The 57,671-nt window shown below is 39.3% G+C and carries 49 protein-coding genes (1 of these 49 running past the window's edge); 28 read left to right on the forward strand and 21 right to left on the reverse strand.

Going from position 1 to position 57,671, the window contains the following annotated elements; all coding sequences use genetic code 11:
• Together EL17_RS23855 and EL17_RS02945 are read left to right on the forward strand one after the other, a co-directional pair.
• Positions 1 to 234 (forward strand): hypothetical protein (locus EL17_RS23855; protein WP_035069929.1); only part of this gene is annotated, 234 nt, incomplete at its 5' end.
• 584 nt (positions 235 to 818) lie between these two features.
• The gene (locus tag EL17_RS02945; RefSeq protein ID WP_035069932.1) at positions 819 to 1,202 is read left to right on the forward strand and encodes a GxxExxY protein; all 384 of its coding nucleotides are present in this window, start codon (positions 819 to 821) and stop codon (positions 1,200 to 1,202) included.
• Positions 1,203 to 1,377: 175 nt separating this feature from the next.
• On the opposite strand, the gene EL17_RS02950 is transcribed toward EL17_RS02945, so the two are convergent.
• The 5 genes from EL17_RS02950 to EL17_RS02970 form a co-directional block, all read right to left on the reverse strand.
• Positions 1,378 to 3,165 carry a hypothetical protein gene (locus EL17_RS02950; protein WP_035069936.1) on the reverse strand — a complete coding sequence of 596 codons (1,788 nt, stop codon included), beginning with the start codon at positions 3,163 to 3,165 and terminating at the stop codon, positions 1,378 to 1,380.
• 55 nt (positions 3,166 to 3,220) lie between these two features.
• A complete protein-coding gene (locus EL17_RS02955) occupies positions 3,221 to 5,665 on the reverse strand; it encodes a heavy metal translocating P-type ATPase (protein ID WP_035070179.1) in 2,445 nt (814 codons plus the stop codon).
• 14 nt (positions 5,666 to 5,679) lie between these two features.
• Complete coding sequence (locus EL17_RS02960; protein WP_164674929.1) at positions 5,680 to 6,504, reverse strand: hypothetical protein; 825 nt, start codon at positions 6,502 to 6,504, stop codon at positions 5,680 to 5,682.
• A gap of 177 nt (positions 6,505 to 6,681) precedes the next feature.
• Positions 6,682 to 7,395 (reverse strand): Crp/Fnr family transcriptional regulator, encoded by a 714-nt coding sequence (locus tag EL17_RS02965; RefSeq protein WP_051719776.1) that lies wholly within the window; start codon positions 7,393 to 7,395, stop codon positions 6,682 to 6,684.
• 407 nt (positions 7,396 to 7,802) lie between these two features.
• Complete coding sequence (locus EL17_RS02970; protein ID WP_035069941.1) at positions 7,803 to 9,203, reverse strand: MBL fold metallo-hydrolase RNA specificity domain-containing protein; 1,401 nt, start codon at positions 9,201 to 9,203, stop codon at positions 7,803 to 7,805.
• Positions 9,204 to 9,418: 215 nt separating this feature from the next.
• Here EL17_RS02970 and ccoS point away from each other — a divergent pair, with 215 nt between their 5' ends.
• From ccoS to hemN, 8 genes are all read left to right on the forward strand, one after another.
• Positions 9,419 to 9,655 (forward strand): cbb3-type cytochrome oxidase assembly protein CcoS, encoded by a 237-nt coding sequence (ccoS, locus tag EL17_RS02975; RefSeq protein ID WP_035069943.1) that lies wholly within the window; start codon positions 9,419 to 9,421, stop codon positions 9,653 to 9,655.
• A gap of 3 nt (positions 9,656 to 9,658) precedes the next feature.
• The gene (gene ccoN, locus EL17_RS02980; protein ID WP_035069945.1) at positions 9,659 to 11,857 is read left to right on the forward strand and encodes a cytochrome-c oxidase, cbb3-type subunit I; all 2,199 of its coding nucleotides are present in this window, start codon (positions 9,659 to 9,661) and stop codon (positions 11,855 to 11,857) included.
• Between the two features lie 32 nt (positions 11,858 to 11,889).
• Positions 11,890 to 12,084, forward strand: coding sequence for a CcoQ/FixQ family Cbb3-type cytochrome c oxidase assembly chaperone (locus tag EL17_RS02985; RefSeq protein ID WP_240485926.1), 195 nt, complete (start codon positions 11,890 to 11,892; stop codon positions 12,082 to 12,084).
• A gap of 49 nt (positions 12,085 to 12,133) precedes the next feature.
• Positions 12,134 to 13,018 (forward strand): cbb3-type cytochrome c oxidase N-terminal domain-containing protein, encoded by an 885-nt coding sequence (locus EL17_RS02990; protein ID WP_051719778.1) that lies wholly within the window; start codon positions 12,134 to 12,136, stop codon positions 13,016 to 13,018.
• 73 nt (positions 13,019 to 13,091) lie between these two features.
• Positions 13,092 to 14,498 carry a cytochrome c oxidase accessory protein CcoG gene (gene ccoG, locus EL17_RS02995; RefSeq protein WP_035069947.1) on the forward strand — a complete coding sequence of 469 codons (1,407 nt, stop codon included), beginning with the start codon at positions 13,092 to 13,094 and terminating at the stop codon, positions 14,496 to 14,498.
• 105 nt (positions 14,499 to 14,603) lie between these two features.
• Positions 14,604 to 15,035, forward strand: a complete 432-nt coding sequence (locus EL17_RS03000) for a FixH family protein (RefSeq protein ID WP_035069949.1) — start codon at positions 14,604 to 14,606, stop codon at positions 15,033 to 15,035.
• A gap of 6 nt (positions 15,036 to 15,041) precedes the next feature.
• Positions 15,042 to 15,749 carry a sulfite exporter TauE/SafE family protein gene (locus EL17_RS03005; RefSeq protein WP_035069950.1) on the forward strand — a complete coding sequence of 236 codons (708 nt, stop codon included), beginning with the start codon at positions 15,042 to 15,044 and terminating at the stop codon, positions 15,747 to 15,749.
• A 17-nt stretch (positions 15,750 to 15,766) separates the two neighbouring features.
• Complete coding sequence (gene hemN / locus EL17_RS03010; protein ID WP_035069953.1) at positions 15,767 to 17,131, forward strand: oxygen-independent coproporphyrinogen III oxidase; 1,365 nt, start codon at positions 15,767 to 15,769, stop codon at positions 17,129 to 17,131.
• Between the two features lie 47 nt (positions 17,132 to 17,178).
• Here hemN and EL17_RS03015 read toward each other — a convergent pair whose 3' ends face one another.
• The 3 genes from EL17_RS03015 to EL17_RS03025 all read right to left on the reverse strand — a co-directional run bounded on the left by EL17_RS03015 (position 17,179) and on the right by EL17_RS03025 (position 21,178).
• Positions 17,179 to 17,643, reverse strand: coding sequence for a hypothetical protein (locus tag EL17_RS03015; protein ID WP_035069955.1), 465 nt, complete (start codon positions 17,641 to 17,643; stop codon positions 17,179 to 17,181).
• A 270-nt stretch (positions 17,644 to 17,913) separates the two neighbouring features.
• On the reverse strand, positions 17,914 to 18,825 hold the full coding sequence (locus EL17_RS03020; RefSeq protein ID WP_164674930.1) for a DUF4249 domain-containing protein: 912 nt from the start codon (positions 18,823 to 18,825) through the stop codon (positions 17,914 to 17,916).
• A gap of 4 nt (positions 18,826 to 18,829) precedes the next feature.
• Positions 18,830 to 21,178, reverse strand: coding sequence for a TonB-dependent receptor (locus EL17_RS03025; protein WP_035069959.1), 2,349 nt, complete (start codon positions 21,176 to 21,178; stop codon positions 18,830 to 18,832).
• A gap of 385 nt (positions 21,179 to 21,563) precedes the next feature.
• Here EL17_RS03025 and EL17_RS03030 point away from each other — a divergent pair, with 385 nt between their 5' ends.
• The 8 genes from EL17_RS03030 to EL17_RS03065 all read left to right on the forward strand — a co-directional run bounded on the left by EL17_RS03030 (position 21,564) and on the right by EL17_RS03065 (position 28,996).
• On the forward strand, positions 21,564 to 21,935 hold the full coding sequence (locus EL17_RS03030) for a DUF2200 domain-containing protein (protein ID WP_035069960.1): 372 nt from the start codon (positions 21,564 to 21,566) through the stop codon (positions 21,933 to 21,935).
• 27 nt (positions 21,936 to 21,962) lie between these two features.
• Positions 21,963 to 23,444, forward strand: coding sequence for an L-lactate permease (locus EL17_RS03035; protein WP_035069962.1), 1,482 nt, complete (start codon positions 21,963 to 21,965; stop codon positions 23,442 to 23,444).
• Positions 23,445 to 23,763: 319 nt separating this feature from the next.
• The gene (locus EL17_RS03040) at positions 23,764 to 24,060 is read left to right on the forward strand and encodes a hypothetical protein (RefSeq protein ID WP_164674931.1); all 297 of its coding nucleotides are present in this window, start codon (positions 23,764 to 23,766) and stop codon (positions 24,058 to 24,060) included.
• Between the two features lie 116 nt (positions 24,061 to 24,176).
• Positions 24,177 to 24,788, forward strand: coding sequence for a fumarylacetoacetate hydrolase family protein (locus tag EL17_RS03045; RefSeq protein WP_035069967.1), 612 nt, complete (start codon positions 24,177 to 24,179; stop codon positions 24,786 to 24,788).
• Positions 24,775 to 26,646, forward strand: a complete 1,872-nt coding sequence (locus tag EL17_RS03050) for a M23 family metallopeptidase (protein WP_035069968.1) — start codon at positions 24,775 to 24,777, stop codon at positions 26,644 to 26,646. The genes EL17_RS03045 and EL17_RS03050 overlap by 14 nt, the downstream gene beginning before the upstream one ends.
• Before the next feature lie 17 nt (positions 26,647 to 26,663).
• Positions 26,664 to 27,113: a thioredoxin-dependent thiol peroxidase gene (gene bcp / locus EL17_RS03055; protein ID WP_035069970.1), complete on the forward strand. Its 450-nt coding sequence runs from the start codon at positions 26,664 to 26,666 to the stop codon at positions 27,111 to 27,113.
• Between the two features lie 15 nt (positions 27,114 to 27,128).
• A complete protein-coding gene (locus tag EL17_RS03060; protein WP_035069972.1) occupies positions 27,129 to 27,980 on the forward strand; it encodes a transketolase in 852 nt (283 codons plus the stop codon).
• A gap of 47 nt (positions 27,981 to 28,027) precedes the next feature.
• Positions 28,028 to 28,996, forward strand: a complete 969-nt coding sequence (locus tag EL17_RS03065; protein ID WP_035070186.1) for a transketolase family protein — start codon at positions 28,028 to 28,030, stop codon at positions 28,994 to 28,996.
• A gap of 552 nt (positions 28,997 to 29,548) precedes the next feature.
• Here EL17_RS03065 and EL17_RS03070 read toward each other — a convergent pair.
• The 3 genes from EL17_RS03070 to EL17_RS03080 form a co-directional block, all read right to left on the reverse strand.
• On the reverse strand, positions 29,549 to 29,797 hold the full coding sequence (locus tag EL17_RS03070) for a hypothetical protein (RefSeq protein ID WP_035069974.1): 249 nt from the start codon (positions 29,795 to 29,797) through the stop codon (positions 29,549 to 29,551).
• Between the two features lie 196 nt (positions 29,798 to 29,993).
• Entirely contained in the window at positions 29,994 to 33,152 is a 3,159-nt protein-coding gene (locus tag EL17_RS03075; RefSeq protein WP_051719779.1) for a PKD domain-containing protein, read from the reverse strand.
• 222 nt (positions 33,153 to 33,374) lie between these two features.
• Positions 33,375 to 34,064 (reverse strand): hypothetical protein, encoded by a 690-nt coding sequence (locus tag EL17_RS03080; RefSeq protein WP_164674932.1) that lies wholly within the window; start codon positions 34,062 to 34,064, stop codon positions 33,375 to 33,377.
• A gap of 135 nt (positions 34,065 to 34,199) precedes the next feature.
• Here EL17_RS03080 and EL17_RS03085 point away from each other — a divergent pair, with 135 nt between their 5' ends.
• Positions 34,200 to 35,093, forward strand: coding sequence for a class I SAM-dependent methyltransferase (locus tag EL17_RS03085; protein WP_035069977.1), 894 nt, complete (start codon positions 34,200 to 34,202; stop codon positions 35,091 to 35,093).
• A gap of 40 nt (positions 35,094 to 35,133) precedes the next feature.
• On the forward strand, positions 35,134 to 36,315 hold the full coding sequence (locus EL17_RS03090) for an aspartate aminotransferase family protein (protein ID WP_035069979.1): 1,182 nt from the start codon (positions 35,134 to 35,136) through the stop codon (positions 36,313 to 36,315).
• A 285-nt stretch (positions 36,316 to 36,600) separates the two neighbouring features.
• Here the strand turns inward: EL17_RS03090 and dnaB are convergent, their stop codons facing one another.
• Together dnaB and EL17_RS03100 are read right to left on the reverse strand one after the other, a co-directional pair.
• A complete protein-coding gene (gene dnaB / locus EL17_RS03095) occupies positions 36,601 to 38,184 on the reverse strand; it encodes a replicative DNA helicase (RefSeq protein WP_035069981.1) in 1,584 nt (527 codons plus the stop codon).
• 174 nt (positions 38,185 to 38,358) lie between these two features.
• Entirely contained in the window at positions 38,359 to 39,015 is a 657-nt protein-coding gene (locus EL17_RS03100; protein WP_035070190.1) for an HAD family hydrolase, read from the reverse strand.
• A gap of 360 nt (positions 39,016 to 39,375) precedes the next feature.
• On the opposite strand from EL17_RS03100, the gene EL17_RS03105 reads away from it, so the two are divergent.
• Entirely contained in the window at positions 39,376 to 40,737 is a 1,362-nt protein-coding gene (locus EL17_RS03105; RefSeq protein WP_035069983.1) for a UDP-N-acetylmuramate--L-alanine ligase, read from the forward strand.
• A complete protein-coding gene (locus EL17_RS03110) occupies positions 40,737 to 41,540 on the forward strand; it encodes a 3'-5' exonuclease (protein WP_035069985.1) in 804 nt (267 codons plus the stop codon). The genes EL17_RS03105 and EL17_RS03110 overlap by 1 nt, the downstream gene beginning before the upstream one ends.
• A gap of 468 nt (positions 41,541 to 42,008) precedes the next feature.
• Here EL17_RS03110 and EL17_RS22500 read toward each other — a convergent pair whose 3' ends face one another.
• On the reverse strand, positions 42,009 to 42,761 hold the full coding sequence (locus tag EL17_RS22500; RefSeq protein WP_051719780.1) for an energy transducer TonB: 753 nt from the start codon (positions 42,759 to 42,761) through the stop codon (positions 42,009 to 42,011).
• Positions 42,762 to 43,037: 276 nt separating this feature from the next.
• Complete coding sequence (locus EL17_RS03120) at positions 43,038 to 43,841, reverse strand: M48 family metallopeptidase (protein WP_035069987.1); 804 nt, start codon at positions 43,839 to 43,841, stop codon at positions 43,038 to 43,040.
• 198 nt (positions 43,842 to 44,039) lie between these two features.
• Between EL17_RS03120 and EL17_RS03125 the strand changes: the two genes are divergently transcribed.
• The 3 genes from EL17_RS03125 to EL17_RS03135 all read left to right on the forward strand — a co-directional run bounded on the left by EL17_RS03125 (position 44,040) and on the right by EL17_RS03135 (position 46,795).
• A complete protein-coding gene (locus EL17_RS03125; protein ID WP_035069989.1) occupies positions 44,040 to 44,858 on the forward strand; it encodes an FkbM family methyltransferase in 819 nt (272 codons plus the stop codon).
• A 64-nt stretch (positions 44,859 to 44,922) separates the two neighbouring features.
• The gene (locus tag EL17_RS03130; RefSeq protein WP_051719781.1) at positions 44,923 to 45,819 is read left to right on the forward strand and encodes a glycosyltransferase; all 897 of its coding nucleotides are present in this window, start codon (positions 44,923 to 44,925) and stop codon (positions 45,817 to 45,819) included.
• A gap of 55 nt (positions 45,820 to 45,874) precedes the next feature.
• Positions 45,875 to 46,795 (forward strand): glycosyltransferase, encoded by a 921-nt coding sequence (locus tag EL17_RS03135; protein ID WP_035069991.1) that lies wholly within the window; start codon positions 45,875 to 45,877, stop codon positions 46,793 to 46,795.
• Between the two features lie 266 nt (positions 46,796 to 47,061).
• Here the strand turns inward: EL17_RS03135 and EL17_RS24460 are convergent, their stop codons facing one another.
• Positions 47,062 to 47,280 carry a hypothetical protein gene (locus EL17_RS24460; RefSeq protein ID WP_449371674.1) on the reverse strand — a complete coding sequence of 73 codons (219 nt, stop codon included), beginning with the start codon at positions 47,278 to 47,280 and terminating at the stop codon, positions 47,062 to 47,064.
• A 766-nt stretch (positions 47,281 to 48,046) separates the two neighbouring features.
• On the opposite strand from EL17_RS24460, the gene EL17_RS03140 reads away from it, so the two are divergent.
• Entirely contained in the window at positions 48,047 to 48,937 is an 891-nt protein-coding gene (locus tag EL17_RS03140; RefSeq protein ID WP_051719782.1) for a glycosyltransferase, read from the forward strand.
• A gap of 52 nt (positions 48,938 to 48,989) precedes the next feature.
• On the opposite strand, the gene EL17_RS03145 is transcribed toward EL17_RS03140, so the two are convergent.
• The 3 genes from EL17_RS03145 to EL17_RS03160 all read right to left on the reverse strand — a co-directional run bounded on the left by EL17_RS03145 (position 48,990) and on the right by EL17_RS03160 (position 53,657).
• On the reverse strand, positions 48,990 to 50,126 hold the full coding sequence (locus EL17_RS03145; RefSeq protein WP_035069993.1) for a glycosyltransferase WbsX family protein: 1,137 nt from the start codon (positions 50,124 to 50,126) through the stop codon (positions 48,990 to 48,992).
• Positions 50,113 to 51,948: an ABC transporter ATP-binding protein gene (locus EL17_RS03150; protein WP_035069995.1), complete on the reverse strand. Its 1,836-nt coding sequence runs from the start codon at positions 51,946 to 51,948 to the stop codon at positions 50,113 to 50,115. The genes EL17_RS03145 and EL17_RS03150 overlap by 14 nt, the downstream gene beginning before the upstream one ends.
• A gap of 974 nt (positions 51,949 to 52,922) precedes the next feature.
• Positions 52,923 to 53,657, reverse strand: a complete 735-nt coding sequence (locus tag EL17_RS03160) for an NYN domain-containing protein (RefSeq protein ID WP_035069999.1) — start codon at positions 53,655 to 53,657, stop codon at positions 52,923 to 52,925.
• A gap of 114 nt (positions 53,658 to 53,771) precedes the next feature.
• Between EL17_RS03160 and EL17_RS03165 the strand changes: the two genes are divergently transcribed.
• On the forward strand, positions 53,772 to 54,443 hold the full coding sequence (locus tag EL17_RS03165; protein WP_035070001.1) for a hypothetical protein: 672 nt from the start codon (positions 53,772 to 53,774) through the stop codon (positions 54,441 to 54,443).
• Positions 54,444 to 54,458: 15 nt separating this feature from the next.
• The gene (locus EL17_RS03170) at positions 54,459 to 55,370 is read left to right on the forward strand and encodes a glutamate--tRNA ligase family protein (protein WP_035070003.1); all 912 of its coding nucleotides are present in this window, start codon (positions 54,459 to 54,461) and stop codon (positions 55,368 to 55,370) included.
• Positions 55,371 to 55,529: 159 nt separating this feature from the next.
• Here the strand turns inward: EL17_RS03170 and EL17_RS03175 are convergent, their stop codons facing one another.
• Positions 55,530 to 57,008, reverse strand: a complete 1,479-nt coding sequence (locus EL17_RS03175) for a S10 family peptidase (protein WP_035070005.1) — start codon at positions 57,006 to 57,008, stop codon at positions 55,530 to 55,532.
• Between the two features lie 362 nt (positions 57,009 to 57,370).
• Positions 57,371 to 57,671: the end of a polysaccharide biosynthesis protein gene (locus tag EL17_RS03180; protein ID WP_035070007.1), read on the reverse strand. It continues 1,610 nt past the right edge of the window; 301 of the gene's 1,911 nt are visible here — the last part of the coding sequence; the start codon falls outside the window, past its right edge; its stop codon occupies positions 57,371 to 57,373.

Below are 57,671 nucleotides of genomic sequence, written 5' to 3' on the forward strand. Positions count from 1 at the left end.
GCGAGAAACTCATATTTTTTTGAAAGTCCTCTAAATAATCCTTTGGACTTATCAAAAATCAAAGGTTTGCAGATACCTGTTGGACCAGGAGTAAATGAGCCTGGATCAAGAAAGGGCTTTGTGCTACAAAGCATTAGTCTGGTAAAAAAGAGGATGCAGTATATATTACACGCAGAAACGCTAGGGATAATTGCGGCCTTATTCCCGGTTTTTGTATGTTTTTTATTCAAATAAAACTTGCCCATCTGTACTAATCAATCTTTTCCTATGAGCCATTTACAGTTCTGCGCAAAACTTTTTTTCTCTGCGTTCTCAGCGTCTCTGCGAGAAACTCATATTTTTTTTGAAAGTCCTCTAAATAATCCTTTGGACTTATCAAAAACCGAAGGTTTGCAGATATCTGTTGGACCAGGCATCGATAATCCGGGAAAAAGACATGGTTTTCATATCCAAAGCATCAGCTTGGTAAGTGATAGTACGCTAAAATGAGAGAGATTAAAATAATAGCACGTAAAAACAAGAGAGATATAGCACGCAGAGGCGCAGAGACGCGAGAGAATAGAAGAAAAAAAAATTAGGTAGGTATCCATTATCGTTCTGCACTTCTTTAAGAAAACCTCTTTTCTCTGCGCCCTCCGCGGCTCTCCGTGAAATCATTTCTCTGCGCTTCCGTGTAAAAAACCCCTCTGAGTTCTCTGCGTCTCTGCGCGAAACTCATTTATTTTAAGTCTCCGAATGATAATAATTTATTTACCAGTTATCATCAATAATTGATCTATATTAGTTTAAATTTTTTTTCGCCATTTAAACTATTTACTATGAGTCAATTAGATAATGAAATTTCAGGAGAAATTGTAGATTCTTGCTTGTATATTCATTCCCAATTAGGACCGGGTTTATTTGAATCTGTTTATGAAAAAATTTTAATAATTGAACTGCAGAATAAAGGATTGCTGGTAGAGAACCAAGTCCCTGTCCCTATCAAATGGAGAGGAGCCAGTATAGGAAATGGTTTCATAGCTGATTTAATTGTTGAACAAAAAGTGATCGTAGAAATCAAATCAATCGAAAATTTGCATCCAGTTCATTATAAACAGTTATTGACATATTTAAGATTATCGAAAAAGAAACTTGGTTTATTGATAAACTTCAAAGTAGCCCTGATTAAGACTGGCATTAAGCGGATTGTTAATGGATTATAAATCAAAAGGCACCTACCCCTGCAGAGCCGAGTGCGATTAGATACATAGTGCTAAGACAAAAATAAGTACGCAGAGTCGCAAGACGCGAGACAAAGGATTTTCAGGAAGCCCCCTATATACATCTTTTTATAAAATCTTTTGTCTCTACGTTCTCTGCGACCTGCGTGAAAACAAATTAAACGTTCAACAAAACTCCGTTCAACTCCTCTTCCAGCCTATACAATTCTGATGAAATAGCCTCCACATCAAATAATTTCCCGAAATTTTCTTTTCGAATGAGCGATCTATAATAGCTTATCCCCTCATTCAAATTTTTACGGAAATTATCAAAATATTTGATCTGCTTTGGTGTCATCGGTTCATATATTTCCTCCAGCTTGCTCTTAAAATAAGCCACGTAGAGTGACAACTCTTTTACAAAAACAAAGGGTCTGTCCTTTCTTACCATCACATTGTCACGGCCGTAGATATGGTCCACCATTTTGGCCAGGGAGACTTCTTGGGAATAATAGGCCATATTCGGTCCTGGGCAGATGGATATGCCCTCTCCCTCTACCTTCCTCTCTATATCATTTGCCACCAAAGCAGCTGTTCCTAATCCTTTACAGACACATGACTTGACAGTGATACGGTCAAACTCACGGTCATAAGTCTGCTTATCCAGATCCAACTCATTCAGTTCTTTTATTTTCAGATTTTGATACTGTCTTGATGCGGTGCAGATTACTTTTTCGGTGAACTCTGTGTTTAAAGAAGCGTATTTTTTAGGACATGAGCTGCCAGGTCTTCCTTTGATAATATTCTTCTCTTTTTCAATATCGATGGTATTTCCACGGACATTGTTAAATGGTACGCCAAGCGGTGAAATATCACTTAAATATAGATCTTCTTCCTTCGCTTCACTGATGAGACGAAGCGTTTTGGGGTCAATGCTCACTGCCTCTGGTACTAATAAAAATGGAGTGCCCCAGCCTATGGAATCAAGATTATACTGCTCAAGCAAAAACTCATGTTCACGGGCAGTGCCTACCCCACCCTGTGCGGTAATCCGTAAAGCTGGTGCTTCAGAAGGAACAGTTTTACCCTGATCTTCTAAAGCTTTATATAATAGTTCGGCAGTAGTTTCAATCAATGAATCTCTATTATTTTTGAACTCTTCCAAGATAGGTCCCATCAGATAGCCATCCGTGGCAAAGGCATGACCTCCACAGTTAAGTCCTGACTCTATCCTGTATTCTGATACCCAAAGGCCTTTTTTGGCAAGAAATTTTCCTTGTATCAGAGCTGATCGGTAGTCACTGACTTTTAGGATTATTTTTTTCTTGAATTTTCCCTCTACATTGGGGAAAAAATCTTCGAAGTTTTCGAAGTAACTATATAGCCTGGGGTTCATCCCTGCAGATAGTACGATGGAACTTTCCAGTTTACTTTTGGCAAATCCTCTAAGTGCTGCATGAGCATCATTATAATCCACTGGTAATTTTTCATCACCTTTATAATTATCCTTGTCCAGCTTGGTCATGATATTGACATCTATGCTGCCCATGGATAGATTTGACTTCACCCAATCCCAAATTTTATCTGCCCTGTCCTCATTATCAGCTACCATCTTTTGGATGCCGACCTGAAGTATGTTAGGCATCATTTTGATATATTTTTCAAACTGACTGGAGTTTACCGCTTCTTTTATTTCATCAAACTTTTTCCTCACCAATTCATCCATCATATCTAAATAGGCAGTAATCCTTTTGGCTCTGAAATCATCCATATGTTTGGTGATCTGCTGATAGGGAATATTTGCCTGCCGGCAATAGTACCCCCTCATCTTCTCAATCAGCATATCATCTACCAAAGAAATGGCTGAGGATATACCATAGGGAGCCACCTTGATAGGCGTATCTATAGTAAATCCGATTCCCATTACCGGAATATGAAAACTGTGTTTTAGTGGTGCTGACATCATTATTCTAATTTCTTTATGATTATTTATTTAAAATTTCACAAACAGCAAAGTGGCGTTAGGCCACTTCCTGAAGTACAGAGTTGATTTTGGGATTTGTTTCGGGAACTGCCTTTGGCGAATTTTCCATGCGCTGTGCCAGGTACCTGATCGCAATGGTCACAAATAATACTATAGTGACCGAACTGAGAGGCATCAGAATAGCACACACAATCGGGCTGAGCTGGGCAGTTACGGCAAAGCTCAAACCAATAACATTATATAAAAAGGACAGGATAAATGCAATATTGATCACCTTCATGCTGCTTTTGGCTAGTTTCATGCTTTTGAGGATTTTACCAAAGCTTTTGGCATCCATGATCACGTCACATGCCGGAGAAAAGTGGTAGACATCATCACTGACACTGATACCCAACTGACTTTCTTTAAGAGCCCCTGCATCATTTAGCCCATCGCCTACCATTAGGACATTCTTGCCTTTATCTTTAAGGTTTCGAATATACTGCAGCTTATCCATCGGATGCTGGTTAAAGTGCAACTGATCAAAATATACTTTCAGCCTTTCCTTTTCCCGGTCATTGTCCCCGCTGATCAGATGGAGTCCGTAGTTTTCTTGTTTAAGCTCTTCGAGCAACTCATTAAGACCTTCCCTATATTCACTGCTGAATTCGAAGTGTCCAAGGACCTTTCCTTCATGCGACACATAGACGCGAGTAGCGCCACTTGCATTATCGGTCGAAGAGGCACCCACGAAATCTGCTGAACCAATCTTATACCCATGCCCATTTACTGTTCCACTGACCCCGCCACCAGCTACTTCCTGAAAATCTTCTACCTCCATCAAATCCTCTTTCTTTAAGCTGGTATATATAGCCTGACTAAGGGGATGGGTGGAATTACGGGTAAGTGATTTTACCGCAGCGCGGGATGCAGCATCTATAGAACCTGTATAGTTTAGCTTGCCTTTATTTTTATGCGTGATGGTACCGGTTTTATCAAAGACCAGCGTATCTGTAGTAGCCAAAGCCTCCACAGCTCCCGCACTTTTTAGATACAATCCCCACTTGCCCAAAATTCTTAGCGTATTGCCAAATGAGAATGGTATGACCAAAGCCAAGGCGCAGGGACAGGCGACTATCAATACCGCCGTAACAGTATTCCAGATCTTTGAGGGATCGATGAAATACCAACTGATAGCGGTAATAATACTTAATAAGATGATAAAGAAGGTAAACCTTCGGCTAAGACTCTGAACTAGGGCCGAAAGCTTGTGCGGATTATCCTTGCGGAAAACCTCCTGGTTCCAGAGTTGGGTGAGGTAGCTGCTCTCTACGGGTTTCTGAATTTCCACTTCCAGCATGCCGCCGGTCTGCCTACCCCCGGCATACATAAAGTCACCGCACTTCTTATCGATGGGATCTGACTCTCCTGTTACAAATGCATAGTCCACTTTGCCTTCCCCTTTGATCAGCATGGCATCAGCAGGAATCAATTCCTGATTTCTGATCAGGATCCTATCTCCTGTCTGTAAATCCTTAAGCAACACAGTCTCTTCCTCCCCATCCCTGATCCGGGTAGCGGCTACAGGAAAGTAACTGTTGTAATCCCGTTCAAACCCAAGGGCTTCATAGGTTTTACTCTGATACCATTTCCCTATCAATAAAAAAAACACCAAGCCGGACAAGCTGTCCATATAGCCTGCTCCTATATGGGTAAGCATTTCATAGGCACTGCGGCCAAAGATAACCAGTATGCCTAGAGCAATGGTAAGGTCAAGATTCAGGTATTTATATTTAAGTCCATTCCAGGCCGACCTGTAGAAATCACTCGCAGAATAGAACACTACTGGCAAGACCAGCACGAGGTTCAGGTAAGTAAAAAACAACCTGTAATTTTCTTCTACAAGATTTTTACTGTCAAGGTATTCTGGAAGGCTCAGCATCATGATATTGCCAAAGCAGAATCCGGCCACTCCTATTTTGATATAGGCACTTTTATCTTTTTTGGGGATTTTTTTCTTGTTTTGATGGAGGCTTATATCTGGATCATATCCCAGACTGCCCAGCAGTTCCACTACCTTTCTAAGGCTGATTTCATTGTCATCCCAATTGATGCTGACTTCTTTCTTGGTAAAATTGACCATGGAAGAGCGGATATGGGGATTCAGCTTATGTAGATTTTCCAAGAGCCAGATGCATGAGCTGCAGTGGATGGCGGGAATATAAAATGTAGCTTTGCTGATCCTGCTATCCTTGAAGGTAATGAGTTTTTTCTGTACTTCTTCATGGTCAAGATATGCCCAGCGGTCCCTGTTTTTTTCAGTTAATTTAGACCCCGGGGATTGCTCCATGGCATAATAGGCTTCCATGTCATTACCTTTCAGTATATCGTATACCGTATGACATCCCTGGCAGCAAAAAGACTTTCCATCGACACCGATCTGCTCATCTCTGCAGTCCTCCCCGCAGTGATAACATGTAGTTTTTTCCAATATCTCCACCATTATATCCATTTTTACTACCCGGCTCGGGTAAATAATTTAATCGGTGACATCACTTCTTCACAGTCCAGCAACTTCGTAAGGATAGGTAGATTTTGGGGAGATGGATTATTGACTACTAATAAGGTGTTGGCATCTACTCCAACAGCACTATATATGGTATGCTCGGTATCATCACATAACTTGTGAAGCGCTAGATTGGTGAAATGCTGCTTTAGGTATTCGATAAAAAGTTTTTCTTCAATGGATGGAGGGCCTTCCTCGCAGTAAGTAGTCAGCACGGTGACGGGAAGGCGATTACCTACATCCGGAAGCAGGTAGCTGAACTGCTTGATGCCCCGCATAGCTATAGCAGTGCCATCAAATGTCATCACCACCTGCTCGATATTGGCTATATCTTTAGGCAGTACCAAAACCGGGCATCCTGCCAGTTCTAAAAGGATTCTAAAAGGTATGGATTCGCCTTCATTGATGACAGTGGCATTATACGTCTCTTGATTGATAATTAAAAGATCCGCGTACTGCGTTTCCCTAATGAGTTCCTGTGGCATGCAACCTTCATCTTTATGAATGATGTACTTGCAGGCCGTTTCTTCGCATTTTTCGGATAAGTAGGCATATAATTCCTGTCTGGCCTTTTTTTCCTTCTTCTGAACACAGGCTACATTATTACCACATTTGCCCCCTGCACAGGGCATAATCAACGGTATTCCGTCCAGATCATTGATCACCGCTCCTACATAGAGCATATTGCTGTGGGGAAGAAATTTGAAAATCCCGTCGAGTTCCCGCTTATCGAAGCTACTTCCTCCAAATCCCAAAACTACTTTTATCCTGTTCATTCTTTTGCTTTTAAGTCTGCTCAATAGCTGACTTTACCCATAGCAAAGATGAGGACAAGGCGCACGGATTTATATGATGGCAATCAAGGGAAAAACTGATTTTTGTCAGTTTTAGAGAATGATGATTTTAGATTTATGATTTCAGATCGAATTAAATCCTAAATCCCCAATCAAAAATCACATCACACCCGCCGCTTTTACCAGTCCTTTGGAATTTTCGACATTGATCTTTCTTCCTTTGGTGGAGATGAGGTTTTCTTCTTTGAAGTCGTGAAGCAGACGGATGAGGGTTTCGGTGGCGGTCCCCACTATATTGGCCAGGTCTTCTCTGGTGAGGTTGATCTCTACGGACTCATTTTCACCACCTTCCATGCCGTAGGTTTCCTTAAGCATAAGTAGGGTAATAGCCAACCTCTCCCTAACAGATTTCTGGGCAAGATTGGTCAGCTTCTCGGACATGATGCCCAGTTCCTGACATACGGTCTGAAGGAGTTTTTTGTTAAAGCCGGGGTTCTCGGTGAGTAAACTCAAAAAATCATTTTTAGGAACAAAGCAGATGGTGCAGTCCTCCAATGTTTCGGCAGTCACGGGGTAGTGTTCCTCGCTGATCATAGCTTTGTATCCAAGTACATCGCCTTCTTTGGTGATCTTCATGATCTGTTCTTTTCCGTCGGCACCTACCCTATATACCTTCACCTTTCCTGTATTGATACAGAATACACCTAGCGGCCTGGTACCTTCGTGGAACAGCACCTGCCCTTTTTTATAGTTAGTACATGATTTCGCATCAGATACCATAGACAACTCATGAGAACAAAGCACCCCAAATAATGATTTGTTCTTGCTTTGGCAATCCAAACATGATATCTGTACAGCTTTTTTTTGTCCCATAAAATAAGTCAGTTAAAAATATGAATACAAAGATACGTCAATTTCGTCGGAAACACATTCTTATCACATAAAGTATCCGCAATCACTTAACACCCTAATTTATAAACTTGATCCATAAAATTCAATAAAAGATGATTTATCTTATGTTTTTTTAAAGAAAAGCTGTTTAAAAAAAGAGGATATATTATGACATTGAAAGAATAGTTTGGTTATGGGGTATGCCTTCGCCAAGGCTCGGGATTGCTTATTGTTCACATAATTCACCAAAGGACTAAATAATAGTTAATCCGTGTGAAGCTCAAAAGGGTTTTAGAACCAAATAAAGAAAAGATAAAACTATAGGACCGTTTATGCTTTTTATAATATTAATATCTTTATACCCACTGATACTCCATCATACATCACCTCTATATCCCACTAAATAGCTCGAATGACTCCATATAATTAGGTATAATAGCCTCCCAGCCCAGTTCGGTCTGCATCACTTCTTTCAGTTCTTCTGATGCTGCTTCTTCCCCGTGAACCAAAAAAGTCATCTTAGGTCGCTGATTAAACCCATTCATCCATTCTATCAACTCAGTTTGATCCGCATGGGCAGATAGTCCTGAAACGTAATGAATCTGCGCCTTTACCTGTACATCTATACCATACATCCTGATAGAAGGTTCCCCATCCAACAACCTTCTTCCCCTGGTACCTTCAGCCTGATAGCCTACGAATATTACACTGTCTTCGGAATTTGGAAGCCTATTATATAAGTGATGAAGAATCCTGCCCCCTGTTACCATCCCGCCGGCAGAGATGATAATAGCATCGGTACGCAGCGTATTAAGTGATAGAGAGGCTTCTTGTGACTGGTAGTAATGTAGGTTTTTATGCAAAAAGGGATTGGCACCTTCTTCCTGAAACATGGGTCCTAACCGGTGGTAGTGGCTGAACTTTTTATATAGAGCAGTAACATCTATCGCCATAGGACTGTCTACATAAATGGGTACGTGGGGTATTTTCCCCTTTTGCTGAAGCCTGTGTAGGTAGTACAATATCATCTGGGTTCTTCCTACTGCAAATGAAGGGATCAGTGCCACCCCTCCTTTTCTAAAGGTAGATTTAATGGCTGCTGCCAATTGATCCTCCACCGAATGGGTTTCATTCTTCCTATTCCCATAAGTAGCCTCCACAAAGAGAACATCTACATAAGGCAATAGAACCGGAGAGTTCATGAGGGGGTCCTGAAATCTTCCCAAATCCCCCGAGAATACCAATCTTTTTTCCTGACTATTTCCTTTAACTTTCAATTTGAGTATAGCAGCACCGAGGATATGGCCGGCATTATATGCTGTGAGAGAGATCCCTGCATGAACACTTACTTCCTGCTCAAAGTCAATGGGCTGCAGCAAAGGATAAACCCTTTCTGCATCTTCAATAGTAAATAATGCCTGCGGCTTTTCGTGTTTTGAATAGCCTTTTTTCTGGGCATAGGCGGCCTCCTCTTCCTGTAGCTTACCTGCATCTCTCAGTAAAATTTTTACCAATTCCATGGTTGGCTCAGTACAAATTATAGGACCGCCAAATCCATCCTTAACCAATTTGGGCAAATAACCGGAATGGTCTATATGGGCATGGGTCAGCAGCACCATATCAATTTCTTTTGGATCTATAGGTAATGGGGCCCAATTACGCAAACGCAGATCTTTCAATCCCTGAAAAAGGCCACAGTCTACCAAAATATTAAGATTATCTATTTCCAATAAAAATTTAGAACCAGTCACCGACTTGGCACCACCCAAAAATTTAACTCTAATATTCATAGCGATATTATTTGATTAGAAAGTTAGAAAAATTTTATCTATAGCCAAAACCTAAATAACAAGAGAACATCTCTATCAAATTAATAAATGATAATAGAGAATCTTGAATTTTAACAGCCGCATAAAACTGACAAAAGTCATGTATTCATCTGATGACGATCATAACTAGCATTACGGATTTACTTCAATTTTGCATAAACCTAAAGAAACTGTCTATGAGTGCATTATTTGTTTTAATAGCCATAAGCTTACTGGTCGCTTTGGGATTTCTTCTGGCATTTCTTTGGGCGACGAATTCGGGCCAATATGAAGATGATTATACCCCTTCTGTAAGGATGCTGTTTGAAGACAAGCCGATCAGTGATGATACATATAGAAACCTTAACTATGAAAAGGGAGCTTCAAAAAATATAAAGGATAAAAAAAACACGCAACACAATAAATCTAATTAAAATATGAGTACGCAACTACTTCAAAGACCTGATCATGAGCGGCCAAAAGGTTTAAAACTCGAACTGGACAGCTACTTTTATGACAATGACATCGTAAGGATGTTTGCCAACGCCACCATGATCTGGGGTGTGATCGGTATGCTGGTGGGTCTTTTGGCTGCCTTGCAGCTGGTTTTCCCCGAGCTGAATATGGGAATGGAATACACCTCCTTTGGCCGTATCCGTCCGCTGCATACCAATGCAGTGATTTTTGCCTTTGTGGGCAACGGTATCTTTACCGGGGTATATTACTCTCTTCAGAGACTCTGCAAGACCAGGATGTACAGTGACATACTCAGCAAGATCAACTTCTGGGGATGGCAGCTGATCATCATATCGGCGGTCATCACCCTGCCGCTCGGATTTACCTCATCTAAGGAGTATGCGGAACTGGAGTGGCCTATTGACATTGCCATCACGCTGATCTGGGTAGTTTTTGGCTGGAACATGTTTGCCACTATTCTTAAAAGACGTGTACGGCACCTGTATGTGGCCATCTGGTTTTACATAGCCACTTTTGTGACTGTTGCGGTACTTCATATAGTAAACTCCTTTGGTCTTCCTATCAGTTTTATGAAAAGCTATAGTGCCTATGCAGGGGTACAGGATGCACTGGTACAGTGGTGGTATGGGCACAATGCGGTGGCATTTTTCCTGACTACCCCGTACCTGGGTCTTATGTATTATTTTGTGCCTAAAGCAGCCAATAGACCGGTATATTCTTACAAATTATCGATCATCCATTTCTGGGCGCTTATATTCTTATACATCTGGGCGGGACCTCACCACTTATTATATAATGCTCTTCCGGATTGGGCACAGTCACTGGGTGTGGTATTCAGCATTATGTTACTAGCACCAAGCTGGGGCGGGATGCTCAATGGCCTGCTTACACTAAGAGGTGCGTGGGACCGGGTAAGAGAGGATCCTGTACTGAAATTTATGGTAGTGGCTATAACTGCTTATGGTATGGCTACCTTCGAAGGCCCTATGCTTTCTCTTAAAAACGTAAATGCCATTAGCCACTTTACCGACTGGACCGTAGCACACGTTCACGTGGGGGGACTGGGCTGGAACGGTATGCTGACCTTTGGTATGCTTTACTGGCTTATCCCGAGACTTTATAGAACCGAGATATATTCTAAAAAGCTGGCAAATGTCCACTTTTGGATCGCTACACTTGGTATCCTGGTCTATGCCCTTCCGATGTACTGGGCTGGTTTTACCCAAAGCTTGATGTGGAAAGAATTTACTGCCGAAGGCATGTTGGCTTATCCTAACTTCCTGGAGACAGTGACACAGCTTAAGCCGATGTATGCTCTTCGTGCTGGTGGTGGTGGCTTATTTATCATAGGAGCTCTTCTAATGGGTTACAACCTCTTCATGACTTCCAGAAAAGGTAACTTCCTTAAAAATGAAGCAGCCGAAGCAGCTCCATTAAGCGAAGCTTACGAAAAGCCAAAAGGCGAACACTGGCACAGATGGATCGAAAGACGTCCGGTTCAGTTGCTGGTAGGCTCTCTTATCGTGATCATGATAGGCGGAGCAGTGGAAATGGTCCCGACCTTCCTGATAGATTCCAATATACCTAGTATCGAAAGTGTGAAACCATACACTTCTCTGGAGCTCCACGGTCGGGATATCTATATCAAAGAAGGATGTAATAACTGTCACTCGCAGATGGTGAGACCATTCAGAAGTGAGACTGAGCGATATGGGGAATATGCCAAAGCAGGGGAATTTGTATATGATCACCCGTTCCTATGGGGATCTAAACGAACAGGACCTGATCTATTAAGACTGGGCGGCAAGTATCCTGACAGCTGGCACTACCATCACATGCTGGAACCAGAATCCATGTCACCTGGATCTATCATGCCTCCATACCCATGGCTGTTTGAAAAAGACATAGATGTAGAAAGCACCGAAGCTAAAATCACAGTCATGAGAAAACTGGGTGTGCCTTATCCTGAGGGATACGAATCAAGAGCAGTATCTGATATGAACGACCAAGCCAACGAAATAGTGGCTAACCTGGCAGCGAGTGGCATTCAGGTGAAGAGTGATAAGGAGATCATCGCCCTGATTGCCTACATGCAGCGATTGGGTACCGATATCAAAGCTGATGCGAATAAAGTCTATAAATCCTACGAAATTAAATAAACCAGACGATGCTGAAATTTGTAAAATCACATATGGATTCAATACTTGGGATAGAGATCTATCCCATTTTTTCCCTGCTTGTATTCTTTATCTTCTTTTCTGTGCTGATCCTATGGGCAGTGTCAGCTAAGAAAGAATACTTCAGCAGCGTATCCCATCTCCCATTAGAAGATGAAACACCGGGTGAGGAGGCTGACCTGTTCAAAATAAAGCCATCAGACAAATAATGTCAAAAGTGCTTTAACCGGCACTGGTCAAACTTAAAATTATAATCAGATGGAAACTTTGAATTGCTTTAAAATTACAAAGAAAGGTGGCTTGGCCGGAATGGCCCTGCTCCTCTCCCCTATCGCTACATTTGCCCAACAGCAACCGACAATCAACTATATGGAGATTACTTTTGAGGAAGTGATGTTGGGTATTGTCATATTCATGACCGCTGCGGTGATTCTATCACTAGGTGGACTACTGATCGCATTTTACGCCCTTCGTAAATCTTTGACAATAGTGCCATCCCCCATAGAACAAGCTAAAAATGCCCTTCAGCCCAGCTTCTGGGAAAAATGGAACCATAGGCTTACTGATGCAGTACCTGTAGAAAGGGAGCATGAGGTGATGACTGATCACGAGTATGATGGGATAGTAGAATTGGACAATAGCTTACCTCCCTGGTGGAAAGCTTTGTTTGCAGCCAGCATCGTCTTTGCCTTAGTGTATATGAGCATATTCCACATATTTGGCTTTGGTGAACTCCAGGCCGAAGAGTATGAAACAGAGATGACAGAAGCCAAAGCCAGGATAGATGCATACATTGAATCAAAGGGAGGAGCTTTAAATGAGACCAATGTAACTTACCTGAATGACGATGCCTCCATTTCACTAGGAAAAAGTATTTATGACAGCAATTGTGCTGCCTGTCATGGATCAGCGCTACAAGGTACTGTCGGACCTAACCTCACAGATGCTTACTGGTTACATGGAGGTAGTGTTGGAGATATATTCAAGGTAATCCGTGACGGGGTTCCTGCCAAAGGGATGATCGCCTGGAAAGGGCAACTTTCTCCTTCCCAGATCCAGCAGGTCACCAGTTATATCATCAGTAAAGAAGGAAGTGACCCTGCCAATCCAAAAGAACCACAAGGCGACTTCCACCAAAGATAAAATTCAGATGTGGGATTTGTGATTTCAGGTTGAGCTGAAATCATAAATCCTACATCGTAAATCAAAAATCCCCATGCCAACCATCGCTTCAGAAGATTTTAGAGACAAGATTTCTACAGTAGATCATGCTGGAAAAAGGGTATGGATATACCCAAAGAAGCCAAAGGGGACATTCACCAATTGGCGGACTGTGGTAAATGCAATTTTATTAACTGTTCTTTTTATAGGACCTTTCCTGCGGATAAATGGGCAGCCTGTACTGATGCTTAATTTGCTCGACAGGAAGTTTATTATTTTTGGTCAGATTTTTTGGCCGCAGGATTTTTATCTCTTCGGATTGGCTACTATCGTGGGGTTTGTATGCATTGTCTTATTTACAGTGGTGTATGGCAGGATATTCTGTGGATGGATATGTCCCCAGACCATTTTTATGGAAGGGGTATTCCGGAGGATAGAGTATGTCATAGAAGGAGACTGGACCGCTCAGAAAAAGCTGGATAAACTACAGTGGAACACGGAAAAGATTTTAAAAAAGAGTACAAAACACCTGGTGTTCTTTATAGTATCCTTTATCATCGCCAATACTTTTTTAGCCTATATCATCGGCAGCGATGAGCTGCTAAAGATCATATCAGAACCTCCTACATTACATTTAAGCGGTTTTATTACCATCATCATTTTTACTTTTGTTTTTTATTATGTCTTTGCGATTTTCAGAGAACAGGTCTGCACCAATGTCTGCCCTTATGGAAGGATGCAGGGCGTATTACTAGACAAAAAGTCCATAGTAGTAACCTATGACTATAAACGGGGAGAAAACAGGGGCAAGATCCGTAAAGGTGAAGACCGTGCTACTCTGGACAAAGGAGATTGTGTGGACTGTAAACTTTGCGTAAACGTCTGCCCTACCGGTATAGACATTCGTAACGGTACCCAACTGGAATGCATCAATTGTACTGCCTGCATCGATGCATGCGACAGCATTATGGCAAATGTAGGATTGGCCAAGGGCCTTATCCGATATGATTCTGAAGAAAATATTGCCGAAAGCAAAAAAGGATTTAACTGGAGTGCCCGTACCATAGCTTATACGGTAGTGCTGTTATCATTGAGCACTTTGCTTACAGGGCTGCTGGTCATCCGGTCAGAAGTAGACGCTACCGTACTACGCACCCCCGGGATGATGTACCAGCAGCAGGAGGATGGCAGCATCAGCAATCTTTACAATGTGAAAATCATCAATAAAACCAATCTCCATATGCCCCTCGCGCTGAAAGTAGAGGAGGGCAAAGGGAGTATCAAAGTAGTCGGAAGGGACCTTTTTGAACTGCCGGAACAGGGTATGGCAGAGGGCGCTATTTTCCTGAATATGAACCCTAGTGACATATCAGGGGTATCTCAGAAGGTGACTATAGGCATTTACTATGAAGATAGGTTACTGAAAAAGGTGAAAACCAAATTTATCGGCCCGGCAAACTGAACCAAAAAACTGATAATAATCAGTTTTTTGGTTGATTCACATCATAACCTGCTCTACTGAATTACCTGATCTTTGTCATATAAAAAGAACTTAATTCAATAAAATATGAACTGGGGCCACGGAATCGCTATTTTCTTCGTATGTTTTGTTACTTTCATGCTGGTTCTGGTCGTGAAAGCTTTTCAGGAAAACATAGATCTGGTGACGGAAAATTATTACCAGGAGGAACTGGATTATCAGACACGTATCGATAAGATCAAAAATAACCAGCTTCTGATCGTTCCTGTAGAAGTAACATCAGAACAGGGAGGCATCAATATCCAATTTCCGGAACTCGGATCACCCATTACTGGAAAGATACAGGTTTTCCGCCCCTCTGATGCCCAATTTGATTTAATCAGAGACGTAGATCCTGACATTTATTACAGACAGCATATTTCCACATCCGCTCTGCCCGGAGGGTTTTATAAAATAAAAATCTCTTGGGAAGCTGAAGGCATGGAATATTATACTGAAGAGTCAGTCAATTTATATTGATCTCCCATGGAACTTTGGACAGCTTTTACCTTGGGCTTTGTAGGAAGCTTTCACTGCATAGGGATGTGCGGTCCTATAGCCCTGGCGCTTCCTGTTAAATCAAAAAGCAGCTGGGTATTTGTGGCCAATCGACTGACCTATAATTTTGGAAGGATTACTACCTACAGCATTATAGGATTATTATTCGGCCTCTTGGGATTGGGGTTTGCCTTATCCGGAATTCAGAAGGCGGTATCATTAGGGCTGGGCATCTTAGTGATCTTGGCAGTATTCCTTTCCCCGGCTATTAGCCGTTGGATCAACCCAGCTGGAAAGGTTAGTCATGGGGTAAACTGGGTGAAACAAAAAATGCATTTGCAATTTCGTACTCACGGATACCTTTCCATGTACACCATCGGGTTACTAAACGGTCTCCTGCCATGTGGTCTGGTGTATCTGGCAGCAGCTGCAGCGGTGCTGAACAATACGCCTTGGGAAGGAGCTATTTATATGGCTGCCTTTGGTGCAGGTACACTACCCGCCATGTTGTTTATCATCTTTGCCGGGAATATGATCAGTATGAATTTTCGAAATGCTATCAGAAAAGCCATGCCAGTAGTGAGTGTAATGATGGGCTTATTATTAATCATCCGTGGCCTCGAACTCGGCATACCCTACATGAGCCCTGTATTGGCTTTTGTAGAAAAAGGTATGACGATGTGTGGCATCAAATAATTTTAAACCACCTAGTAATGGATAATAATTTACTTAGAAAATATAATGTACCGGGACCGAGATACACCAGCTATCCGACTGTTCCGTACTGGGAAGATATAGCCCCTACCCAAGAACAGTGGATGGACCATGTAAGCAGTGCTTTTAAAATCTCTGATGCCAAAGGAGAAGGGATAAGCCTCTACCTCCACCTCCCCTATTGTGAAAAGTTATGCACTTACTGTGGATGCAATAAACGGATAACCATAAACCACCATGTGGAAGATCCCTATATCACCACCCTGCTGCAGGAATGGAGGCTATATCAGGAACTCTTCGGCAAAGCCCCCCTCATTCAGGAAATTCATCTAGGCGGGGGTACTCCTACTTTCTTCTCTCCATCGAATCTGAAAAGAATGATGGAAGGAATATTCTATGGCAGTAGACTTGCAGAAGATGCGGAACTTAGTTTCGAAGGGCATCCTAACAATACTTCCAGAGAGCACTTACAAACCCTATATGATCTGGGATTTAGACGGGTAAGCTTTGGCATCCAGGATTTCGATGAAGAAGTGCAGCGGGTGATCAACCGCATCCAGCCTTATAAGAATGTGGAGCAGGTCACACAATGGGCGAGAGAGATCGGCTATGAATCTGTAAATTATGACCTCATCTATGGACTGCCTAAACAAACGATGAGCAGTGTCATAAATACAATCCAAAAATCCAACTTCCTTAAGCCAGACAGGATAGCTTTCTACAGCTATGCGCATGTGCCTTGGAACAGTCCCGGACAACGTGCCTATACAGAAGCAGACCTGCCAAAAGATGAAGAAAAGCGGGCACTATATGAAGTGGGCAAACAGCTGTTTGAAGAAGCCGGATATGTAGAGATAGGCATGGATCATTTTGCGCTGAAATCCGACAAACTTTATACAGCGGCGCAAAATCTGGAACTTCATAGAAATTTTATGGGCTATAGCACCAATGCGACCCGCCTTATGGTAGGATTGGGCTGTTCTTCTATCAATGATACATGGACAGCCTTCGGCCAAAACCTGAAAAAAGTAGAAGATTACCGGTCAGCAGTAGAGAAAGGCCAGTTCCCTATCTTCCGGGGACATCTTCTTACGGAAGAAGACCTAATCCTGCGTAAACATATTTTGGATCTGATGTGCAGATTTAGAACAAATATATCTGCTGAAGCGCTACTCAAATTTAAGCTCTTAGAAGCAAAGGAAAGGTTAAAGGAACTTGCACAAGACCAACTGATCCAACTGGATCAGGATTCTATTCAGGTCCATGAGGCCGGCAAGCCATTTATAAGAAACATCTGCATGGCGCTGGATGCGAGACTATGGAGAAACAAGCCCCAGACGCAGCTGTTTAGCAGTACGATATAGCTATAAACTCAGGTATGGGCGGTGCAGGAAACTGAACCGCTTTTATTTCACTTATTGACTGGTTTATAGTTGACAGGACTGCATTGAGCAAATTTTTCATCCTCCCGTATTGGAAAGCGGTATTCTTGTATAAAATCATTTAATAGATTTTTGAAAATTTCCTCTTGTTCTATAGAGATTTCATCTTGGTAAAAATTAAAAAGAAAATAATCCACCTCACCATTTTCTGCAAAATAGATCCGATTAAAGCACTTAGTGGGCTTTGACCATTTGAATCCTTTTTCCTGCAGATGCTTCCCTAATTCCTGTAACATACTTTGATAGGCAGATATGTATTCATTAACATTTTTAAAAACAGCCAAAGAAGTGTCAGAGTGAATTCCGCTTTTATATTCCTTGTCCAATTTTTCTATATTAATTCCTTTAGCCAAAGCCTCATCAAATGTCATGGCTGCCTGACCATAACATAGACCAGTAAGAGTAAGGAAAATGCAGAGTAGGTAAATTTTCATCTATTTGTAATAATTTATATTGATTAAATGGAATCTTGTATTTGGATAATCACACCTCAGTTTGAATTTATTAATTTCTTATAATTTTGATTTGTTTCTTCAAAAGACAAAACTGGTTTTAGTAAATTGGGTTAGAAACTTGCTTTTTATTCATTTGCGCCCGATAAATACAGAAGTGCTTCTATCTATATTTTTAATTAATAACCACTCTATACAAAATCAAATGTCTTATTGATACTGTTAGATTTCAACCCATATATAATTGAGGTCCTATTCGATACTATTATTGAACGGTAACGTGTATGAGGAAGTAACAGCTGCTTTAATGATGCCAAATCCACCTTGTATATTATTGATCACCTGGACGGGTTGGGCTATAGGATCTCCGCGGTTAGTCTCCTGCAAATTCAATGAATTTTCATAATTAAAATAATCTGAGGTCACTACTTTCAGGAAAACGGTAATTTCTAAATCTATATCAGCATACAACACTCCCCCAAATTCCATCTTTGCTTCTCTCCCATCAAACAGTCCATCATCAAAAAGTAACCCCGTTCTATACCTAAAATCATTTTCGTAAATTGAATTTCTTGGTTCTAGATTGACAAGTTGATTTATGATGAACCGCTCAGGATCTATGCCATCTATGGTCTCCAAAGTCCCCCTTTGTAAGACGGTAATTTCATAAAAATCTGACCCCTGACTATCATCAAAAATTACGGAGAAATCCACATAACCATATCGGTTATTTCTAGGTGCAGACCGAAGGTCCACAGACTTTATCTCTACAGGTGTAGGTACAGTAGTTTTTCCCCTAGCAGTCTGCATACCTTCCCCTGATACAATTATTTCATAGGTCCTGCCCACCTCTATTTCCACTTCGGTAGTAGTATAAGCCAGCATTTTAGTTCCATTGTTCAGTACTTCCTCACTATAAAGGGGGTAGGATATTTGTCCGTCCACCATTATTTCAACAGATGCATCGCTGACCCTTTCGAAATGATTGTCCTGCAAAACACTCCTACTTTTGGAAACAAATACACGTATCGGCTTACCCACTTCCAGACTGGTATTAATGACAAACTTAGGCTCATGAGGAGGCAGTTCCATAACTAGAAAAGTCTCACAGGCACTAATTCCTATAAGGAATAATAACATTAGAATGGATGTACTTTTCTGCATGATTTTAAAATTTGAATCCATAAGAAAAAGAAGGCAAAACCGGAAATAGGGTATACTGAACCAGCGATTTTTGACCAGTGTCCTGGTTACGGGCAAAGTCTAAATAGAATGGGTTCATTCTGTTATAAGCATTGTACACTGAAATGTTCCAGGTTCTTTCTCCCCACCTTTTTTGCTTGATAAAGCTGACGCCGAGGTCCAGTCGGTGGTAAGCCCTCATCCTGAAATTATTTCTTGACTCATAGTAGTCCACCTGCTGCCCTTCATACCCAAAATCCAGTGCAGTTTCGCCCTGATATATTTCCGTAGGTATAGAAATGGCGTTGCCAGACCCATATACCCAGGTGCCTGATAGATGGATCTTATCAGAAAGATGATGGGATAAAGTAAAACTAACGTCATGGGTCCGGTCATATCTGAAGGGAAACCATTCGTTAAAATTAATATTTTCAAATTGTCTTTCTGTTCTGGAAAGTGTGTAGCCAAGCCAACCTGTGGTTTTCCCTATTTTTTTCTGAACAAACATTTCCAAACCATAACTCCTGCCTCGGCCTACTTCCACTTTATCTTCCCAGTTTTCGACCATATTCAGGTAGGAGGCACCGTCTTTATATTCTATTAGCCCATCCATGGCTTTATAATAGCCTTCCACACTCCATTCAAAACCTCCCTTGAGAGATTTGTAATACCCCAAACTAGCCTGCCAAGACTGCTGAGGTCCAATCCTTCCAGTAGAAGGCACCCAAAGATCTGTAGGCAGTCCCAGCCCGGCATTGGTGAGTAAGTGGATAAATTGAGCCATAGTGGCAAAAGAGCCCTTTACTGAGCTGGTTTCGTCGATCAAATACCTACCTGCAACTCTCGGTTGTAAGCTCTTATAATGCTCGCCATCCACCAGAAAACCTGAATAATGCAAGCCCAGGTTCAGCTTCAGCTTATCCCCCACCTGAATATCATCTTCCGCATATGCAGAATACTCCTGGCTATAGCTTTCCTCACCACCAAACATATCAAAAATATCCGATCTTTCAGTGGCCGTAAGTACACCTGGCGTAAAACGGTGATTGATATGGTTGGCCCCAAATCTAATATAATGTGCACTGCTGGGAATGTAATCAAAGTCTGCCTTTAAAGCATAATCCCTGATGCCTGAGCGGTAATCTGCTTTAAAAAAGTCATCCACGCGGTCACCATTATAGATAGATGTAGATTCATCCTCACTAAATAACCTGAAATGATAATTGGTATAGGTTGCTGCAAAATTCGCAAATAGTTTATTGTTAAATATATGATTCCAGCGTGCTCCAGTTATAACATTGCCCCATCCCAGCCCAAATTCTTCCCTGCTTTTGGTTTCAATTCCATTAAAGTTCCCCGTATACTGGGAACGGGAATAGGCTTTATCATCTCCTCCATAAAAGCTAAGGTACAACCTGTTATTGTCATCAAAAATATGGTTAACTTTAGCATTGAGATCATAGAAATAATACCCTACATCATCCTGACCATCAGATTGGTTTTTTATAAATGGCCTCGCCAGTAGATCCAAATAAGTCCTTCTACCAGAAAGCAAAAATGAAGTTTTATCTTTAACGATAGGCCCTTCCAATGTAAGTTTGGAGGCAATGAGTCCTATAGAACCTTCACCGTGGAATTCTTTCATATTACCCTCTTTCATGGTAATATCTATAACCGATGAAAGTCTGCCCCCATATCGTGCTGGAAAACCACCCTTAATCAATTCCACATTATTTAAGGCATCAGCATTAAACACAGAGAAAAAGCCAAATAAGTGTGTAGCATTATATACAGGTACGCCATCTAAAAGTATGAGATTCTGATCCGGACCTCCGCCCCTTACATAAAGACCACTCGCCCCTTCGGTACCTGACTGCACTCCTGGAAGAAGCTGTAATACTTTCAACACATCCACCTCGCCCATCAGGGCTGGCATGTCTTTGATCTGTCTTAAAGGCACATTGATACTGCCCATTTGTGTATTTTCCTGCAGTAATTCCTGCCGGTCCCCTTCTACGACCACTTCTTTCAACAGATGAGATGGAATGAGTTGTACCACTATTGTGGTATCCTTTTCCAGATAAGTTTTGAAAACGAAAGGTTCATAGCCTACATACGAAAATACCATTTCCACTTCTCCTTGCGGCCTAGTATAACTATAAAAACCGTAGTTATTAGTTATGGAAACTTTTTGCTGAATTCTGTCAAAAATATTGACTCCAATAAGGGTTTCTCCGTTTTCTCTATCTTTTACGGTGCCACTTAATGTCACCTTCTGAGCATATGAAACAGTAAAAGCCAATACAAAAATTAAAGTAAAAATGATTCTTATCATATAGATATGTAGATAAATAAAAAGCAAAGAAATAACACTCAAACATAACCTAACCATTTGGTTTTACAAAAAAATGTTTTAAAAAATAAGCCTATTACCAAGTTAAAATTTATTAATAGAGCCTAATATGAAGATCTAACGCGATTTAATGCCTCTGAATAATCCTATATTTTGCACAGTTCATAAATCACTACTTTTTCACTCCTGATTAAATTTATTATCTTTAACATATATTTTTACGGTAATAAGTAGAGCATATTGGAAAATCTCAGAACTCATTTAATTTACTCGTTATCTATCAGATCTATATTAAACAACATACTCATATGATCCAGGTAATCACTAATACATTACATAATTATAAAAACCATTAAAATATTCTTTTATGACAATAACCCCCGAACACGATATTAGAATGGCAAATATGACATTTGCTTCAGTATATCCTCATTATGTCTCCAAAATTGAACGAAAAGGAAGAACAAAAGATGAATTACATCAAATTATCACTTGGCTGACAGGGTATGATGAGAAAAAAGTGCAAGATCAGGTTGCAAAATGCGTAACCTTTCAACAATTTTTTGAAGAAGCTCAATTAAACGAGCATGCTCACCTTATCACAGGTTCAATTTGCGGATATAAAATACAAGAAATACAAAATCCCATTACTAAAAAAGTAAGATATTTGGACAAGATTGTAGATGAACTGGCCAAAGGACGACAGCTGGATAAGATAATGAGAAATGGAAACACTTAATTGTACCGAAAAAACTGAATTCATCATATGGCTTTACTCCACTTCCTCATACCCTTTGGAATATTGATCATTTTTACGGTTGGGCTCAGAAAACCTCTATGGTTGGCCGCAATGGTCAGTTACCTGGTCAGTTTTGGCTTATTCATGTATCAGGGAGATCCGGCATCCGAACTTTTTAAAGGTATAGCCATGGGCTTATTTGTGGCACTGGAAATCAGCTTTATCATCATAGGAGCTATCTTTTTTCTCAATTTCCTAAAAGAAAACGGCATTATTGATCAGATCAACACTGAACTTAAGACTGTTACCACTAATAAAATCCTTCAGGTATTTCTCCTTGCGTGGCTCTTTGGGAGTTTCATTGAAGGTAGTGCCGGATTTGGTACACCGGCACTCATAGTAGCCCCACTATTAGCTGCACTCGGATTTCCACTTTTGTTGGCGGTTGCCATACCACTTCTGGCCAATACCACCGGAGTGGCTTTTGGAGCAGTCGGTACGGCTATTAAAATAGGATTTGCCGGTATAGACATACCTCATATAGCCACTACTGCATCATTATTAAATCTGTGTACCGGATTTGTGGTCCCACTTCTATTAGTGTTCATCCTTCAGAAACACCTTCTTAAGGGAGAAGCAAAGAATGTTTCTAGATATATCCCATTTGCCCTTTGGACAGGTGTATCATTTACTTTCCCTTCCTGGGTGATCTCCTATATGGGGCCTGAATTCCCCTCACTTATAGGGGGAATGATAGGTTTATTTATAGTCGTCATATCCATTAAGTATAAATTTCTCCTTCCAAAAGACAAGGGGGAAAGTTTAAACATCAATCTAAAAGGCTTACTCTATTCATTTACGCCTTATATTGGACTCAGTATGCTGCTGATCATAGGACGTATGGTGTTTCAGATGCTACATATTAACATTCCTCTTTGGGATGGATTGAGTAAAAAACTTTACATTTTCCAACCTGGGATGGCTTTTTTTATGATGCCGCTGGCCCTTTTGATCTTCTTTAGTAAGCAATTCAGTTGGAAAAGTATTGCCCCTTCTATACATACAGCTATGAAAGCAGCTCCTAGACCTGCTTTTGCTATTCTTTTCTTGGCAGGCATAGCCCAAAATCTGGTTCTTAGCCATCAGTCCTTTCTTTCCCCTTTTCTGCCCCATATACCACTTGAACTGGCCGTTTTTCTAACCCCATTCTTTGGAGCATTGGGCAGCTTCGCAGCAGGTAGTGCCACAGTATCCAATCTGATCTTCGGGCAGGAATTAAATTATGTTTCCAGCCTGATAGGGATAGATAATAACTTAATGTTAAGCCTCCAGTTGTTAGGAGCTTCGATAGGGAATTCGGTAGCATTACAAAACATCGCCGTGGTACAGGCAGCTATACTGATGCACGGAAAGGAAAAAGATTTGTTGAAAATATTGTTTAGGCCTGTGATGGTCTACCTGATACTGGTGGGGATGGCGGGGGTAATGTTTTATTATATGATGATCTGACTTTAGTTGAATATTCAAATAGCTATGACAAATGATACTGATTTATATAGCTGGAGTAAGCTATAATAGCATGCTGAAATAATAGTAACTATAAGCATCAATAATAATAATAATAATAATAATAATAATGAAAGTTACCATTTGAAAATTCACAAAAGTTAATTGCATATACCGTTTTATTTTTAAATATGTTAGACATATACATCGAGATAGCTGAGTCAAAATCCCTGATCCATTCTACAAATTCCTACATCTTTAAAAGCCTATCTACGTTTTATGTTTTATGAACCAATACAAATTTCTTTTACACATTATACTAATGACCTTTGTTTCCTGCGAGCCAGCGGATCATTCCGTATATAAGTCCGGTATCATATATATCGAAGCGGCTACAAGAGGCAGCTACCAATATTTAATTCTGATAGACGAACAACGTTACTGGCCTGAAAATCTTCCCCAGTTCTATCAGGATCCTAATATTCAAAACAGACCTATATTCGTCCGCTATGAACTTACCGGGGACACTTATGATGTATATGTACCCGCGCCGAATGATATTCCGGTATTTGGATATACGGTTCAAAAGATACGCCTGGTGTCCATTAAAGATCAATGACCTGGATCTACTCGAATGCTAAACCCCACCTGACGAAAATTCCCACACTACTTTTAAAAGCAAACTAAATTAAGTTTATTTGTAAAGCTATCCACTTATTCTCAAATCCCTTTTTCATGAAAATTATTGCTATAGGTAGAAATTATACCGAGCACATCGAAGAGCTCAAAAATGAAAAATCAGCTGTACCTGTGGTCTTCCTAAAACCAGACACTGCCCTCCTGAAAAACAACATGCCTTTTTATCACCCCCCCTTTTCAGAAAACATCCACCATGAAGTAGAGCTAGTGCTCAAAATCTCAAAAGAAGGAAAATATATCAAAAAAGAATTTGCCCACCGGTACTTTGAAGAAATAGGGATAGGTATAGACTTTACCGCCAGAGACCTGCAGCAGCAGTGTAAAGAAAAGGGCCTGCCCTGGGAAATAGCCAAGGCTTTTAATGGTTCCGCTCCCATAGGTTCATTCCTGCCTGTATCCGAGTTTAAAGATTTTAAGGACATTAATTTTCACCTCGATGTAAACGGCCAGCTCCGCCAGAAGGGCAACACCTCGATGATGCTATTTGATTTTGGGGTGATTATAGAATACGTATCCCAGTTTTTTACGTTAAAGAAGGGAGATCTGGTTTTTACCGGAACACCCGCAGGCGTGGATAAGATAAATATCGGAGATAAGCTCGAAGCTTATATTGAAAATAAAAAATTACTGGACTTTGAAATTAAATAGATTTCTACCTTCCCTATCCATACTGGGCATCCTATTATTGGGTGCTTTTTCCAATATAGAAAAAGGTTATTACCTTTTTCCCGTAAAACCCGGTCATCAGAATTTTTTGGCCGGCAATATGAGTGAAATCCGTCCAAACCATTTCCATAGCGGACTGGACATCAAAACAGAAGGCAGAGAAGGTTTGCCGATCTATGCCGCTGCTGACGGATATGTGCACCGGATGAAAATCAGCACCCATGGATATGGCAATATCATCTATCTAAAGCACCCCAATGGTCAGTATACTGTCTATGCGCATTTGAGAAATTTTAACAATGAAATAGGGTCTTTTATAAAAAAAGAGGCATATAAACAGCAGAAAAATGAGATTGAAGTATATCCAGAACCAGATGAACTACCTGTAAAAAAAGGAGATATCATAGCCAATGGCGGCAATACAGGAAGCTCAGGTGGGCCTCACCTCCACTTTGAAATAAGGGATTCTATGGACAGGGCTATAGACCCGCTCAAGTTTGGATTTAAAGAAATAGTAGACAGAACACCTCCTACAGTCCAAAGGATAGCCATTACCCCACTTGAGATAGATAGCAGAGTCAACGGCAATTATCAGCGGACCGAATATGCTGTAAATTTTGATGGTAACCGTTTTTATATTAACGGCGAAGTAAATATTTCAGGCAAGGTAGGCATTGAAGTCTTAGCGTATGATAAGCTGGATGAGATGCATAATCCGAATGGCTTTCCGATCTATCAGATTTATGATGGTGATGAGCAGATTTTTGAAAGTAATGTAGATGTCATAGATTTTGACATAGGGAGATATCTGCTTGTGCATACCTATGGCAACCGGTACACAAAATTATACAAATCTCATAACAACCTTTTTGACTTTTACCAGCCCTCTGCCCCGCTGAGCGGAGGCATAATAGCGTCACCAGGTGAGAAAAAAAACATAGTCGTCAAACTCCAGGACACCTATCAAAATCAATCCCGACTGGAACTGGTCTTTAACGGTGAAGCGCTTAATCCTAACTTGAACAGGGTTAACAACACCGGGGGAAATCAGAAAATATCTTACCAGCGAAATGTCATGGTCATCAATGGTGATAAACCTGTAACAGGGAATCTAGCACAGGTTCACGTAAATGGCTATGTCCTTGAAATACCTCCATCATATGAAGGGACTAATAAGCGCACTTACCTTTGGGATATGGAACATGGTATACCTGACTCGATCAACCTATGTAATGAAGTGATCATCCCTGATGTGAAAGTTAAAATACCATTTCAGGAAGAACATTGTTTTAATGATGGAAATACTACGGTTACGTTTGCACGTAACACACATTTTGATGATCTTTACCTCCGGCTAAAAAATACAATAGCTGGAGGTGATAAAGCACTGACCATTAACTCTCCTACTGAACACCTATGGAATGCCATGGAAGTGAAGATGGACGGAAGCCATTACCAAGGTGACCGCAGTAAAGCGCATGTCTACCTCAGATATGACAATGGCTGGAAGAGTTTTCAGGGAGGAGAGTGGACAGGAGACCATATCTACTTCAAAACCAGAAATTTTGGTACTTTTGTAATAGCGGAGGACAATACCCCTCCGAGGATAGTTCCAGTGAGGGTCACCGCCTCGGAACTTAGATTTTCGATTACTGATAATCTTTCCGGTATTGACAGCTTTGAGGCCTTTGTTGACGGAGAATGGGTTTGGATGAGGTATGAGCATAAGGATTATGTCATTTGGTCTGACAGATTGGGGGATAAGCCCTTTAAAGGTGAAATAATACTGAGAGTAAAAGACAAGGCCGGTAATATAGGTGAGTACAAATCAAGAATTTAAATTAAACCCATACTGAAATGTCTATAGAAATAGGAAAACCAGCACCTGATTTTGAAGCCAAAGATCAAAATGGCAATACCATAAAGCTATCAGATTACCGAGGCAAAAAAGTAGTATTGTATTTTTATCCTAAGGATCAAACCCCTGGGTGCACGGCACAAGCATGTAATCTAAGGGACAATTACGACAGATTCCAAGAATTGGGATATGAAATTTTTGGGATAAGTACAGATTCAGAAAAGTCCCATCAGAAATTTATTGAAAAGCAGGGACTACCTTTTTCCCTTATAGCTGATGAAGATAAAAAAGTGCACGAAAGCTATGGGACATGGGTAGAAAAATCTATGTACGGCCGCACCTATATGGGAACAGCCCGTACCACATTCGTTATCGATGAGCAAGGCAACATAGCTGACATCATAGAAAAAGTCAAAACAAAAGAACATACTAATCAAATCCTAAATTAAACCGATTCCAATAAAATGGAAAAACAATCTATTGATCAACTAAAAAAAACCTGTTCTCAAGTAAGAAGAGATGTTTTACGCATGGTTCATGCGGTAAATTCAGGTCATCCGGGAGCATCCCTTGGCTGTACTGAATTTTTTGTCGCGCTTTATTTCAATCAGATGGAGCACAATCCTGATTTTAAGATGAAAGGCGAAGGCGAAGATCTATTTTTCCTCTCCAATGGTCACATATCTGCCGTATGGTATAGTGTACTGGCCAGAAGTGGCTACTTCAATACCGAAGAGCTCGCTACATTCAGAAAAATAGACAGTAGACTACAGGGCCACCCTGCGACTGAAGAGCATTTGCCAGGCATTAGAATAGCTTCAGGCTCTCTGGGGCAAGGTATGTCAGTGGCTATAGGTGCTGCGCAGGCCAAAAAACTTAACAATGACGACCGCACCGTCTATGTACTGATGGGAGATGGAGAACAGCAGGAAGGCCAAGTCTGGGAAGCGGCATTGTATGCCCCTCACCATAAAGTGGACAATCTTATCGCCACCATCGATGTAAACCGTCAGCAGATTGACGGACCTACAGCCGAAATCATGGATCTTGGAAGCCTTATAGATAAATATAAAGCATTCGGTTGGGAAGTGGTAGAGACTAAAAATGGCAATGATCTAGAAGAAGTAATTGCTACTTTAGAAAAAGCTAAATCTCTCCTTGGCAATGGAAAACCAGTCATGAACCTGTTACATACAGAAATGGGTTTTGGGGTAGACTTCATGACGGCTACGCACAAGTGGCATGGTGTAGCACCAAACGATGAGCAACTTGAAAATGCGCTCGGACAGTTAGAAGAAACACTGGGAGATTATTAAGCTATTTACCACCACTTCTGAAACCAGAAGGCTAAATGCATACACAAATGGAAAAAAAATTAAACACTAAATTTACATATACAGAGAAAAAAGATACCCGATCAGGTTTTGGTGACGGCTTTTTAGAAGCAGGAAGAAAAAACCCTAACGTGGTAGGTCTCTGTGCCGATCTCATTGGTTCATTAAAAATGGGCGCATTTCAGAAGGAATTTCCTGATAGGTTTTTTCAGGTAGGTATTTCTGAAGCCAATATGATGGGAATAGCAGCCGGTATGACTATAGGCGACAAAATTCCTTTCACCGGTACTTTTGCCAATTTCTCCACAGGAAGAGTATATGATCAGATCAGACAATCTATAGCCTATTCAGGTAAAAATGTTAAAATCTGTGCTTCCCATGCTGGCCTTACACTAGGGGAAGATGGTGCTACCCACCAGATCCTGGAGGATGTCGGGATGATGAAGATGTTACCTCATATGACGGTCATCAACCCTTGTGACTATAACCAGACCAAAGCTGCGACCATGGCCATAGCAGAATACGAAGGACCTGTGTACCTACGCTTTGGAAGACCATCCTGGCCTATATTCACACCAAGTGATCAAAAATTTGAAATCGGTAAAGCGTGGAAAATGATCGATGGCTCTGATGTTACGATATTTGCTACAGGCCACCTGGTATGGGAAGCAGTAGTAGCTGAAGCTATTTTGGCAGAAGAAGGCATAAGTGTAGAAGTGATCAATATACACACCATCAAACCGCTGGATGTAGATGCTATCCTAGATTCAGTAGCAAAAACTGGCTGCTGTGTATCTGCTGAAGAGCACCAGTATAATGGTGGCTTGGGCGACAGCATCGCTCAGACCCTTGCCAGGAATAATCCTGCGCCAATGGAATATGTAGGAGTAGATGATTCTTTTGGTGAGTCCGGTACTCCTACTGCCCTTATGGAGAAGTATGGCCTAAATGCAGCAAATATTGTAAAGGCTGTAAAAAAGGTAATGGAAAGAAAATAATAAATGAAATCCGATGTCCTAAAAAGGAGCATCATAGCTTATCAGCTCTATTATAAAAAAGAGGCTTCTATATAGAAGCCTTTTCTATTTTATTAAATTTTCGAAGCCAAGATGGAATTTCGCATAGGATCCGCCAGCTAATCATCAGGGCTTAATGCGTATTTCAGGGTGTAGGCCCTCCTGGTCCAATCCCATATTGCATGCATAACGCTATAAAACTTTCTCTCCTAAAACATGTAAGCATTTCAGGATGTAAGACCACTTTAGTTTAAAAACAAGGATATCAGAAGCTTTACACGAAATCCAATGAAATTAGGTTATCCATGAAAGTGGAATGTACAAAATCAAAAAAGGTTATATCCATAACCTGTTCTCTTAATAAATTTATGGAGTGACCAGATTCTATATACTGAAAAAGCATCTATTTATTATAACCATGGGTGAATATACCCATGGTTTAAAATAAAATAGCCCAGTAAAGGTATAAACTGCCTCCTTTTGCCCGTAAAATATACTATGCTTATTACAACGGCTGCTATTAAAAGGACAAATTTATTTCGAAGCTATTTTTTCTAAATCATCTACTAGTTTTTTAGATACAGCTCTACTGTTTTCCTCCCTTTTGGTTTTGAAAAGCTCTAAAGCTTCTTTGCTTTTTTCTATGACTCCTTCAGGATTATTATCAGCGCGGTAGCTATTCCAGCACCAAGACAGCTCTGCATGTAGATCTCCACCCAATTTAAGTTTTTCAAGTTTTTCTAAGGTCGCAGTTATCGTTTTTTCGGAAATGTTATCAGACATAATGATATTGGTTTTGGTTGAAAGTAATTCTTGTTTTATTTATATAACAAAACAAGATATAATTTTTATTAAATACAAAATATTCAGTTTATTGATTTAAAACATTTCATAATTTCCGGCTTTTACCCCTCTGTATTTTTAGCATATTTAAAATGTTAGCTTGAAAATCCTCTTTCCCCAATGTAAAGAAAAGAAATTATCTTAGCAAGGTAAATATACCCCTCAATTCCTTCACCCAGGTCTGCCCATCCATAAAGTAATGATATTTGATTACGTAAGTGTAAACATCCGGCAAAACCTCGACTCCGTTTACGGTACCGTCCCAACCTTTACTTCCATTATATATTAATTCCCCCCATCGGTTATATACCACTAACTGATAATCTATCAAACAATTCGATACACTTTCATATAAGCTGTTAACACCACCATCTCCTGGCCTGAATCCTGTAGGCATCCTAACTTTTGGAGCTTCTTCATTGATCATACCTGTACCAAAACTCAAACATCCAGAAGCATCTACTATAGTAGCTGTATATTCTCCTCCTGGTACACCTATAAGTTCATCACCTTCCATCTGAAGATAATCCCAGGTATATAAATAAGGAGCCTTACCACCTGTAGGCAACACCATCAGCTCTCCATCTGCCTCTCCGGGACAGGCAGGCTTCAACACCCTCACTTCAGCATCCAACGGAAGAGGTGCTTCGATCTCAAAAGAAATACTTACCTCGCATCCTAATGCATCTAAAAAAGCAATACTTTGCATTCCCATCGGTAAATCAGTTAGAGTAAGCATATCATCATTGACTAGAATATTGCCATTAGCACTTTTATAAGGAGGAGAACCACCACTGAGCAAAACGGTGGCCTGACCATCTTCTCGTCCAAAACAACTGGTCATTTCCTTCCTTATTAGCGCAGCTTCCAACAATAATGGTTCATTGATCTTAACCTCTAATTGTGCTTCACAGCCCAATCCATCCTTAGCCTTAATTACATATACCCCTGCGATAAGGTTACCAGCCTGGGGTGATAGTATATTTTTATCATGGGACCACTCCAGAGAGAGCATACCATTTCCTCCTGTAGCCATTAGGATAATTTCACCAGAATCACCTCCATTACATTTGACGTCAGTTTTTTCTAATAGCGTCAGCTGTATAGCCTCATACACCTCAACTTCCAGTACTTCTGAAAACCCTTCACATAGCGCATCATTTTCACTATATTCCCTATACCATACCTTCCCGGTAATCCCTGGCTGGTCCCAACTCACCTGAACTACATACTCTTCATTGGATCCGATGACCTCTCCCCCTTCTACAAACCATTCATAAGCCCTATTGGCTACAGGTATATCTACCTGATAGGCATGACCTATATCAGGGTCAAAACAAATCTGATCAGGGCCCACTGGAAGCTCGGGTTCAATGACTAAATTTATACGAACCAAAAACTCTACCGGCAGACCTACGCAGCCGTTTTGCCCAATAGCTGCCCCTATGAGTTTCGCTTCCTCGTTAGCTTCGCCCCATCTCACCAACACGCGGTAAGGTTCGTATTCAATGATCTCTCCACCTTCCACGGTCCATTCTATGGAGTTCACATTTATGATTTCCTCAGCTTGGTACCAATGCTCCTCCACCATAGGGCATACTTTATTTATCCCTTCGATCTTAAACTCACTCTCAAACACTTCAATCTCAAAAGTAATGTCTTCCTGGGAATCACAGGATTCTTCTGATATAGCAGCTATAACTTTAATAGTATGTTTACCTAACTCGGTATAGGTATGGGTGATATCTTTACCCTCTTTTACGGCAGAGCCATCCCCAAAATCCCACATGAAAAATTGAAAATCTTCGTTTTCAGGTATGATGGACCATGTACCCTCTTGGTTCAGGCAAGCCACCTGAGAACCGGATACATCAAATTCATATTCACTCTTTGTTTCAAAATTAAGGTTGTTTAGACTCGCACCTACCGAATAGCCATAAGATTCCAAATATCCAAAACCATATACATACCCTATAAAACCATCCGTATTGGATAATACATGACTACCTCCTGAAATATTAATGATAGCATATGCATATGTGGGATTTACTGGAACCACTTTAAATTGATTACCGATATTATTCCCATCCAATACCGTGTTGTCTTTCGAAGCTGTCTTTACTAAAATAGAAACAAAGTTATTATCTATCGCTACCACATTCATCGCCTGAAAAGTGACGTTTTGCAACATCTGCTCATTTGGGCTGTATAAAATCATAAAGGGATCTCCTTGGTTATAATTGCCCAAATTCATATTATTGCACTCCTGACTTTTAGCAAAAACAGTAACTGACGTTGGCTTGGAAGATTTTATCTCTTTTAAACCGTTGCTGTTAAAATCATAGGTTTTATACTGTCCAGCATTCAGTACATCCATGGGTACACCGTCAATGGTTACCTGAGTTCCGTTTTCCGCAGCCAGTACTTTTACCAGTTCACCAGAGGTGCGTATCGCCAATGGTATGTGTATAAATTCACTTCCCCAAGTATTGGTAGGATACATCTGCTGAAAAAGATGGTCATTAGCAAACCCACATTCCCCTATCCCTGTCCATTTGTTTCCTCCAAATACCGCTATATTTTTACACTCAGATGCTTCAGCTCCTATCACACTCACCCTACTTCCGGTAAGATCTCCTCTTGCCTTCAGTTGATAACTTTGTCCGGCATTTAATGTAATAGTAAAAGGTACTCCTGCTGACTTATTGTCTACCGTTTGCACAGATGGAGTGATCTGCACCAAGGTGTTGTCCTCTACACCCACTACCAGCATAAGGGATTCATTATCTGCGTTTAGGTTATGATAATTTTGATTATAATCCTGGATATTTGGAAGCACTTCAAAATGGGATGTAATCCAATAGTCCTTCCCGAGGCTTTGTAATGGCAATACCACCGTTCCATCTGCACTTCTGGCCCTTTCATTGAAAGCATATATCGAAATATTTCCTTCAGATTGAATAAATATTCCTTTGTTTTCTATAACACCGGAAGTTCGGTGTAAAAAATCAGTCTGAGTGGAAGGAAGCCTCAGCGTATAATTTTGACCTGCAGCCAAAGTAAAGTTCTCTACCCTTCCGGGCTGTATGCCACTGAGGTCTATGGTTCCAGTAGTCGCCTCATTAGCCGATATGACTATTATAGCCATATCGTAAGACTGACCCTGAGGGTGATTTTCCATAAAACCTACCCAAAATTCCTTGCCTACAGTTGTAACTTGTCCAATCGAATGCAGACTTAAAAAAAACAGCGTGATGAAAAACGCTGAAGTAAAAAATGACCTCACTGATTTCATTTTGAGAAGATGAATACATTACCAAAACAATATAATGATAAAAGTTTCAAAAACCGTATATATCCTTCACAAATTGTTGTACGTCAGATAACAAATGTATTTTATTACCTGGTTCCAAACTTTTGCTTTGATAGGGCATTAAAAAAAAAGCATTCCTGAACGAAATACATCTTTTTTAATTCAGAGTGATGAAACTGGCTTTATTGCTCAAGATAAAATATATTATAAGTCCAGCGCGTGTATATAAATCTTACGCAGGTCTGCAGGTTCACCCATGTCGAGATTATTGTCTTTAACAAACTGCTGAAGGGTTTTCCAATTGTCCTTACCCAAAGTTTTTAAACCTGTTTTATTATTTTTTATCTCTTCCTCCCCCGAGGGATTGATCATAAAATAACGGACGATGTGTTGGTAAGTATCATATTTGGGACCTGAATTGTAAGCGCCACCTACTTCTGCTTTATTGAATTTCTTTTCATGTAGGGCTATGAGTTTCTTTTGGTCACCTTCATAGATAATTTCTGCTATCTGGTTTTTATCTTCCACCACCAAGGGCATAAAAGTTCTTTCTTCTGTATTAAATATAATTTTACCTACTCTTTTATTATCCATGATTATTACCTTGGCATCCTCAGCCTCATCACTGCGAATAAATATTTCAGCTTTATCCGGTAAAATGTTGATATATACCCCTTCATGAATCTTACCGTTGGCCATGATGAGATCTCCCTTTGGCATTTCATCAAATATGAAAGGCGTGCCCTTAGTCCCACTGGATTTCGGCATTAAGCCAATATAGAGGTTTCTACTGTCCCCGAAATTTTGAAATAAATTAATATTATGAGGATCAGACTGGGCTACAGCAGGGATCACCAGAATGGATGCCCAAAGTACTAGTATTAGTTTCATCATAATTAGCTTAATTTAATGACCTACCTATGCTAAATATACATTATAGTTGATATTTAAACAATGGAATAACAGATAAAAGGCAGGAATATTTAGCACTAAATCTTCATTCTGTACATTATTGCTTATTTTTGCAGCATGAAAGAAATAATCTTATCCCTTACCCCTACACACTGGCAGGATTATGAACTGATAGACAGCGGAGGATTTGAAAAACTGGAAAGGTTTGGCGAGTTCATCATCAGCAGACCAGAGCCTCAGGCGATCTGGGACAGGAGCATGACAGAAGCCGAATGGAGAGAAAAGGCACACGCCCATTTTGCCAAAGAGAAAAATAATCCGGAAAAGGGTCAGTGGAAAGAGCTGAAAAAGATACCCCATAACTGGCAGATAGACTATGGCAACCCTTCTGGTCTTAATATTAAGCTTAACCTGGCTTTAACTTCTTTCAAACATATCGGATTATTTCCCGAGCAGGCGGTAAACTGGGATTATATCCAGGAAAGTCTTAGCCAGATGCCAGTCAAAAACCCAAAGGTTCTCAATCTTTTTGCCTACACCGGGGCAGCCTCGGTAGCCGCCAAGGCAGCAGGGGCTGAAGTTACTCATTTGGATGCAGTCAAACAGGTAGTCACCTGGTCCCGGCACAACATGGAGGCTTCCGGACAGTCAGGCATACGCTGGGTGGTAGATGACGCCATGAAATACATCAAACGTGAAGTCAGAAGAGGAAATAAATACCATGGAATCATACTGGACCCACCTGCGTACGGCAGAGGCCCGGATGGGGAGAAATGGATCCTCGAAGAGCAGATAAATGAAATGCTTAAGCTTTGTGCAGAAATACTGGAGCCTGAGCATCACTTCCTCATATTGAACATGTACTCTCTTAGTTTTTCCAGCATCATCGCAGCCAATCTGGTTAAGTCCAACTTTAAAGAAATAAATAATCCCGAGCAGGGAGAGCTGTATCTAGAAGATCATTTCCACAAAAAGCTTCCACTGGGAATATTCTACAGATTTAGAAAATAAATCAGACCTTACTGACTTACCATTATATTAAATACCAAACATGAACAATCGCCAGCTTTTCCTATCCCATCTTGCCCAGACTACTGACTTTCCTTTATTAATTGAGATAGAAAAAGCCGAAGGAATCTATATGTATGGACCTAATAATGAACGATACATAGACCTGATATCGGGAATAGGGGTTAGTAATGTAGGCCACCGACATCCCAGGGTCATCGGGGCTATCAAAGACCAATTGGACAAATATCTGCACTTAATGGTCTATGGGGAGTATGTCCAAACACCTCAGGCTAAGCTGGCGGAAGCTTTGGTACACACCCTTCCCGATGGACTGGATAATGTCTACTTGGTCAACAGTGGCAGTGAGGCCGTAGAAGGAGCTTTAAAACTGGCGAAAAGATATACCAACAGGCGTGAAATTATTTCTTGTATAAATGCATACCATGGATCCTCTCACGGATCACTTTCTGTAGGTGGGAATGAAATTTTTAAAAGATCATATAGACCATTGCTACCAGGGATCTCACATATAGCTTATGGAAACGAAAATGACCTGGATCTGATCACCGAGCAGTCGGCAGCTATCATCATAGAGACCATCCAGGGAGAAGCAGGTATACGGGTAGCCGATGCATCCTATTTTAAAGCCTTACGAAAAAGGTGTAATGAAACAGGGACACTTCTGATCATGGATGAAATTCAGGCCGGTTTTGGAAGGACCGGAAAATTTTGGGCCTTTGAACATTTCGGTATCCAACCTGACATCCTAGTATGCGCAAAAGGGATGGGAGGAGGAATGCCTATAGGGGCATTTATTTCCTCTAAAGAAATCATGGGCCACTTTAAAAGCAATCCGCTGCTGGGCCATATCACTACCTTTGGTGGCCATCCAGTAAGTGCCGTAGCCTCATTGGCTACTATACAGGTACTGAAAGAGGCCCAGGTAGTGGAGCAGGTAGAGAAAAAAGCAGCACTTTTTAGGGATCTATTGGTTCATGATAAGATCATCAGCATAAGGAATAAAGGGCTTATGATGGCCGTGCAGTTCGAGTCCTTTGAAGTGCTAAAACCGATCATCGATAAAGCCATAAGCCTTGGAGTGGTCACAGACTGGTTTCTTTTCTGTGATGACTCCATGCGCCTGGCACCACCTCTGATCATCACGGAGGAGCAGATCAATGAAGCCTGTACACTCATACTCCAAGCTATAGATGAAGCTTAAAACACCAGAGAGCAGAAGTCCTATAAATATACACAGACGACAAGCGTAAGTCAGAGTACTTATACAGGTTAAAGGAAAAAGACAGGAAGTCTATTTTTAAAATGGATTATTAAAGTCTTACTTAAAACATTAAATATCTATTACCTACCCCGCCTACATGTTTAAACGCGTCAACTAACAGCCATCTAATATAAATCTATACTTTCGCAAATCTATCGTTCATTTTTAAAATTCACGCTGTGATTACATAGGATTGGACTCTGGTTTTCTATTTTTGGAGACCTATTAGAAAGGTGCCGGTTCATTATTGCCAAAGCCTCCTGGAAAGGAGTCATCATTCCCATTTGCTTTACTTTGCAACCTAATCGTAGTATTTTCATCAAAACTATTTCCTCCTCCTACACTACTTGGAAATTTATTGCCGTAAAGCGCTTCCTGAGGCTGGTAAGGCACATTCATTTCTAGATCACAGAATTTCGTGTACTTACCTATAAATCTAAGTTTTACATTTTCCAAAGAACCGTTTCGGTGCTTGGCTATGATAACTTCACCTACCCCGGCCGTACTGTTTCCATCCTCATCTTCTGTGATGCCGTAATATTCAGGCCTATATAGGAACATGACAATATCTGCATCCTGCTCAATGGCACCTGATTCTCTCAGATCTGATAACTGTGGCCGCTTATCCCCACCCCTAGTCTCCACTGCCCTGGAAAGCTGTGAAAGTGCTATCACCGGCACACTGAGTTCTTTTGCGATCATCTTGAGTGACCTTGATATACTAGATATCTCCTGCTCTCTATTCCCTCCTCCACCAGCTTTGGAATCACCGGACATCAACTGTAAGTAATCTATTACGATCATTTGAATATCACTCTGAGCCTTAAGCCTACGGCATTTCGCCCTAAGTTCCAGTATGGTAAGCGCTGGTGTATCGTCTACAAATAGAGGTGCAGAAGATAACTTACTTGTTTTATGAATCAGTTGCTCCCATTCGTAGTCTGCCAAATTCCCCTTCTTGATTTTTTCTGAATCTAATTCTGCTTCTGAGGATATCAGACGGTTGACCAGCTGTACGGATGACATTTCCAGGGAAAAGATGGCTACAGGCCTATTGTGATCCACTGCGGCATTTCTTAAAACCGAAAGAACAAAAGCAGTTTTCCCCATAGCGGGACGGGCTGCTATTATGACCAAGTCTGCTTTCTGCCAGCCGGAAGTCACCCTGTCCAAAGCAGTAAAGCCACTTGGCACACCTGTCAAGCCATCTTTCTGCCCTTTTTTGCCTTCAAGCTCCAGGATAGCCTCACGCATGATGGACTTCATATCCGAATAATTCTTACGGATATTGCTTTCCGATATTTCAAACAAGGAGGATTCCATTTTATCCAGGAGCTCAAATACATCCGTAGTGTCCTCATAGGCATCGCGTTGGATTTCAGATGATATCCGGATCATATCACGCTTCATAGCCTGCTCTGTGATGATCCGGGCGTGGTATTCTATATTGGCAGCAGAGGAAACACGGGAGGTCAGTTCGGTGATATAATAAGCTCCACCGGCGATCTCCAGCTTTCCGTTTTTCCTTAACTGATTGGTGACCGTGAGTAGATCAATGGGTTCTGATTTATTAAACAGCTCAAGAATAGCATCATAAATGACTTTATGGGCATCCTTATAAAAACTGTCAGGCTTGAGAATATCCACCACTGCTGTAAGCGCATCTTTCTCAATCATAAGGGCTCCCAGGACTGCCTCTTCTAGATCAACAGCTTGAGGCGGCAGTTTGCCGACACCTATGGATTGTTTTATACCCGCACTTCTTTTGGATGGACTCCAGTCTTTATTATAGGATTGATTCTCTGCCATAGTAACAAATGTAGTAGGTTTGGCCCAAAGATTTTAAACAACTTATGCACCTGCTTATCAACAATCTGTTTAAAGTCTTACTATTCAACGCCAAAGCCTAATAGATAAACATAAGTATTCAATATTATTGAACCTAAGAAAAGAAAACACATGATCAAAGTTCAATAGCCCGGTCTATTTTTCTAAAAGAGCTTTGATTTTTTGTACAGATATTTCGGTAAAATCATTGATGTATTCATGGCACTCAGGCAATTCTTCCCTTTTATGGGAAGTCAGCACGGCTACAACTTTCATTCCTGCATTTAATCCAGCCATTGCTCCCGAATAAGAATCTTCAAACACCACACACTGCTCAGCGTCAACATTAAGGTTAGCAGCTGTTTTTAGATAAACTTCTGGATCTGGTTTATGAGCCTTCACGTCCTCGCTGGACATAAATGAATCCATCAGCCCACCTAGTTGAAGTCCACCACTGATGAGCTCCAGGTTAGCCAACGGTGCGGATGTAGCAACTGCGGTTTTAAAACCTTCTGCCTTGAGCGCATACAGAAAATCCATATACCCTTTCACCGCTTCCATTATAGGTTTATAGGTATCTCTAAACAATGACTCTTTCTCAAATTCTAATGCTTGAAGTTCTGATCCCATTATTTCCCTTCCGAAAAAGTGCGACATGATATAACTGTTATTTTTGCCGTACATGTGCGCTTTAAAATCTGCTTCATCGGCTTCAATCCCATATTTAGTGAAAAATTTCCTAAAGGCATCTGCATGGGTAGGATTGGTATGGCAAATCACACCATCCATATCGAATATCACTGCTTGGTTCATATTGGTTCTGATTAGGTTTGATCTGCGAAGTTGGCAGTAATTAAAGTTTCTCGCAAAAAAAAGGAAAGAAAATAGCAGGCACGTCCTGATATATTTTATGTAGAACAGCATATAAATACTGAATTCTACCACATATATACCGAATATAAACCATAATACAGAGAGTGGTGCAGAGATTGCTATTGTACAATATTATCACCAACATAAATCCTTATAATATTAATATCGAACATTCTTACTGGACCTATAATCTTTAATGGCAGGAATAAAAATCACTTATCCCTAATCTCATTCATCACCCTCTTAATTTGATACATTTTGTAGAATGTTTTCTTATTTTTGAATCCCAAACAGATCCATATGTCAAAAAATTATCACTTTATAGCCGTAGGTGGCAGTGTCATGCATAACCTTGCCTTATCAATGGCAGCCAAAGGTTACAAAGTTACGGGTTCGGATGATGAAATCTATGAGCCTTCGCGGACCAGATTACAGCAGGCGGGCATACTTCCTTCTGAAAAAGGGTGGTTTCCAGACAAAATACATCCAAGTCTAGATGGTATCATCCTGGGCATGCATGCCCGTCAGGATAATCCCGAACTGCAAAGGGCTATAGCGCTGAATTTACCTATATATTCTTTTCCAGAATTTATTTACGAACAGAGTAAAGAAAAAAAGAGAATAGTTATATCCGGTAGCCATGGAAAGACCACCATTACTTCCATGGTCCTACATGTGCTTAAGTTTCATGGATTGAATTTTGATTATCTGGTAGGCGCCCAGATTGAAGGGTTTGATTTAATGGTAAAACTCTCTGATGCACCCATAATTATCATAGAAGGGGATGAATACCTCACTTCTCCTATGGATCGAAGACCCAAATTCTTTCATTATCATCACCATGTTTTGTTGATGAGTGGGATAGCTTGGGACCACTTCAATGTTTTTCCCACATTTGACCATTATCTTGAGCAATTTAAAATGCTCGTAAGCATGACACCTGATGGCGGTGAATTTATATATTGTGCCAAAGATCCTGAGGTTAAAAATTTGGGTGAAAATGCCCCTAGAAGGTTCACTTCTACACCTTATGAAGCGCATCCATATGAAATAGAAGAAGGCATAACCTATTTGCTTACATCAGAGGGTAGGTTAGCCATTGCTGTATTTGGGGAGCACAATCTTCAAAATCTGCAGGGAGCTCTGGAAATATGCAAAAGCATAGGCGTAAATGAGGCAGGATTTTATGATGCCATCAGCCATTTTAAAGGGGCAGCCAAAAGACAGGAAATAGTGGCACAATCTAATCACGGCATTTTCTATAGAGATTTTGCCCATGCCCCTTCAAAGTTAAAAGCTACAGTAGAAGCGGTAAAGGCACAGTTCCCAGGGCGAAATCTGGTGGCTGTCCAGGAACTGCATACTTACAGTTCACTTAATAAAGATTTTCTGCATAATTATGCACATACCTTTGATGCAGCAGATGAAGCTATTATATATTTAAACCCAAAAGCTGTATCTTTGAAAAAGCTAGAACTCATGGATGAACATACCCTTCGTAAAGGGTTTGGGAGAGAAGACTTAATACTTTTTACATCAATTGGTGATCTTAAGGATCATCTGGAGAGCAAGTCCTATGAAAATTCCAATCTGTTAATGATGAGTTCTGGAAATTATGATGACATGGACCTTACTATTCTTAAAAATAAATTTAATCAATAATGAAGTTAAACATTAAAACACCCCTTGCATTTTTTGATCTAGAAGCTACCGGCATCAATATTTCCACCGATAGAATAGTAGAAATCAGTATAGTAAAAGTACATCCAAACGGAAAAGAAGAAATACTCACCAAGAGAATAAACCCTACCATACCTATACCAAAGGAAGTGTCTCTTATACATGGAATTTACGATGAGGATGTAAAGCATGCGCCGACATTTAAGGAAGCCTCCAAAGAACTTTACCAGTTTTTAGAGGGAGCTGATTTGGCTGGTTTTAATGTATTGAAATATGATATTCCCCTTTTAGTGGAGGAATTTCTAAGGGCAGGGATAGATTTTGATATAGAAAAGAAAAACCTGCTGGATGCACAAAAGATTTTTCACATGATGGAAAAAAGAAATCTGGCTGCAGCTTACCAGTTCTATTGTGGGGAGATGTTAGAAAATGCGCATAGTGCAGAAGCGGATACCATAGCTACCTATAAAGTATTTACTGCCCAGATAGAAAAGTATGAGGGTCAGGTGGCCGAAGATCTACAGGGGAACAAACTAGGAATAATAGAAAACGATGTCAAAAAACTCCATGCCCTACTGAATGAAAAAATGGTAGATCTGGCAGGGAGGTTTATTTTCAATGATGAGGGAGTTGAATGTTTTAACTTCGGCAAGCACAAAGGTAAAACCATAGCACAGGTAATTAAAGAAGAGCCAGGCTACTATGACTGGATGATGAAAGGAGACTTCCCACTGGATACGAAAAGAAAATTCACACAGGTGAAGCTTAGGAATTTCAATAGGTAGAATAATTTTTGATTTATGAATTCAGATTGTAGATTATAATCTGGATTCATAAATCCTCAATCATAAGTCATAAATCTCACTGATTCGATTTCAACTGGTCACCTCATTGGCCAGAACTGATTTGACTCCTTGAATACTGATGGTACCATAAGCAATAATAATGGCAACCTAACTAGAGATCAGTAAGGTGCTCCAGGAGGAGAAGTAAAATAATTGAGCTTGAATAAGCAGGGTGGATAAAACCCTCTCTATCAATCTACCCTATTTAAAGTCTGATACATTTCAGTATAGAGCCTTTAATTAAGTATCTGTTATTTAAAATTAAGACCGGTAATCTTAGATAAGCCGATCTGAACTTAGGTTTAGGTTCTTTTAAGAATATCGAATATTTGTAAATCGAAATTTATAGTGAAAACTCTAACGGGATAGATTAATGATATGTAATTCTTAATAAAATATGCAATCTCTCTACAGTCGGAAATGAAGTGGGAATCTCATTTCCACATTTTTGGCTTTACCATCTACCTTAGCTGGAACCCATAAATAAGGATAGGCAGTTAAAACCCTTATGGCCTCTGCTGCCAAATGAGGAGAAATAGTTTCCGGATTAATGATAGCTACATCTTGCATTTTACCCTCTTCGTCCACTTTGAAGAAAAGATAAGCTATCCCCTGCTCCCCTCTCTTTCTAGCCTCTTTGGGATATTTTAAATTCTTGGCCAAATACTTATTCCAGCCTTCCATCCCACCAAATGGCACAGGTTGCTCTTCTTCAATTTTACTTCGGGACTTGCCTTCCTCATCAAAATATGCCTCTTCTATAACCTCCTCACTGAGCAGGAGCTTTTTGCTTTTGAGGGTTTCGTTTTCATAATACTCCTGAACAAAGGTTTTATTATCATCTACTAACTCGAGAAGCCTTCGAATATTTCCTGTCCCATAATAATCCGCATCATACACGGTCACTTCTTTATCTACTGCGGATTTAAGGGTATGTTTCTCGTGGATTAAAGTGGAATCCATACAGTATGTTTTGGCCACTGATTTTCCATAATCTTCGGTAGTCACTTTAAAATATACAGGTTCATAAGCCTTTACATCTTTGATCGGAACTTTATATTTATTCAGATATATAATCTCCTGTGCTGAGAGGGGGGAAATTACTGTAAATAGAATGATAGAAAAATAAAAGCGGGTTAGTATAATCGATGATCTTTTCATAATCTGAATTGGATGCCTAAAGTAAAAATTTTCCTTTGCCTAAAATATGTTGGATCAAAGTTAAAAAGCTTTTCCAATTTTGAAACTCAATAAACCGCAAAAAAAAATACCCCACATCAGTGGGGCATTCTCAGGTTAGCAAATTTTTCTTTTTACTGTTATATACTGTTTTATTATATCGATTTTCGGATTTTTTATCCTTCTATCTATTTTAGCTCACCAGTGAGGATTTATATGTTTTACTTCCAAAAATTTTTAAATCATCAGACCTATTTCTCATCTATTTCTATTATAATACTCCATAGCAGCAGGCATCATTTTATTCAGCTGCTCTATTCTTCTATTTGGACCGGGGTGAGTGGATAAGAATTCTGGTGGCCTTGAACCACCTCCAGCTTGAGCCTCCATTCTTTCCCAAAATCTTGGCGCCTCTCTTGGATCATAACCGGCTATCGCCATAAAAGTCAGACCGAGTTCATCAGCTTCCAGTTCTTGATCCCTAGAAAACTTAAGCATACCCACCTGACCTCCGTATCCTACGGCCTGAAGGAAAAGTGTCTGGGTGAGGGAAGGATTCTGTCCCATAGCTACCTGAAGCCCTCCTAGAAGTCCATTAGCGACCAGTCCCTGAGACATTCTTTCACGGGCATGGTTTGCAATGGCATGCGCCACCTCATGGCCCATGATCACCGCTATACCGGTTTCACCTTGGGTGATCGGCATGATCCCAGTATAAAAAGCTACCTTACCCCCTGGCATTGCCCAAGCGTTTATCTGATCACTTTCTAAAAGGTTAAATTCCCACGCAAAACCCTTTAACTCATCTGAATATCCCTGTTCATTAAGGTATATTTCTACTGCTTTAGCTATTCTGTTTCCTACTTTTACGACCTGTTGCCCTTCAGGTGTTTGGGTTACTACTTTACTTTCTGCCATTACCTGGCTATACTGATCATAGGACATGGGTAGAATTTCAGAGTTTCCGACAATGCTTAACTGCCTTCTGCCGCTGAGGGGAACCCTGGCGCATCCGTCAATAATAAGAACCATCGTTAGGAGAATTAGTATTTTCTTGGTCATAAAGTGTACATGATTTAATATCTATCGGATTACCAAAAAAAGTGCCATATTAAAACATGACCTTCCTTAATGACCTAAAAGTGGTTATCACTTAACCAAATACATAAAAATTACATTTTATCTACCTAGAACTGTACGAATTCATTCTAAATTCTATTATATTTAAAATTTAATGTCAATAGATAAAATTTATAAATCATGGGAATCTTTAAACAATTTTACAGAAAGCTTACTATTACTAAGCACTCTAAGTTTAAAGAAAACGAAAGTGATGAATTGCATAGATTGACCAGACTTCCTCGATTTACTGTTGGATATACTAATATTTTCTCCAAACCATTTAAATTTCATGATGCGCCGAGTTTTTTAGCCACCTATAGAGAACTATTTGTGGACGAACTCTATAAGTTCAATCCTAAAGTAAATGGTGGTGGGATAATTTTGGACTGTGGTGCCAATATGGGTTTAAGTGTATTGTATTTTTCTTCAAACTATCCTGATCATGAAATCATAGCTTTCGAACCAGAGGAAGCCATATTCAAAGTACTGGAAGAAAACGTCAAGACTTTTGGGTTAAAAAATGTGAGGCTGTATCAAAAAGCTGTCTGGACCAAAGAAGAAACACTGACTTTTCATTCTGACGGCGGCATGGGTGGCAGGGTGAACAATGTGTATAAGAAATCCGATCAGCCCATCAAAAAAGTAGAAACAGTAATACTGAAAGATTACCTTAGCGATAAAGTAGACTTTCTTAAAATAGACATAGAAGGAGCAGAAGTAGAAGTACTCAAAGCATGCAGGGGACATTTGGGACAGGTGCAACATCTGTTTTTCGAATACCACAATCATATCCATCAACCCCAGACACTCCATGAACTCTTGGCCCAGATGCAGGAAGAAGGGTTCAAATACCACATCAAAGAATCCAGTGCCAGGCGAAAACCTTTTGTCGATAAAAACATGCTCTGTGAAAACTTTGACATGGCCATTACCATATTTTGCTACAAAAATAATTAATCCAAAGTGTTCAATGATAAAGAACATCGTTTAATAAAATATATAATAGAATTAACATACCACTATGTTAAGCATTATCATTTGTTCTATAAATCCAGACTATCTTTCGGCCATTACTATAAGTATTGATCAGACAATAGGAGTGCCATATGAATTAATAGCTTTCAATAATAAAAATGATTCTAAAGGTATTACTACTGTGTATAATCAGGGAGTAGCTAAAGCAAAATACGAACATCTATGTTTTGTTCACGAAGATGTTAACTTTTGCACTAATGAATGGGGCAAGAAAATTATTGAGCAATTTAAAGATACAGATATTGGATTAATTGGTGTAGCTGGCAGTAAATATAAGGCCATGATTCCTTCAGGATGGAGGCCTGGGACAACTGGTAGATTTACTAAAATCAATATGATTCAGCATTTTAAATATTCAAATAAGACAAAAACTCATCAAAATATCAATTCTGAAAACGAATCATTATCACATGTAGCCTGCATAGACGGATTATTTTTTGCGAGCCGAAAGAGTATTTTGCAAAAAATACCATTTGATGAAGTAAATCTAAAAGGGTTCCATGGATATGATGTAGACATATCTATTGCTATTGGCCAACATTATAAAGTTGCAGTTACATATGATATATTACTTGAACATCTATCCGAGGGCAACTTAAACGCAGAATGGATTACCAGTACGCTGGTATTACATGAAAAATGGGGTTCAAAACTACCTATTGTTATAGGTGAAATATCGAAAATCGAAAAGATGAGATTAGAAATTAGAACCTTCAAAAATTTTTTAAAAATTTGCAAGAAGTTTTCTTTATTCCCTAAAGCATTTTATGCGTTGGAACTTAGTGGGATTAAGAAATCAAATTACCTCGCTTACCTAAGAATGAGAATAATGCTGTTCAATTATTATCCCCATAGGATTTTGGAAAGAAAAATATTCCAATAAATGGCCTAAATCAAATTATAACTATTTTGATTTTAATTTAAATATAAATTTTCACATGATCAGCATTATAATTTGTTCAGTTAGTTCTGAAAATCTTAAAAAAGTAACAGAGAGTATAGATAATACAGTTGGCATTCGAAATGAAATCATTGCTATAAATAATAATCACAATCCTCGCGGAATTACGGCTGTATACAATGAAGGTGTAAGGAAGGCCAATTACGATTATCTTTGCTTCGTACATGAAGATGTCATATTCAAATCAGTAGATTGGGGACAGAAATGCATTAATATATTACAAGATCAGAGCATTGGCATAGTTGGAATAGCCGGAGGAGGTTATAAATCATTAGCTCCATCGGGATGGGATTGCCAAGAATTACAAAACCCTTATAAGACTTCTCATTACATGGTTCAGGGGTACAAATATCAAAATAAATCTGATTATTTAGTTAACAATAATCCTACAGGAGAAAAATTAAACGAAGTTGTGGCTGTAGATGGAGTTTGGTTCTGTACTCGAAAAGAGGTAGCTGTAAAATATCCATTCGATGAAAAATTACTCAAAGGTTTTCATGGTTATGATATAGATTTTTCCCTCTCAGTAATACAAGAATACAAAATAGTAGTTACATTTGAAATCCTAATTAAACATTTATCAGAAGGAAATTTTGATAAAGAATGGTTGAATGCTATTCTAACTGTACATTCTAAATGGAATGCTCATCTACCTAAATACCTGCCGCAAATTAATACAGCAGAAATATTTAAAGCAGAAAAAGTAGCTTTTAAAAATATTATCGATAAAATGATAGCTTATAAGTATTCAAAAAAAGTTATACTTCAGATGATATTAAACAGTTATGCATCTCCATACATGAGTTTAAAGCTATTTTCAAAGATATATTTTTATTATCTAAAAAAAATATTAAATATAAAAATAAATAACAAAAAATTATTTTATCAAATTCTTTAACTATTTATTTAATTTCAATAAAATCATTTATCTATTTATAATTACAAGATTGAGTACAAATAAAGTATATCAATAGCTTTAATTTAATCACTACATTATTTATATTTATAAAAAAATATACTTTTATTACTTATAATTATAACATTTTCTATTCTTAAAAAATTAATTACTTGAATTATTTTTATTAACATCATAAAATATTTCAAATCACATTAAGGCTACCAAATAATATAGCTAGCCTTAACATGATACGATATTTATTTATGTTACTTGATTATTTTTTCATTATAAAGGAACATAAAAAGGTATGATCGCTTGACTATACCCCTAATTAATGCAGTTGCTCTTTCACTTACTCTAGTAGTATAAAAATGGTTAAAATTTGTATTGTTAGGCTGAATGTATAATTGGTGCATTGCAATTCTCCCTGTCGCTGCAGTAGGATAGGCATAAAACACAATACCTTCACGACTATATCCTGGCACAGTTGGCTCATCTCTTCCATACGATAATTATGCAGAGGAAGTTACTTAACTTGTATCATATCATTTGATTCAAGGATCCCATTTTTAAGATTACAAGAAAGAAGTGAAAAGCCATTGCATAAAAATGATTTGATAATTTATATTTTTCATATAGTTTGAATTATTAAAGGAAACTTGTTTACATTTTTTTTTAAAAATATTATTTAACAATATTCAACATAAATGAAATATCCCGTTTTTGATATATAAATATTACGAAACTAATACATACCACACCATTTTATTATATTTTTTTATATATTATATTTAGCAACTTTAATTTTAAACTCCGTAACCTATCATTCAACAAATACATAATTTAAACATCCTATATTAAAACTATTTTTAAATGAAAAATATAAAATTTATAATACAATTAAATTTTGTAAACATTACTTTTTCTATACTAAATGCTTTTATAGTATCTATAATTACATATTTAATAAATTAGAATACAAGGTTGATATAAAATTCTAATAGATAAATCAATTTTCACTATAGTATTACTCTTCAAATAAATATTATTCCTACCCAATCGTTCATAAAATAAATGATGACCAAATCCCAAAAAGGGTAAAAGTTAGCCGATATTGATACGCAGCTTGCTAAAAATTTTTATAAATGCGCTAAACCTAATAATAAAAAAGGATTAATAAAATTTACCTAAGTTTATCATATAAATATAATTGTTTAAATTTGCATGATCGTCTAAAATCCCAGTCTTATCATGATCAGTATAGTTATTTGCTCAATCCGACCCCACTACCTGGCTACAATTTCCGAAAATATTAAACATACTATAGGTGTACCTTACGAAATTATAGCTATCGAAAACAAAGTTAATCCGAAAGGATTGACTGCCGTCTACAATGAAGGAGTTCACAAAGCAAAATTTGAACATATTTGTCTTGTGCATGAAGATGTATTAATTACTACTCAGGATTGGGGGAAAACGATTCTAAAAATTTTTCAAGATCCTAAAATGGGTCTTGTAGGTGTAGCTGGATGTAGGCACAAACCAAGAATGCCTTCCGGATGGGGGGCACTTGGATTAGAGGTGAAACATATTAAAATAAATCTCATACAACATTTTAAAAGGACCCTCCAAGATCCCGTAACTCAATACTGGAATACAGAAAAAGAATCCATCTCCCAGGTGGCGTGCTTAGATGGAGTATTCTTATTAAGTAAAAAATCCATATTAAAGGAAATACCTTTTGATGAGACCACATTTAAAGGCTTTCACTGTTATGATTTAGACATTTCCTTCGCCATTGGTCGCCACTATAAAGTTGCAGTTACATATGATATCTTAATAGAACATTTTTCAGAAGGGCATACTGATTATAGTTGGATAAAAGATACGATGATATTACACAGAAAATGGCAGGAAGTTTTACCAATTACAATAGGCGAAATATCTAAAAAAGAAAAGGTTCGCTGTGAAAAAAAATCTTTCAAAAACTTAGCTGAATTGATGAGAGTTTATACTACAGCAGAGGAAGCTATTGAAGCTTTAAACTTGGGCCAATTAAGAAAATTAAATTTATTTGTATATTTAAGAATGTATTACAGAATAGTAAGGATTTTTTATTTGAAACAAAAACCAAATAATTAAATAATAGATAACATCGCATTACTCCATAAATTACAATTGACTTGCAGCTTACTTAATACTTTATTTCATATTTTTTAAAATTTAGTATATTATCCCGTAATGCCTCCAGGTTTTGATAACCCAACTCTTCGTCGGGTTCTAAATGGCATCCTTCTCCCCATTCATTCCATGCATTTATAAAAAGAAATTGTTTATTTGTCTCAAAGTGCTCAGCGGTATATTTACTTAGTCTCTTGACCCATAAACCAAATTTATCGGGTGTTGAATTTATGAATATCCTGGCGTGCTGGTCTCTCCTTGGAGAATTATCCCAGGATGGACAGGCACATCTATAGTAAGGATAGTCTGGAATCTCTCTCTGAGTCATATTCTCCATCATCTCCACATAATCATATACCCCATTTTCATAAACTCCATTTTGCTTAATACCTGAAACATGGAGAGATTTATGGAGAAGGTATTTTACCATATTTTTCTTATGGATTTTTTTACCCTGCATAGTTACATCAGGAGCAAACTCCATACCTGCATCAAAACCACTGGACATAGGATCTGATTCACATTTAAAGTTTTCCATTCGGATTAAATATAAATCTTCAAAACCGGCTTTTTTCGCTTCTTCTCTCCAAATAATAGTTGCCTCTTTTATGTTGGGATGTATTTCAGGGCGATAAACAAGAAAAACAGGTTTGTTATCTATTTTAATATATCTGGAATCTTTAAAGAAGGGAATAAGGTAATGGATATGGGCAAGATCATCTTCATCAGAATAATTTTGCTCTATTAGAATATCTTTTTCTTTGCCATCCCACCTTCTTGTCCAGTTTTCATTGGCCCAAGAAAGGCAAAATGGAAAATCGATTTCCTGAGCATCTAGCCACTGATGTATCGGGGTTTCTAGTAAAAGTTTGCCATTGAACCAATAGTGGTAAAAGCAGAAACCATAGATCCCATATTGTTTAGCTAGATTAGCCTGATCAGCCATCACATTTACGTCCGTCAAATCGTAATAATTACGATTAAGCGGGACATGCGGCTGATAGTGGTTTTCAAATACCGGTGAGGCTTTCTTTACATTTGTCCACTCAGTAAATCCTTCACCCCACCACTCATCATTTTCTTTGATTTGATGATATTGAGGCAGATATAGGGCAATAGGTTTAATGTCAGTTTTTTTAAAATTGCTCATTTTCTTCTGATGTGAATTGTTGCATCTCTACCAGTTTCCGGTAGATCCCTTCATTTAACAATAGATCCTGGTGGGTACCTTGCTCTATAATTTTTCCGTCTTCGAGGACGATAATCATGTCCGCGTTTTGGATAGTGCTCAGCCGGTGGGCGATTACCAGTGATGTACGGTTTTGCATCAACTTATTCAGTGCATCCTGTACCAGTTTCTCTGATTCTGTATCCAGTGCCGAGGTGGCTTCATCGAGCAGCATAATGGGCGGATTTTTCAGTACCGCTCTGGCTATACATAGTCGCTGCTTCTGACCACCGGATAGCTTCATGCCCCTGTCCCCTATATTGGTATCATATCCTTTTTCTGTCTGCAGGATAAAATCGTGTGCATTGGCTATCTTGGCCGCCGCTACTATTTCCTCCATACTGGCATCCGGATTGCCAAAAGCTATATTGTTTCGGATCGTATCATTAAACAGGATAGACTCCTGGTTTACTACTCCTATATGCTTTCTTAATGAATCCATGGTTACCTGCGTGATATCATGTCCATCCAGTGTGATCGTCCCTTCCTGTGGCTCTATAAATCGTGGTATGAGATCCATTAGGGTAGACTTTCCTCCCCCTGACGGACCGACGAGCGCTACTGTCTTGCCTTTTGGGATTATTATATTAATATTTTTTAAAACCTCCCTGCCCGGATAGGAAAAATACACCGATGAAAGTCTTATTTCTTTTTCAAAATGGGGTAATACTTTGGCTCCAGGGGCATCATTGATCTCCGGCTTCTCATCTATCAGCTGAAGTACCCTCTCTCCTGCTGCTATGCCTGAATGAACGGTGCTGAAGGATTCTGTGATGGCTTTGGCCGGACGCATTACCTGAGAAAAAATAGCAATATAGGCGATAAATTCGGAGGGGTTTAGCTGGGACTGGTTATCTATAATCAGTGAACCCCCGTATAGCACAATCAGAGCCACCATGGTCACCCCCAGAAATTCCGAGACCGGTGAACCCAACTGCTGGCGCTTTACCATCTTCTTGTTCAGCTCCGAATACTTCTCATTTTCTGTATGAAATTTATTCTTGATGCTATCCGTAGCATTAAATGCTTTAATGATTTTAATACCCGATAGCGCTTCATCCAAATAACTGATCATCACGCCCAGCATGTGCTGTGCTTCTGAAGCCTGGGCCTTTAGCCGCTTCACTATCCTAGCTATGGCAAATCCGGAAATAGGAATGATCAACATAGAAAATATGGTAAGCTCCACAGAGATTATAAAAAGCATTACTATATAGGCCAATAATTGTAATGGTTCTTTGAATACCACCTGAAGTGTACCTGTGACGCTGTATTGGACCACCTGCACATCCGAGGCAATTTTGGAAATAATGTCGCCTTTTCTCTGATTACTGAAAAAGCCGACATGCATGTTCATTACATTATCGAATACTGTCCTTCTAAGATTCAGTAAGGTATGAATGCGTAGATTTTCCATCACCCGCTGTGACAGGTAGCGGAAGACATTAGCCAGAAGTACAGATACCACTATGGTAGCACATACCACTTTCAATGCCCCCAAAGCACCGAACTCCAGATTGGCCTGCTGTGCATAATAATTAAAATACCCTATTACGTTAGTCCAGTTTTCAGGCCTGGGCGCCACTTCTGCGCCTTCGGTATTAAATAGCGTATTTAGCAAAGGGGCCAATAATGCCAGATTCAAGGTATTGAAAATCACTCCTAATATTGTAAAAATTAAATAAGGAATAGCAAATTTCTCTATTGGCTTGGCAAAGGAAAGTAATCTAAAATAGGTCTTCATTAATTATGCAAATATCAGGAGCAGCCCTGAGATGATTGATAAGGATAGGCAAGAATAACAGGACCATACTATTTATTGATCCATTTAATAATACATATGATCACAGCACCTATGTAAGATGAATATGAATACACAAAAATAGGTAAAAGAATTACGTTTTGAATGGTTTTATATATTTTATACTGCTACACACTTCTAAAGAAATTAGCAATTTCCATCAATTACAGCTCTGGACGGAAATCCTTAACTCATAAGAACTACTCAATCAAAAAATCACTTTTATAGTAATTGAATCAAGAAATGTTTATTTTTTTATTTAGAAAGCATGGCTTAAAAATTAAATTCTGAATCCACCTTTATCTGGTTTAGCCTGATAAGCAAATCATTATGATAGCCTATTCAACGTATAGAATATAATTTTGCTTTCAAAGGTCATATCTTCCCCCGTGCTGAAGATTTCACTCATGTTTAATCATCCCATTGTGTGAAGTTTGCTGCATGCTCAATTTTATAAGTTATACAAATACCCTTGATATTGCCCGTTTTCCTGTAGCATTTTTTCCCATTCGTAAAAATGCTACAGGATCATGCCGCCATCTGTCTACAGGTTGTAGCACATTTTCTACATGCAGCCGCACATTCTTGGAAGGGAATACTTAGGTAATTATCACATTCTTGAGCACAATTTTCACATATTTCAGCACAAATTTTACATATCTCTGTAGAAAATTCATCTTCTTTGATCATAAATGAGACTGCTGCCCTGCATATTTCAGCACAATACATGTCTAATTCTATGCATCTGGCCATATTAGCCATATCAAGTTGCTTAAGACATGCCGTAGCCGCAAGATCGCAGTAGAAAGCGCAATCGTTGCAAGCGGCTATACAATCTTGGTAATTAATTTTAACAATCATAAAAATGAATTTAACACATACATATATGTATTAAATATACAAATTATAAACCAAATCTAATCTTTATTGCGCGTATATATCAATCTAAATTTCCCTTTCTGATTTTCTCTTTGTTCTACTTCAAATTTATCGATAGAACTGATAAGAGGAGTAAGCTTCTGGAAACCATAATTTCTGGAGTCAAAATTTGGCTGCTTTTTTTGCAGTAAATTTCCTACGTCCCCCATAAAAGCCCAACCGTCATCATCAGCAAGATCTGCTATAGTAGCTGAAATGAGTTTTATGACCTTTGGGGTGATTTTGTCTACATCGCTTTTTTGGAGCTCCTCTTTAGAAATCTCTTTGTCATCAGTTTTATTTCTCTGCTTAAGTATCTCGATATATATAAATTTATCACAGGCTACGATAAACGGATCAGGGGTTTTCTTTTCTCCCAATCCAAATACCATCATCCCTGCTTCCCGTAGTCGTGTAGCTAACCGGGTAAAATCACTGTCACTTGAGACCAGGCAAAAGCCATTCACCTTTTCAGAATAAAGAATATCCATCGCATCTATGATCATGGCAGAATCAGTTGCGTTTTTACCTGTGGTATAGCCATACTGCTGTATAGGGGTAATCGCATTTTCAAGAAGAATGGTCTTCCATTTAGCTAAGTGGGGTTTTGTCCAGTCCCCATAAATACGTTTGATGGTAGGGTTACCATATTTAGCTATTTCTTCTAACATCTCTTTGACATAGGCTGAAGGAATATTGTCGCCATCAATTAATACTGCAAGTTTCAGATCCATTATTTGGTAATTATTTTATTGAATAGTGGGTAGTATAGGAAGAATGTTACGGATATTTACCTAAAGATACACAATCACTCATAAACCTTCGACAAGCATTTGTGTTTTAAAAAAATGAATAACCAGATACCGATAGTCAGTTTGTCCTTTTTCACCTATTCCATTCGCGACCAATTTTGGGCGTTAAAACAAATGCAGCAATCAAAAACAATCAGATACAAGCTTCATGGAACTTCCTTTGCCAAACTGTTAGGAACCGGTGGGGGCAAATTCGGATTTTCCATAAAACCAGATTTCAGTACTTATGCACTTCTATGTGTATGGAAAAATGCAGCTGAAGCAAAAACCTTGGAATCTCACCATATTTTCACTCAATTAAAAGGAAAAAGTCATACTTCAGAAACCTATTATATGGCCTGCACACAGTCTCATGGTGCATGGGACGGCGTAAACCCACTGGTACCAGCCGTAGAATACCAATCGGGGCCTATGTTTACCCTTACCAGAGCCAGTTTATCCGCAGCTAAATTATTAGCCTTTTGGACCCACGTACCTGCCACCACCCGAGCTTTAGAAAAATCAAATGGTTTACTATTTTCCAAGGGAGTAGGTGAACTCCCCATCATCGAACAGGCTACATTCAGCCATTGGGAAAACTCCGAAAGCATGCTAAATTTTGCCTATAAATCCGAACATACCCAAGTACTGATCAAAGCAAAAAAACAAAATTGGTTTAAAGAAGAGTTGTTCGCCAGATTTATACCTGTTAATTTGGAAGATTGGTAGCCTATACGACATAGCATGTTTACAAAAACCCGAATTGCTCCTACTCCCAGCGGCTATTTACATTTGGGAAATGTCTTTAATTTTCTAATTACCGCTGCTCTCGCCAGACAAAATAAGGCTACTATTCTACTTAGAATAGACGATCTGGACCAGTCAAGAACTAAAAGGAAGTACATAGAAGATATATTTACCACACTCCGCTTTCTAGAAATACCCTGGGATGAAGGCCCCACTGATATCCTGGATTTTCAAAAAAACTGGACTCAACATAACAGAATATCACTATACCAGGATACCCTGAATAGTTTGGTCATTAAAAACCAACTCTTTTCATGTAACTGTAGCCGTAAAAAAGTAGGCCGAGAAAGCAGGGACCTATCCTATCCCGGTATTTGCCTCTCAAAAAACCTAAGTCTAAAAGAAAAAGATAGAAACTGGAGAATCAAAATCGCTATGGGGGAAGTAGCTGATGTAAAACAAATTGGGGGAACCATCATTCCTTCCCGACTCCCTCCTGCCCTTCAGTATTTCATTGTAAAAAAGAAAGATGGACTGCCTGCTTACCAATTGGCTTCTGTCATCGATGATATTTACTTTGGGGTAGATACCATAATCAGGGGTAAAGACCTTCAAAGTTCCACTATAGCGCAGATTTTACTGGCAGATAAAATTCACCATAACCAGTTTAAAGATACCGCATTTTACCATCATCCACTCATCATGGCAAGCCAACACTTAAAGCTCTCCAAATCCGCCGGAAGCACCTCTATATTTTATATGCGTCAACATGGGGTAACTAAGGCCGCCATATATCAGGAGATAAGCAGGTTACTTCTATTACCCGAACTGATTTCTGATTTTAATGATTTTGTTCAACTTTTTAATAGAGGCATAATATTGAATAATAATTTAATCCTCAAAAAATAAAGTAGCTCAGAATGGATGATATAATGAGTAAAACTTTACAAAAACTTTCCTACATGCATATATCTATGCACATGATATAGGCTAGGATCAAATAGAACTATAAAAAAAAATTAAGCCACGAATTACTCCGTGGCTTAAAATAAAAGGGTGACCGCCATTTCAATACCTGGCGGGAGCTCCCTTGGCAGGTGTAGCTTTGAGGATAAACTGTCTAATATCTTCATTGGATGTGGCTAGATCTTCTGCCCTTAAATACATCATATGTCCACTCCTGTATCCTTTCCAGTCAAGTCTGTCCTGAAGTTTTCCACTCGGATCCATCTGCCACATAGAATACTTGGCATTAAAATAGTCTGTCCCTCCATCAAAATATCCAGATTGTATCATCACATGAAGATATGGATTTTGGGCCATGGCCTGTCTCAGATTATCGCCTGTTCTATCTCCGGACCTATCCCATGGGTGCACTGGTCCAAACAGGTTATAAGTAAGGTCAGTTTCAAATTTCAGGCTGTTTCTGACATAGTGGTTCATTGCAGGGGCAAAAGCATGATTCCAGGCTGTCAGTGCCGGATCGAAATCCGGACGGTCACCTGTGCCTGTCTTATCTATGCCTCTATACCTACTGTCAAGCCTGCCTATAGTCAATCCTTGATCTCTTAAGAGTTCTTTCCAAAAAAAGTTGGTAGGGACAGCAAGGTTATGCTCCATAATCACTTTTTCTGAAAGACCTGAATATTTGGATATCTGCCGGGCGAGTTCCCTTTTTCTATCTTCCTCAATAAATCCACCCTTGACCATGGCTGGGATAAACTCATTGATAGTAAACGTTTCCACTTCTGGCAGTAGGTCTTCGAGATCTCTATTTTGAAGAGACTTATCTAAAGCGTTATGATACCAGGCAGTGGCGGCATAGTATGGTAGGTAGTTGGCAGCAGCTACAGGCCCGCTTCGGTCTATACCCAGAGTGGTAGGAGACACTAAAATCACTCCATTGAAATACATCCAGTGTGAATTCTGGAGCTGATTTACCATGCCGGCTACCCGTGTAGTACCATAGCTTTCTCCTATCAGGTACTTGGGAGAAGCCCACCTGTTCTGCCTGGTGACAAATGTATTTACCCAGTCAGATAGGTATTCAATATCAGCGTTGACACCGAAAAACTTCTTACGGTCTCCATCTTTATCCAGCATGCGTGAATACCCAGTATTTACTGGATCTACATACACAATATCGGCTACATCCAAAATCGAATGCGGATTGGCTCGGGTACCGTATGGCTGCGTAGGATTACCTTCGTCATCCATATTCAAAAGTACGGGGCCCGTATAAGCGATGTGCATCCAAATAGAAGCCGATCCCGGTCCACCATTAAAAGAAATGACCAAAGGTCTATTCGCCATATCACTGATATCAGTTCTTTCATAGTAAGTATAAAACAGAGAAGCTATAGGCTCACCTGCTTCATCCCAAACCGGCTGTGTACCGGCAGTAGCCCTATACGGAACACGGTTGCCTTTTATAGTGACAGTATGGGTGCTGGATACAGCGGATTCGACTTCGATTTTTCTGCCTTGTCCCAATGCTATAGAAGTCATCGTGACAAGACAAACAACAAACAGAAAACATTTTTTCATATTTTTACTTTTCAGCTTTTAGTTCGTAATCAGTACTTATGGCATGCTTTAATTAGATGAAGGAAGATATGTGTTATAAATAGCTAAGTCTAGAAAAATATGATAAGCGGAAGGAAAAATAAATTTAACCATCAATTTTCCCGTTTACATGCTACAATGGTCTACCATGTTGATAATGGTTTATATAAAAAACCTTTCCCAATAAATTTAACTTATTTAAGGTTTCCTACATCCACCGTTAAGGGGCTCCATTATGCAGAAAGATATTGAAATTCAAGATTTTCTGTTCAAGGTAAGGTCATATAAAAAAACCCTCAGTAGAAAACTACCAAGGGTAAAAAAAAAAACATATCGTAAAAAAATTAGTGCTTTACTTCTAAATGATCTAAAAATGAAAACCTGGAGGCATTGCTTATATATTCTGGTACTATCGTCTTCATGTGACTTACCAGCGCCACATCGGAGTTCTTTTTCAACAGCAATTTAAATGCATCTATTTGGGTCACAATAGATTCAAAATGTACATGCGAAACTTTTGCGATCATAATCTTTGGATGGTGAGTGGAGACCACTTCTTCCTTCACATTCAATAACTCTTCATATAATTTCTCGCCTTGTCGGAGTCCGCTGAATTCGATTTTTATATCTCTATCCACTACCTTA

This window comes from Anditalea andensis, from assembly GCF_000714815.1.
GTDB classification, from domain to species: domain Bacteria; phylum Bacteroidota; class Bacteroidia; order Cytophagales; family Cyclobacteriaceae; genus Anditalea; species Anditalea andensis.

What these genes read in the sequence shown, in the direction of transcription:
- EL17_RS02945 (WP_035069932.1), top strand. Translation starts at nt 819, where the DNA reads ATGAGTCAATTAGATAATGAAATTTCAGGAGAAATTGTAGATTCTTGC.
- EL17_RS02950 (WP_035069936.1), bottom strand. Translation starts at nt 3,165, where the DNA reads ATGATGTCAGCACCACTAAAACACAGTTTTCATATTCCGGTAATGGGA.
- EL17_RS02955 (WP_035070179.1), bottom strand. Translation starts at nt 5,665, where the DNA reads ATGGTGGAGATATTGGAAAAAACTACATGTTATCACTGCGGGGAGGAC.
- EL17_RS02960 (WP_164674929.1), bottom strand. Translation starts at nt 6,504, where the DNA reads ATGAACAGGATAAAAGTAGTTTTGGGATTTGGAGGAAGTAGCTTCGAT.
- EL17_RS02965 (WP_051719776.1), bottom strand. Translation starts at nt 7,395, where the DNA reads ATGGGACAAAAAAAAGCTGTACAGATATCATGTTTGGATTGCCAAAGC.
- EL17_RS02970 (WP_035069941.1), bottom strand. Translation starts at nt 9,203, where the DNA reads ATGAATATTAGAGTTAAATTTTTGGGTGGTGCCAAGTCGGTGACTGGT.
- ccoS (WP_035069943.1), top strand. Translation starts at nt 9,419, where the DNA reads ATGAGTGCATTATTTGTTTTAATAGCCATAAGCTTACTGGTCGCTTTG.
- ccoN (WP_035069945.1), top strand. Translation starts at nt 9,659, where the DNA reads ATGAGTACGCAACTACTTCAAAGACCTGATCATGAGCGGCCAAAAGGT.
- EL17_RS02985 (WP_240485926.1), top strand. Translation starts at nt 11,890, where the DNA reads ATGGATTCAATACTTGGGATAGAGATCTATCCCATTTTTTCCCTGCTT.
- EL17_RS02990 (WP_051719778.1), top strand. Translation starts at nt 12,134, where the DNA reads ATGGAAACTTTGAATTGCTTTAAAATTACAAAGAAAGGTGGCTTGGCC.
- ccoG (WP_035069947.1), top strand. Translation starts at nt 13,092, where the DNA reads ATGCCAACCATCGCTTCAGAAGATTTTAGAGACAAGATTTCTACAGTA.
- EL17_RS03000 (WP_035069949.1), top strand. Translation starts at nt 14,604, where the DNA reads ATGAACTGGGGCCACGGAATCGCTATTTTCTTCGTATGTTTTGTTACT.
- EL17_RS03005 (WP_035069950.1), top strand. Translation starts at nt 15,042, where the DNA reads ATGGAACTTTGGACAGCTTTTACCTTGGGCTTTGTAGGAAGCTTTCAC.
- hemN (WP_035069953.1), top strand. Translation starts at nt 15,767, where the DNA reads ATGGATAATAATTTACTTAGAAAATATAATGTACCGGGACCGAGATAC.
- EL17_RS03015 (WP_035069955.1), bottom strand. Translation starts at nt 17,643, where the DNA reads ATGAAAATTTACCTACTCTGCATTTTCCTTACTCTTACTGGTCTATGT.
- EL17_RS03020 (WP_164674930.1), bottom strand. Translation starts at nt 18,825, where the DNA reads ATGCAGAAAAGTACATCCATTCTAATGTTATTATTCCTTATAGGAATT.
- EL17_RS03025 (WP_035069959.1), bottom strand. Translation starts at nt 21,178, where the DNA reads ATGATAAGAATCATTTTTACTTTAATTTTTGTATTGGCTTTTACTGTT.
- EL17_RS03030 (WP_035069960.1), top strand. Translation starts at nt 21,564, where the DNA reads ATGACAATAACCCCCGAACACGATATTAGAATGGCAAATATGACATTT.
- EL17_RS03035 (WP_035069962.1), top strand. Translation starts at nt 21,963, where the DNA reads ATGGCTTTACTCCACTTCCTCATACCCTTTGGAATATTGATCATTTTT.
- EL17_RS03040 (WP_164674931.1), top strand. Translation starts at nt 23,764, where the DNA reads ATGACCTTTGTTTCCTGCGAGCCAGCGGATCATTCCGTATATAAGTCC.
- EL17_RS03045 (WP_035069967.1), top strand. Translation starts at nt 24,177, where the DNA reads ATGAAAATTATTGCTATAGGTAGAAATTATACCGAGCACATCGAAGAG.
- bcp (WP_035069970.1), top strand. Translation starts at nt 26,664, where the DNA reads ATGTCTATAGAAATAGGAAAACCAGCACCTGATTTTGAAGCCAAAGAT.
- EL17_RS03060 (WP_035069972.1), top strand. Translation starts at nt 27,129, where the DNA reads ATGGAAAAACAATCTATTGATCAACTAAAAAAAACCTGTTCTCAAGTA.
- EL17_RS03065 (WP_035070186.1), top strand. Translation starts at nt 28,028, where the DNA reads ATGGAAAAAAAATTAAACACTAAATTTACATATACAGAGAAAAAAGAT.
- EL17_RS03070 (WP_035069974.1), bottom strand. Translation starts at nt 29,797, where the DNA reads ATGTCTGATAACATTTCCGAAAAAACGATAACTGCGACCTTAGAAAAA.
- EL17_RS03075 (WP_051719779.1), bottom strand. Translation starts at nt 33,152, where the DNA reads ATGAAATCAGTGAGGTCATTTTTTACTTCAGCGTTTTTCATCACGCTG.
- EL17_RS03080 (WP_164674932.1), bottom strand. Translation starts at nt 34,064, where the DNA reads ATGATGAAACTAATACTAGTACTTTGGGCATCCATTCTGGTGATCCCT.
- EL17_RS03085 (WP_035069977.1), top strand. Translation starts at nt 34,200, where the DNA reads ATGAAAGAAATAATCTTATCCCTTACCCCTACACACTGGCAGGATTAT.
- EL17_RS03090 (WP_035069979.1), top strand. Translation starts at nt 35,134, where the DNA reads ATGAACAATCGCCAGCTTTTCCTATCCCATCTTGCCCAGACTACTGAC.
- dnaB (WP_035069981.1), bottom strand. Translation starts at nt 38,184, where the DNA reads ATGGCAGAGAATCAATCCTATAATAAAGACTGGAGTCCATCCAAAAGA.
- EL17_RS03100 (WP_035070190.1), bottom strand. Translation starts at nt 39,015, where the DNA reads ATGAACCAAGCAGTGATATTCGATATGGATGGTGTGATTTGCCATACC.
- EL17_RS03105 (WP_035069983.1), top strand. Translation starts at nt 39,376, where the DNA reads ATGTCAAAAAATTATCACTTTATAGCCGTAGGTGGCAGTGTCATGCAT.
- EL17_RS03110 (WP_035069985.1), top strand. Translation starts at nt 40,737, where the DNA reads ATGAAGTTAAACATTAAAACACCCCTTGCATTTTTTGATCTAGAAGCT.
- EL17_RS22500 (WP_051719780.1), bottom strand. Translation starts at nt 42,761, where the DNA reads ATGAAAAGATCATCGATTATACTAACCCGCTTTTATTTTTCTATCATT.
- EL17_RS03120 (WP_035069987.1), bottom strand. Translation starts at nt 43,841, where the DNA reads ATGACCAAGAAAATACTAATTCTCCTAACGATGGTTCTTATTATTGAC.
- EL17_RS03125 (WP_035069989.1), top strand. Translation starts at nt 44,040, where the DNA reads ATGGGAATCTTTAAACAATTTTACAGAAAGCTTACTATTACTAAGCAC.
- EL17_RS03130 (WP_051719781.1), top strand. Translation starts at nt 44,923, where the DNA reads ATGTTAAGCATTATCATTTGTTCTATAAATCCAGACTATCTTTCGGCC.
- EL17_RS03135 (WP_035069991.1), top strand. Translation starts at nt 45,875, where the DNA reads ATGATCAGCATTATAATTTGTTCAGTTAGTTCTGAAAATCTTAAAAAA.
- EL17_RS03140 (WP_051719782.1), top strand. Translation starts at nt 48,047, where the DNA reads ATGATCAGTATAGTTATTTGCTCAATCCGACCCCACTACCTGGCTACA.
- EL17_RS03145 (WP_035069993.1), bottom strand. Translation starts at nt 50,126, where the DNA reads ATGAGCAATTTTAAAAAAACTGACATTAAACCTATTGCCCTATATCTG.
- EL17_RS03150 (WP_035069995.1), bottom strand. Translation starts at nt 51,948, where the DNA reads ATGAAGACCTATTTTAGATTACTTTCCTTTGCCAAGCCAATAGAGAAA.
- EL17_RS03160 (WP_035069999.1), bottom strand. Translation starts at nt 53,657, where the DNA reads ATGGATCTGAAACTTGCAGTATTAATTGATGGCGACAATATTCCTTCA.
- EL17_RS03165 (WP_035070001.1), top strand. Translation starts at nt 53,772, where the DNA reads ATGAATAACCAGATACCGATAGTCAGTTTGTCCTTTTTCACCTATTCC.
- EL17_RS03170 (WP_035070003.1), top strand. Translation starts at nt 54,459, where the DNA reads ATGTTTACAAAAACCCGAATTGCTCCTACTCCCAGCGGCTATTTACAT.
- EL17_RS03175 (WP_035070005.1), bottom strand. Translation starts at nt 57,008, where the DNA reads ATGAAAAAATGTTTTCTGTTTGTTGTTTGTCTTGTCACGATGACTTCT.